The sequence below is a fragment of the Microbulbifer maximicatervae (SeqCode) genome (assembly GCF_052468155.1).
This window is the reverse complement of record NZ_CP174335.1, coordinates 4673353-4731023: the sequence shown is the minus strand read 5'-3', so window position 1 is coordinate 4731023 and position 57671 is coordinate 4673353. Positions and strand designations below refer to the sequence as shown.

53 protein-coding genes and 11 tRNA genes (2 of these 64 only partly in view) are annotated in these 57671 nt (G+C 46.9%); 45 read left to right on the top strand and 19 right to left on the bottom strand.

Going from position 1 to position 57671, the window contains the following annotated elements:
• From msrB to cyoD, 19 genes are all read left to right on the top strand, one after another.
• Nucleotides 1–291: the 3' portion of a peptide-methionine (R)-S-oxide reductase MsrB gene (gene msrB / locus ACJJIY_RS20300; RefSeq protein WP_413665066.1), read on the top strand. The gene continues 126 nt to the left of window position 1, outside the view; 291 of the gene's 417 nt are visible here — the last part of the coding sequence; its start codon lies off the left edge, out of view; its stop codon occupies nucleotides 289–291.
• A complete protein-coding gene (locus ACJJIY_RS20295; protein WP_282933544.1) occupies nucleotides 288–1064 on the top strand; it encodes a DUF1499 domain-containing protein in 777 nt (258 codons plus the stop codon). The genes msrB and ACJJIY_RS20295 overlap by 4 nt, the downstream gene beginning before the upstream one ends.
• Nucleotides 1065–1223: 159 nt before the next feature.
• Nucleotides 1224–1299: transfer RNA gene (locus ACJJIY_RS20290), tRNA-Glu, on the top strand.
• A 1-nt stretch (nucleotide 1300) separates the two neighbouring features.
• Nucleotides 1301–1376, top strand: a tRNA-Gly gene (locus ACJJIY_RS20285).
• 118 nt (nucleotides 1377–1494) lie between these two features.
• Nucleotides 1495–1570, top strand: a tRNA-Glu gene (locus ACJJIY_RS20280).
• Between the two features lie 33 nt (nucleotides 1571–1603).
• Nucleotides 1604–1679, top strand: a tRNA-Gly gene (locus ACJJIY_RS20275).
• Between the two features lie 118 nt (nucleotides 1680–1797).
• A tRNA-Glu gene (locus tag ACJJIY_RS20270) sits at nucleotides 1798–1873 on the top strand.
• Nucleotides 1874–1906: 33 nt separating this feature from the next.
• Nucleotides 1907–1982, top strand: a tRNA-Gly gene (locus ACJJIY_RS20265).
• A gap of 118 nt (nucleotides 1983–2100) precedes the next feature.
• Nucleotides 2101–2176 (top strand) — tRNA-Glu (locus tag ACJJIY_RS20260).
• Between the two features lie 33 nt (nucleotides 2177–2209).
• A tRNA-Gly gene (locus ACJJIY_RS20255) sits at nucleotides 2210–2285 on the top strand.
• A gap of 203 nt (nucleotides 2286–2488) precedes the next feature.
• Nucleotides 2489–3424, top strand: a complete 936-nt coding sequence (locus tag ACJJIY_RS20250) for an ABC transporter ATP-binding protein (protein WP_413665083.1) — start codon at nucleotides 2489–2491, stop codon at nucleotides 3422–3424.
• Nucleotides 3421–4194, top strand: coding sequence for an ABC transporter permease (locus ACJJIY_RS20245; RefSeq protein WP_413665084.1), 774 nt, complete (start codon nucleotides 3421–3423; stop codon nucleotides 4192–4194). Before ACJJIY_RS20250 ends, ACJJIY_RS20245 begins: the two co-directional genes overlap by 4 nt.
• 7 nt (nucleotides 4195–4201) lie before the next feature.
• Nucleotides 4202–5032, top strand: coding sequence for an NADPH-dependent 7-cyano-7-deazaguanine reductase QueF (queF, locus tag ACJJIY_RS20240; RefSeq protein WP_445358706.1), 831 nt, complete (start codon nucleotides 4202–4204; stop codon nucleotides 5030–5032).
• Between the two features lie 179 nt (nucleotides 5033–5211).
• Nucleotides 5212–6744 (top strand): DcaP family trimeric outer membrane transporter, encoded by a 1533-nt coding sequence (locus tag ACJJIY_RS20235; RefSeq protein WP_444957218.1) that lies wholly within the window; start codon nucleotides 5212–5214, stop codon nucleotides 6742–6744.
• Nucleotides 6745–6778: 34 nt separating this feature from the next.
• Nucleotides 6779–7360, top strand: coding sequence for a hypothetical protein (locus tag ACJJIY_RS20230; RefSeq protein ID WP_444894406.1), 582 nt, complete (start codon nucleotides 6779–6781; stop codon nucleotides 7358–7360).
• A gap of 255 nt (nucleotides 7361–7615) precedes the next feature.
• The gene (locus ACJJIY_RS20225) at nucleotides 7616–8581 is read left to right on the top strand and encodes a cytochrome c oxidase subunit II (RefSeq protein ID WP_444896627.1); all 966 of its coding nucleotides are present in this window, start codon (nucleotides 7616–7618) and stop codon (nucleotides 8579–8581) included.
• Nucleotides 8578–10653 carry a cbb3-type cytochrome c oxidase subunit I gene (locus ACJJIY_RS20220; RefSeq protein WP_413665088.1) on the top strand — a complete coding sequence of 692 codons (2076 nt, stop codon included), beginning with the start codon at nucleotides 8578–8580 and terminating at the stop codon, nucleotides 10651–10653. The genes ACJJIY_RS20225 and ACJJIY_RS20220 overlap by 4 nt, the downstream gene beginning before the upstream one ends.
• The gene (locus ACJJIY_RS20215; protein ID WP_444894403.1) at nucleotides 10654–11280 is read left to right on the top strand and encodes a cytochrome c oxidase subunit 3; all 627 of its coding nucleotides are present in this window, start codon (nucleotides 10654–10656) and stop codon (nucleotides 11278–11280) included.
• Nucleotides 11273–11593, top strand: coding sequence for a cytochrome o ubiquinol oxidase subunit IV (gene cyoD / locus ACJJIY_RS20210; protein ID WP_444896628.1), 321 nt, complete (start codon nucleotides 11273–11275; stop codon nucleotides 11591–11593). Before ACJJIY_RS20215 ends, cyoD begins: the two co-directional genes overlap by 8 nt.
• Nucleotides 11594–11622: 29 nt before the next feature.
• Here the strand turns inward: cyoD and ACJJIY_RS20205 are convergent, their stop codons facing one another.
• Nucleotides 11623–13020, bottom strand: a complete 1398-nt coding sequence (locus ACJJIY_RS20205; protein WP_282933535.1) for an adenylate/guanylate cyclase domain-containing protein — start codon at nucleotides 13018–13020, stop codon at nucleotides 11623–11625.
• Between the two features lie 887 nt (nucleotides 13021–13907).
• On the opposite strand from ACJJIY_RS20205, the gene ACJJIY_RS20200 reads away from it, so the two are divergent.
• The 3 genes from ACJJIY_RS20200 (at nucleotide 13908) to ACJJIY_RS20190 (ending at nucleotide 16597) form a co-directional block, all read left to right on the top strand.
• Nucleotides 13908–13995, top strand: a tRNA-Ser gene (locus tag ACJJIY_RS20200).
• Between the two features lie 1370 nt (nucleotides 13996–15365).
• Nucleotides 15366–15875: a hypothetical protein gene (locus ACJJIY_RS20195; protein ID WP_444896629.1), complete on the top strand. Its 510-nt coding sequence runs from the start codon at nucleotides 15366–15368 to the stop codon at nucleotides 15873–15875.
• A gap of 634 nt (nucleotides 15876–16509) precedes the next feature.
• Nucleotides 16510–16597 (top strand) — tRNA-Ser (locus tag ACJJIY_RS20190).
• 128 nt (nucleotides 16598–16725) lie between these two features.
• On the opposite strand, the gene ACJJIY_RS20185 is transcribed toward ACJJIY_RS20190, so the two are convergent.
• The 3 genes from ACJJIY_RS20185 to ACJJIY_RS20175 form a co-directional block, all read right to left on the bottom strand.
• A complete protein-coding gene (locus ACJJIY_RS20185; protein ID WP_444896630.1) occupies nucleotides 16726–16977 on the bottom strand; it encodes a hypothetical protein in 252 nt (83 codons plus the stop codon).
• 317 nt (nucleotides 16978–17294) lie between these two features.
• A complete protein-coding gene (locus ACJJIY_RS20180; RefSeq protein ID WP_444896631.1) occupies nucleotides 17295–17810 on the bottom strand; it encodes a hypothetical protein in 516 nt (171 codons plus the stop codon).
• A gap of 273 nt (nucleotides 17811–18083) precedes the next feature.
• Complete coding sequence (locus ACJJIY_RS20175) at nucleotides 18084–18713, bottom strand: HAD-IA family hydrolase (protein WP_444896632.1); 630 nt, start codon at nucleotides 18711–18713, stop codon at nucleotides 18084–18086.
• Nucleotides 18714–18916: 203 nt separating this feature from the next.
• Here ACJJIY_RS20175 and ACJJIY_RS20170 point away from each other — a divergent pair, with 203 nt between their 5' ends.
• Nucleotides 18917–19084: a hypothetical protein gene (locus tag ACJJIY_RS20170; RefSeq protein WP_444896633.1), complete on the top strand. Its 168-nt coding sequence runs from the start codon at nucleotides 18917–18919 to the stop codon at nucleotides 19082–19084.
• On the opposite strand, the gene ACJJIY_RS20165 is transcribed toward ACJJIY_RS20170, so the two are convergent.
• The 3 genes from ACJJIY_RS20165 to ACJJIY_RS20155 form a co-directional block, all read right to left on the bottom strand.
• Nucleotides 19049–19666 (bottom strand): LysE family translocator, encoded by a 618-nt coding sequence (locus tag ACJJIY_RS20165; protein WP_444896634.1) that lies wholly within the window; start codon nucleotides 19664–19666, stop codon nucleotides 19049–19051. The two genes, ACJJIY_RS20170 and ACJJIY_RS20165, sit on opposite strands and share 36 nt — an antisense overlap.
• 73 nt (nucleotides 19667–19739) lie before the next feature.
• Nucleotides 19740–20237: a T6SS immunity protein Tdi1 domain-containing protein gene (locus ACJJIY_RS20160; protein WP_444896635.1), complete on the bottom strand. Its 498-nt coding sequence runs from the start codon at nucleotides 20235–20237 to the stop codon at nucleotides 19740–19742.
• Between the two features lie 88 nt (nucleotides 20238–20325).
• Entirely contained in the window at nucleotides 20326–20673 is a 348-nt protein-coding gene (locus ACJJIY_RS20155) for a CPBP family intramembrane glutamic endopeptidase (protein ID WP_445358705.1), read from the bottom strand.
• Nucleotides 20674–20790: 117 nt separating this feature from the next.
• On the opposite strand from ACJJIY_RS20155, the gene ACJJIY_RS20150 reads away from it, so the two are divergent.
• Nucleotides 20791–21953, top strand: a protein-coding gene (locus ACJJIY_RS20150) for an IS3 family transposase (RefSeq protein WP_444897071.1) whose coding sequence is annotated in 2 segments (ribosomal slippage) — nucleotides 20791–21049 and nucleotides 21049–21953 — 1164 coding nt in all. Because the reading frame shifts where the segments join, the coding sequence is not laid out codon by codon here.
• Here the strand turns inward: ACJJIY_RS20150 and ACJJIY_RS20145 are convergent.
• The 3 genes from ACJJIY_RS20145 to ACJJIY_RS20135 form a co-directional block, all read right to left on the bottom strand.
• Nucleotides 21950–22462, bottom strand: a complete 513-nt coding sequence (locus tag ACJJIY_RS20145; RefSeq protein ID WP_445358704.1) for a hypothetical protein — start codon at nucleotides 22460–22462, stop codon at nucleotides 21950–21952. The genes ACJJIY_RS20150 and ACJJIY_RS20145 overlap by 4 nt on opposite strands.
• Nucleotides 22463–23186: 724 nt before the next feature.
• Nucleotides 23187–23768 (bottom strand): HD domain-containing protein, encoded by a 582-nt coding sequence (locus ACJJIY_RS20140; RefSeq protein WP_445358703.1) that lies wholly within the window; start codon nucleotides 23766–23768, stop codon nucleotides 23187–23189.
• Nucleotides 23769–23896: 128 nt separating this feature from the next.
• Entirely contained in the window at nucleotides 23897–24205 is a 309-nt protein-coding gene (locus ACJJIY_RS20135; RefSeq protein ID WP_444927328.1) for a hypothetical protein, read from the bottom strand.
• A 266-nt stretch (nucleotides 24206–24471) separates the two neighbouring features.
• Here ACJJIY_RS20135 and ACJJIY_RS20130 point away from each other — a divergent pair, with 266 nt between their 5' ends.
• From ACJJIY_RS20130 to hdeA, 3 genes are all read left to right on the top strand, one after another.
• A complete protein-coding gene (locus tag ACJJIY_RS20130; RefSeq protein WP_445358702.1) occupies nucleotides 24472–24972 on the top strand; it encodes an HNH endonuclease family protein in 501 nt (166 codons plus the stop codon).
• A gap of 379 nt (nucleotides 24973–25351) precedes the next feature.
• The gene (locus ACJJIY_RS20125; protein WP_445358701.1) at nucleotides 25352–26032 is read left to right on the top strand and encodes a hypothetical protein; all 681 of its coding nucleotides are present in this window, start codon (nucleotides 25352–25354) and stop codon (nucleotides 26030–26032) included.
• 338 nt (nucleotides 26033–26370) lie between these two features.
• Nucleotides 26371–26799, top strand: a complete 429-nt coding sequence (gene hdeA, locus ACJJIY_RS20120) for an acid-activated periplasmic chaperone HdeA (protein ID WP_445358700.1) — start codon at nucleotides 26371–26373, stop codon at nucleotides 26797–26799.
• A 301-nt stretch (nucleotides 26800–27100) separates the two neighbouring features.
• Here the strand turns inward: hdeA and ACJJIY_RS20115 are convergent.
• Nucleotides 27101–27176 (bottom strand) — tRNA-Arg (locus tag ACJJIY_RS20115).
• 410 nt (nucleotides 27177–27586) lie between these two features.
• Between ACJJIY_RS20115 and ACJJIY_RS20110 the strand changes: the two genes are divergently transcribed.
• Entirely contained in the window at nucleotides 27587–27766 is a 180-nt protein-coding gene (locus ACJJIY_RS20110) for a PA3496 family putative envelope integrity protein (protein WP_108735213.1), read from the top strand.
• Between the two features lie 338 nt (nucleotides 27767–28104).
• Here the strand turns inward: ACJJIY_RS20110 and ACJJIY_RS20105 are convergent, their stop codons facing one another.
• The gene (locus tag ACJJIY_RS20105) at nucleotides 28105–28797 is read right to left on the bottom strand and encodes a 2OG-Fe(II) oxygenase (RefSeq protein WP_413665103.1); all 693 of its coding nucleotides are present in this window, start codon (nucleotides 28795–28797) and stop codon (nucleotides 28105–28107) included.
• A gap of 304 nt (nucleotides 28798–29101) precedes the next feature.
• On the opposite strand from ACJJIY_RS20105, the gene ccmA reads away from it, so the two are divergent.
• The 8 genes from ccmA (at nucleotide 29102) to ACJJIY_RS20065 (ending at nucleotide 35159) form a co-directional block, all read left to right on the top strand.
• The gene (gene ccmA, locus ACJJIY_RS20100) at nucleotides 29102–29770 is read left to right on the top strand and encodes a cytochrome c biogenesis heme-transporting ATPase CcmA (protein ID WP_444942196.1); all 669 of its coding nucleotides are present in this window, start codon (nucleotides 29102–29104) and stop codon (nucleotides 29768–29770) included.
• Nucleotides 29757–30470: a heme exporter protein CcmB gene (gene ccmB / locus ACJJIY_RS20095; protein ID WP_282933519.1), complete on the top strand. Its 714-nt coding sequence runs from the start codon at nucleotides 29757–29759 to the stop codon at nucleotides 30468–30470. Before ccmA ends, ccmB begins: the two co-directional genes overlap by 14 nt.
• Before the next feature lie 14 nt (nucleotides 30471–30484).
• Nucleotides 30485–31228, top strand: a complete 744-nt coding sequence (locus ACJJIY_RS20090; protein WP_282933518.1) for a heme ABC transporter permease — start codon at nucleotides 30485–30487, stop codon at nucleotides 31226–31228.
• Between the two features lies 1 nt (nucleotide 31229).
• Entirely contained in the window at nucleotides 31230–31472 is a 243-nt protein-coding gene (gene ccmD, locus ACJJIY_RS20085) for a heme exporter protein CcmD (protein WP_444896642.1), read from the top strand.
• An 87-nt stretch (nucleotides 31473–31559) separates the two neighbouring features.
• On the top strand, nucleotides 31560–32009 hold the full coding sequence (locus ACJJIY_RS20080; protein ID WP_445358699.1) for a cytochrome c maturation protein CcmE: 450 nt from the start codon (nucleotides 31560–31562) through the stop codon (nucleotides 32007–32009).
• Entirely contained in the window at nucleotides 32006–33997 is a 1992-nt protein-coding gene (locus tag ACJJIY_RS20075) for a heme lyase CcmF/NrfE family subunit (RefSeq protein WP_445358698.1), read from the top strand. The genes ACJJIY_RS20080 and ACJJIY_RS20075 overlap by 4 nt, the downstream gene beginning before the upstream one ends.
• A 15-nt stretch (nucleotides 33998–34012) precedes the next feature.
• Entirely contained in the window at nucleotides 34013–34597 is a 585-nt protein-coding gene (locus tag ACJJIY_RS20070; protein WP_445358697.1) for a DsbE family thiol:disulfide interchange protein, read from the top strand.
• On the top strand, nucleotides 34560–35159 hold the full coding sequence (locus ACJJIY_RS20065; protein ID WP_445358696.1) for an IMPACT family protein: 600 nt from the start codon (nucleotides 34560–34562) through the stop codon (nucleotides 35157–35159). The genes ACJJIY_RS20070 and ACJJIY_RS20065 overlap by 38 nt, the downstream gene beginning before the upstream one ends.
• Before the next feature lie 5 nt (nucleotides 35160–35164).
• Here the strand turns inward: ACJJIY_RS20065 and ACJJIY_RS20060 are convergent, their stop codons facing one another.
• Nucleotides 35165–36364, bottom strand: coding sequence for a CaiB/BaiF CoA transferase family protein (locus ACJJIY_RS20060; protein WP_444896646.1), 1200 nt, complete (start codon nucleotides 36362–36364; stop codon nucleotides 35165–35167).
• Between the two features lie 280 nt (nucleotides 36365–36644).
• Here ACJJIY_RS20060 and ACJJIY_RS20055 point away from each other — a divergent pair, with 280 nt between their 5' ends.
• The 7 genes from ACJJIY_RS20055 (at nucleotide 36645) to ACJJIY_RS20025 (ending at nucleotide 42358) form a co-directional block, all read left to right on the top strand.
• On the top strand, nucleotides 36645–37496 hold the full coding sequence (locus tag ACJJIY_RS20055) for an HpcH/HpaI aldolase/citrate lyase family protein (RefSeq protein WP_413665111.1): 852 nt from the start codon (nucleotides 36645–36647) through the stop codon (nucleotides 37494–37496).
• 56 nt (nucleotides 37497–37552) lie between these two features.
• A complete protein-coding gene (locus tag ACJJIY_RS20050) occupies nucleotides 37553–38080 on the top strand; it encodes a MaoC family dehydratase (RefSeq protein ID WP_444896647.1) in 528 nt (175 codons plus the stop codon).
• A gap of 30 nt (nucleotides 38081–38110) precedes the next feature.
• Nucleotides 38111–38629, top strand: a complete 519-nt coding sequence (locus ACJJIY_RS20045) for a MaoC family dehydratase (protein ID WP_445358695.1) — start codon at nucleotides 38111–38113, stop codon at nucleotides 38627–38629.
• Between the two features lie 1094 nt (nucleotides 38630–39723).
• Nucleotides 39724–40335, top strand: a complete 612-nt coding sequence (locus tag ACJJIY_RS20040; RefSeq protein ID WP_444896649.1) for a DUF998 domain-containing protein — start codon at nucleotides 39724–39726, stop codon at nucleotides 40333–40335.
• A gap of 155 nt (nucleotides 40336–40490) precedes the next feature.
• Entirely contained in the window at nucleotides 40491–40997 is a 507-nt protein-coding gene (locus ACJJIY_RS20035; RefSeq protein WP_444896650.1) for a GNAT family N-acetyltransferase, read from the top strand.
• A gap of 242 nt (nucleotides 40998–41239) precedes the next feature.
• Nucleotides 41240–41728 (top strand): GNAT family N-acetyltransferase, encoded by a 489-nt coding sequence (locus tag ACJJIY_RS20030; RefSeq protein ID WP_445358694.1) that lies wholly within the window; start codon nucleotides 41240–41242, stop codon nucleotides 41726–41728.
• A gap of 138 nt (nucleotides 41729–41866) precedes the next feature.
• Nucleotides 41867–42358, top strand: coding sequence for a GNAT family N-acetyltransferase (locus ACJJIY_RS20025; RefSeq protein WP_444896651.1), 492 nt, complete (start codon nucleotides 41867–41869; stop codon nucleotides 42356–42358).
• A 188-nt stretch (nucleotides 42359–42546) separates the two neighbouring features.
• On the opposite strand, the gene ACJJIY_RS20020 is transcribed toward ACJJIY_RS20025, so the two are convergent.
• The 6 genes from ACJJIY_RS20020 to fes all read right to left on the bottom strand — a co-directional run bounded on the left by ACJJIY_RS20020 (nucleotide 42547) and on the right by fes (nucleotide 55040).
• Nucleotides 42547–43650 carry a 3-deoxy-7-phosphoheptulonate synthase gene (locus ACJJIY_RS20020; protein WP_444896652.1) on the bottom strand — a complete coding sequence of 368 codons (1104 nt, stop codon included), beginning with the start codon at nucleotides 43648–43650 and terminating at the stop codon, nucleotides 42547–42549.
• A 51-nt stretch (nucleotides 43651–43701) separates the two neighbouring features.
• A complete protein-coding gene (locus ACJJIY_RS20015; RefSeq protein WP_445358693.1) occupies nucleotides 43702–44331 on the bottom strand; it encodes a 4'-phosphopantetheinyl transferase family protein in 630 nt (209 codons plus the stop codon).
• Between the two features lie 89 nt (nucleotides 44332–44420).
• The gene (gene entS / locus ACJJIY_RS20010) at nucleotides 44421–45719 is read right to left on the bottom strand and encodes an enterobactin transporter EntS (protein WP_445358692.1); all 1299 of its coding nucleotides are present in this window, start codon (nucleotides 45717–45719) and stop codon (nucleotides 44421–44423) included.
• Between the two features lie 302 nt (nucleotides 45720–46021).
• Nucleotides 46022–53233 (bottom strand): non-ribosomal peptide synthetase, encoded by a 7212-nt coding sequence (locus ACJJIY_RS20005; RefSeq protein ID WP_445358691.1) that lies wholly within the window; start codon nucleotides 53231–53233, stop codon nucleotides 46022–46024.
• A gap of 273 nt (nucleotides 53234–53506) precedes the next feature.
• Nucleotides 53507–53701 carry an MbtH family protein gene (locus ACJJIY_RS20000; protein WP_444896655.1) on the bottom strand — a complete coding sequence of 65 codons (195 nt, stop codon included), beginning with the start codon at nucleotides 53699–53701 and terminating at the stop codon, nucleotides 53507–53509.
• Nucleotides 53702–53708: 7 nt separating this feature from the next.
• Entirely contained in the window at nucleotides 53709–55040 is a 1332-nt protein-coding gene (fes, locus tag ACJJIY_RS19995; RefSeq protein ID WP_445358690.1) for an enterochelin esterase, read from the bottom strand.
• 490 nt (nucleotides 55041–55530) lie between these two features.
• Between fes and ACJJIY_RS19990 the strand changes: the two genes are divergently transcribed.
• Nucleotides 55531–56724, top strand: coding sequence for an isochorismate synthase (locus tag ACJJIY_RS19990; protein ID WP_445358689.1), 1194 nt, complete (start codon nucleotides 55531–55533; stop codon nucleotides 56722–56724).
• Nucleotides 56724–57671, top strand: the 5' portion of a protein-coding gene (locus ACJJIY_RS19985; RefSeq protein WP_444896658.1) for a (2,3-dihydroxybenzoyl)adenylate synthase. The gene runs 678 nt beyond the window's last position; only the first 948 of its 1626 coding nucleotides appear in the window; the start codon lies at nucleotides 56724–56726; its stop codon lies beyond the right edge, outside the window. Before ACJJIY_RS19990 ends, ACJJIY_RS19985 begins: the two co-directional genes overlap by 1 nt.

Sequence of the window (57671 nt, the reverse complement as noted above, 5' to 3'; positions counted from 1 at the left end):
GTCTATCGTTGTCGTTGCTGTGGCGAGGTTTTATTCGGCTCGCAGTCAAAATTTGAGAGCGGTTGTGGTTGGCCCAGCTTTGATGCAGAGCATTATGAAGGTGCGGTGAAGGAGCTGCCTGACAGCAGCTACGGTATGCAGCGTGTAGAGATTCGCTGCAGTAAGTGCGATGCCCATCTCGGCCATGTATTCGACGATGGCCCCACCGATACGGGACTTCGCTACTGTGTGAACTCTCTATCGGTGAAGCTGGACCAGGGCAGTGATGAAACGGAGGATGACACTGAGTGACGGAATCACACTGGAGTAATTGGCTATTGCGGGTGCAGTGGATTCTGTTACTGCTGATCGTCCTTGCGGCTGCCGCCTTGCGTTACGGGTTGCTGCACTTCTCTGTGGTTTTCAAAATATTTGTGTTTTCTGGCGGTGCAGCCTTGGCAATTGCATTACTGAGCCTGTTTGTTTTTGTCTGGGGAGTGAGCAAGAGCAAGCCGTTGGTGCGCAGCAATGCTCTGTGGGCGGCGTTGCTCGGACTGCTGCCGGTGGCAATACCTCTGGTAACCGTAGGCAAGGGCAACTTCGATGTGCCAAGAATTCACGACATCAGTACCGATACCCGCAATCCCCCCCAGTATCAAGAGGTATTGAAGTTGCGCCAGAAAGGCGACAACAGTGCCGAATACGGTGGAGAGAAGGTGGCCGAATTGCAGCGGGAGGCAGATATATATGCCGATATAATGCCGTTGCACGTGGACTTCCCGATAGCTCGTACCACTGAGATCGCTGCTGAAGTGGCCGAAGACCTGGGCTGGAAAGTGGTTTCCTATGAGCCTCAGCGGGGCCACCTGGAGGCTGTAGCGAAAACACCGATCCTCGGTTTTACGGACGATATCGTTGTACGGGTCAGCGCTGACGTGGGTGGTGGCTCCAAAGTCGATGTGCGTTCCAGCTCCCGAGTCGGGGTCAGTGACTTAGGTACCAATGCGAAGCGTATCCGCCAATTTCTGGAAGAGTTGCACCTGCACGCGCTGGTGCTCGAGGGAACTGGCACAGAGCGGTACTAGAATGCACTCCAGAAATGGCTGGGTTTTGTAAGTGTCTGACAACAAAAGAAAAAAAATCAAAAAGAGTGTTGACAGGTTTAGCGGTGATCCATAGAATGCGCCCCACTTCTGACGCAGGGCTACACTCAAAGGTGGAGCGAAACGACAGAAGGTTTCTGGGTCCCCATCGTCTAGAGGCCTAGGACACCGCCCTTTCACGGCGGTAACAGGGGTTCGACTCCCCTTGGGGATGCCACGCGGGAATAGCTCAGTTGGTAGAGCGCAACCTTGCCAAGGTTGAGGTCGCCGGTTCGAACCCGGTTTCCCGCTCCAAATTTCCGCTTTGCGAGATGATCTCTAGTCAACTCGGAGAGCACGCCACCGAGAAATCAGTGGCATTGCCATGGACAGCCTGGCAGCACCGGATCGAAAGGTCGAAGTGCAAGTTTCTGTCCCCATCGTCTAGAGGCCTAGGACACCGCCCTTTCACGGCGGTAACAGGGGTTCGACTCCCCTTGGGGATGCCAATACGACCCGGTAGCAATGCTACCGGGTCAATTGCGGGAATAGCTCAGTTGGTAGAGCGCAACCTTGCCAAGGTTGAGGTCGCCGGTTCGAACCCGGTTTCCCGCTCCAATTTTCTGCTTTGCGAGATGATCTCTAGTCAACTCGGAGAGCACGCCACCGAGAAATCAGTGGCATTGCCATGGACAGCATGGCAGCACCGGATCGAAAGGTCGAAGTGCAAGTTTCTGTCCCCATCGTCTAGAGGCCTAGGACACCGCCCTTTCACGGCGGTAACAGGGGTTCGACTCCCCTTGGGGATGCCAATACGACCCGGTAGCAATGCTACCGGGTCAATTGCGGGAATAGCTCAGTTGGTAGAGCGCAACCTTGCCAAGGTTGAGGTCGCCGGTTCGAACCCGGTTTCCCGCTCCAATTTCCTGCTTTGCGAGATGATCTCTAGTCAACTCGGAGAGTACGCCACCGAGAAATCAGTGGCATTGCCATGGACAGCATGGCAGCACCGGATCGCAAGGTCGAAGTGCAAGTTTCTGTCCCCATCGTCTAGAGGCCTAGGACACCGCCCTTTCACGGCGGTAACAGGGGTTCGACTCCCCTTGGGGATGCCAATACGACCCGGTAGCAATGCTACCGGGTCAATTGCGGGAATAGCTCAGTTGGTAGAGCGCAACCTTGCCAAGGTTGAGGTCGCCGGTTCGAACCCGGTTTCCCGCTCCAAAAATAAAAAGCCGCTCAATCGAGCGGCTTTTTGTTTTTCCGATATAGTAATTCTTATCTTCTGCACGGTTACTTTTGCCCGGGACTCCTGCAAGTTCCGGTTCATCCCACCAAGTGACGTGTATGAAAAACCCTAGCTCCCCTCAGGTTGAAATTATTCGGGCAAGCGCGTTGAATAACGCTCCCCACTATAGGAGTGCAAGATGAGCGCTGCGCTATCGATCCATAACTTACAGAAAACCTACGACAATGGTTTCCAGGCCCTGAAAGGCATCAGTTTTGACGTGCAGCCGGGAGACTTCTTTGCGCTGCTGGGTCCCAATGGGGCGGGGAAGTCCACCACCATCGGTATCATCTGTTCCCTGGTGCGCAAAAGCGGTGGTTCAGTGTCGATTTTTGGTGAGGACATCGACGTCGATTTTGCTGCGGCTAAGCGCCTGTTAGGTGTTGTGCCACAAGAATTTAACTTCAGCCAGTTTGAGAAAGTGTTCGACATTGTCGTTACCCAGGGCGGTTTTTACGGTATGCCGCGCAAACTGGCTGAAGAACGCACTGAGAAATACCTGAAACAGTTGGGCCTGTGGGATAAACGCGCTACCCAGGCGCGCATGCTCTCCGGCGGTATGAAGCGCAGATTGATGATTGCCCGCGCGCTGATTCACGAACCGAAGTTGCTGATTCTGGATGAACCCACAGCCGGAGTGGATATAGAGCTGCGGCGTTCCATGTGGAGTTTCCTGGAAAAAATAAACCAGCAGGGCACCACAATTATCCTCACCACCCACTACCTGGAGGAAGCCGAGAGCCTCTGTCGCAATATAGCGATAATCGACAAGGGCACTATTGTCGAGAACACTTCAATAAAGTCACTGCTGAAAACCCTGAACCGGGAAACCTTTATCTTGGATTGCGCAGAATTTCTCACTGAGTGCCCGGACTTGTCCGGTTATGAAGGGCGCTTGCGGGACAATCACTCACTGGAAGTCACTATTGAAAAGGGGCAATCTCTGACCGAGGTATTTGCGTCATTGCAGCGGCAGGGCATCACAGTTACCAGTATGCGAAATCGCGCTAATCGCTTGGAGGAATTGTTCCTGTCCATGTTGTCGGAAGAAAAAATGTCGGGGCTAGAAGAGTGAAGGGCAGATTAATCTGGATATCATTCAGCACTATTTACCGTCGGGAAGTCCGGCGCTTTATGCGTATATGGCCACAGACCCTGGTACCGCCGGTAATCACTATGTCACTGTACTTTGTGATCTTTGGCTCCCTGATTGGTCGGCGAATTGGTGATATGGGGGGCTATCCGTATATCGAGTTTGTTGTGCCGGGTTTGATCATGATGTCGGTGATTACCAACTCCTACGCCAACGTAGTTTCGTCTTTTTACAGCGCTAAATTTCAGCGCAGTGTGGAGGAGCTTCTAGTTTCGCCAACGCCGAATTGGGTGATTATGGCGGGCTATGTTCTCGGTGGCGTGTCACGGGGATTAATGGTGGGGTTGATAGTGACTCTCGTAGCGATGTTTTTTACCTCGCTGACGGTAGAGCACATCTTTGTCACGGTAGCGATTGTATTTTTGACAGCGGTGCTGTTTTCCCTGGCCGGGTTTATCAATGCTATTTTTGCCAATAGTTTTGATGCTATCTCTATTATTCCGACCTTTGTATTAACTCCCCTCACATACCTGGGAGGCGTGTTTTACTCTATCGACCTGCTATCGCCTTTTTGGCAGGGGTTGTCGAAATTGAACCCCATTCTTTATATGGTGAACTCCTTCCGTTACGGCATTTTGGGTGTTTCCGATATTAATGTTGTCGGGGCATTTTTTGGCGTCCTGGTATTTATTGCGCTTTTGGCATCCTGGGCCATTTATCTGATGAGCCACGGTAAGCGACTGAGACATTGAGAAATTTATGACAAGAGAAGACTGGCAAAACCTCCCCCTGGGGCAGGAGACCACCTACGAATCCACTTACAACCCCGGGTTGCTCCATCCAATTCAGCGCTCAGTATCCCGAGCCCAGTTGGGGCTCTCTGCCGGTGCAATGCCTTTCTTTGGAGAGGACGAATGGTGGGGTTTTGAGCTTTCCTGGCTGAACCCCAGGGGTAAACCACAGGTGGCGGTGGCTCGTTTTAGTTTTCCTGCAGAAAGCCCCTGCATGGTGGAGTCAAAATCCTTCAAGCTGTATTTAAACTCTTTCAACCAGAGCAAGTTTGAATCCTGGAGATTGGTACAGGATGCCCTGGTGCGGGACCTCTCTGCAGCGGCGGGGGCAAATGTCGGCGTTACCCTGATGGATGTGGAAGATGCAGCGCTGGCAGTTGAGAAGCCAGAGGGCTACTGTCTGGATCATCTCGATATAGAAGTGAATAATTACGAGCCGGACCCCGCACTTCTCGCCCTCGAAGGCGGTGAGGAAGATGTGAGTGAGGTTCTTTATAGCCACTTGCTGCGCAGTAATTGTCCGGTAACGGGACAACCGGATTGGGCGACAGTGGTTGTGGACTATAAAGGGCCGGCACTGAAGCGAGAGGCACTGTTGGCTTATATTGTCTCCTTCCGCGAACACCAGGATTTTCACGAGCACTGTGTCGAGCGTATCTTTTGCGACTTGCAACAGTTGGCGGAATTTACCGAGTTAACTGTATGTGCTCGCTATACCCGTCGTGGCGGCTTGGATATTAATCCGCTGAGATCGACTCGCATTGAGAAACGTATGCCTTCGCGTTTTGCCCGTCAGTAATTTCCTTTCTTAAGTACCACCGGAGTCTCCGGTGGTACGGCCCTTCAATATCACTCTTTTTCTAAGGCCGACCTGGGTTGGCGCTGCGGTCTCTTAAGCTACGCTTTCCAGATAGGCCGGGGAAACCGACAGCGCAGTTGTGTTGGCCGCCCCACAGGAGGTGGAGTTGAGGCTGACAGATGGAGATTAATACGCAGTCCCCAGTAATTCCTGCCGTAGTAATCGGTTTTGCCCCACTTCTTTTTTCCCAATCCTCCACTGCAGAAGTTTATGTTAAAGCTGATGATCTGATACGGGTGATTGAGGCCCAGCAACAGCAGCTGGAAGAGCAGCAGGCCCAGATTCAGCAACAACAGGCAGACCTAGAAGCCCTGCGTCGGCAAATTGAGCAAATGCAACGGGCACCACCATCCCGACCGTCTCTGGAAGTAACTCCTGTACAGCCCGTTGAAGCACCGGTGAGCAAGGAGGATATGAATGATTTACAGCGACAGATTGAGGAAATACGCCAGGAAGTTCCACCTGGTTCGCTGCCTCCGCCGCGGGCCCAGTCTGATCAGGCGGTACCTGACCCCAGTGACATCGAAGATGTGATTGCCAATGCGACAACGGAGTGGCCTGGCTCCATTCCCTTGTTGGGAAATACCATGAAGGCGAAGATCAGTGGCTTTGCGGACTTGGATGTCAATTATGATACCGACGCGATCATCAGCCCCGCACAATTTGTACCTGCCGATATTGTGACTTTCGACAAAACGGCTGCAGAGGGAGCGGACGGGCAGACAGAATTTACCGTGCAGACCTCCAGGTTGGTATTTGAGACCCTGCAGCACTGGGAGGGACGTGAATTTAAAACCCTGATTTCGATGGACTTCCTGCAGGACTCCAGTGTTACCACTCCCAACCCCCGTATGCGCAAAGCTTATGGAGAAGTGAGTAATGCGCTTTGGGGGGGCAGTATTCTTGTGGGGCAGCAGTGGTCAACATTCGCGAACTTGGAAGCGGTCCCCAATACTCTGGATTTCCAGGGGCCTAATTCGGCATTTGGCTTGCGCCATTCAATGGTCCGATGGATTAAGAGGTACGGGCCACAGTATTACTTTAAGGTGGCTATTGAAGCGCCAGATTCACAAATATTCGAGGATGCAACCGAGGTTGCACGCTGGCCTGATGCGGTATTTGCGCTGGAGTCGGACTTGCCTAGGTCCCAGGTACAAGCGGGTTTGGTATTAAGGGATTTGCGCGCGAGTGGCGATCCGGATTCAGCCGTATCGACCACCGGCTGGGGATTAAATTTAAGCGGCACTTTCAATATGCCCGGCGTACTTTCCAAGGATGTCCTTTATTACTCTTTGTCCGTCGGTGCGGGATATAGCGGTCTACTTAATGACGCGCCACCAGATGCAGCTTATGATTTTTTTGATAACTCCGTAGAGGCACTAAACACTACAGCCTGGTATCTGGGGTACCAGCACTGGTGGACTCCTTGCCTGTATACCGTAGCGACCTACGGCAGGGTAAGGCAGGATAATCTGGACTTCCAACCCGGTGAGGCCTACAAAGCAACCCAATACCGCAGTATCAATATTGTCTGGTTACCCTTTCCCCGTTGGTTGACGGGAATCGAGGTGCTCTACGGCGCTCGCAAAGACAAAGATGGAGATAGGGGTTCTTTGGTGCGGACACAATTTACGACCCGAATGACATTTTAAGAAAGTAAAGTGTTTAAACGAGGTGTTCAGGTATATGCGAGTCAAACGAGAGAAGCTATTTCAAGCACGAGTTATTCGGTTGTTATGCAGCCTTTCAGTGATTTCTCTTTTGCTCGGATGGACTTCAGCCAGTACCGTGGTTACGCGGGTATGGCAGTCCCCATATATTGGTATTCAAAGCTTAGGAAAAACCCTGGTACTCGCATATACCCTGGTACCGAGGCCGATAGTCGGTGGGCAGGTAGAAAGGGAGTGGGTCATGCAACTGCAGGATACGGGTATTGATGCGCATTCCTGGAGTGCTCTCGGGGCAATAACTGGTGTTCCCTCAATGGGGGAGATTGCACCCTTACTCCGGGAGAGGGGATTTGACACTTTATTGGTTACCCAATTGTTGGCATTAAAACGGATCAACCCGAATATTCGCAACTCCCAGGTTGCTGTTGTGGAGACACGTTTATATTCGGCGCCTAGTGACGAAGTTTATTGGTCGGTTCAGTCGGATACTTTTTTATACAAGTATTCAGGGGAGGAGCTGCGCCATCCCAATGAGAGAGATTTACGCGAGTTTGTAGAGGTGATGATTCGCACTATGTCTGGCAATGGCGTTTTATAGCCGCTAATTTATCGTGATTTTTATCGAACCTTTCTCCAGGCCAATAAAACTGTTGTATTCAGCTATTCTGGTGAGACAAACCGTTGATGGGCCTATCAAAGAGTGCGCGTTCAATGGTTCGAAAGGGAATTCAAAGCGTTAGCAGGAATAGATGCCGGCTAACTACTTTTGGCGGTAGGCTTTACCATGGATTGGAATCTAAAAGCCCCTGTGGTTTTTTTGCGTGCATATCTAAGTTACTGGAGATGTGTTGAAGTGCACGCTCCACGATTATTATTTATTCTGCCAGTTTTTCTCTCAATTTTATTAATCCCCTATTCAGCCAGTGCTTCTGAAACTTTTCTGATGCCGTTGGGACCAGTGGCAGAGGAGCAGAAAGTACACTTCTTTTGGGCTATGGCACTCACCATGGTCGCTGTTCTCCCGGTATTTATCTTGGTGCCAGTAATCCTCTTTAAATACCGAAGAAAAAAAGGTCACGGATTCTATGCGCCAAAATGGGAAACCTATGGCCCGCTCGAAGTAATTATGTGGGGTGTGCCATTCCTGGTCATAATTGTGCTGTCAGTGATGCTCTGGCGTGCAACGGCACGGCTCGATCCCTATAAGGAAATACAGGGCGTTGTACCCCCGGTAAAAGTGCAGGTGGTGGGGCTCGACTGGAAGTGGTTATTTATCTATCCGGAGCTGGATATTGCAACAGTCGGTGAATTGGTTGTACCAGTACACACTCCAGTCTCAATGATATTGACCAGCGACACAGTAATGCAGTCGTTCTTTATTTCTGCACTGGCTGGGCAGATTTATGTGATGCCGGGTATGACGACAAAGCTCAATTTTATCGGTACAAAAACCGGCGACACCAGAGGGGAGAATACCCAATATACCGGCAATGGTTTTGTCGACCAGAATTTTGCAGTCAAGGTTGTGACTGATGAGAAATTTGAAGCCTGGGTAAAGCAAGTACGGACGGGTGGGATTGTCCTGAGTCCAGAAAATTATAACCGCCTGGCACAGCGAAATACCAAAAAACAAGCATACAAAGTCTTGGGAAATAGCAAGATGCCAGAAAATACACTGTATTTTAACTTGCCGGGCACAGACCTTTTTCACGAAATAGTAATGCGTTATCACTCCGGTAAACCGCTGAGCATAGAAGAGCAGCCCGGCACCCGAAAATTCGGCCGAGGCGAGGATGATGCCGAGGGAGCGCAGCCATGAACAATTTGGATTACGGTTGGCTGGGTAAGCTCAATTGGGATTCTCTGGTATTTAGCGGGTTTCTTGAGCGGCCCTCAGTCAGTGAGGCCGTTGCCAGTGTGGCGGGCTCGATAGTAATACTGGCAACAGTGGGAATCCTGTTTTTATTGACCTGGTTTAAAGTCTGGGGAACACTCTGGCGGGATTGGTTGACCAGCACTGATCACAAAAGAATCGGCATTATGTATATCGCTTTTGCGATCGTGATGTTGGTTCGAGGGTTGCTGGAGGGGATGGTAATGCGTGCCCAGCAAGCCGCCGCACCGGAAGGCTTCCTCTATGCAGATCACTTTGCCCAGTTGTTCAGTACACACGGCACCATAATGGTGTTTTTTGTGGCAGTTCCGTTTTTGGTGGGCCTTATTAATTTCGCTATGCCGCTGCAAATTGGTGCCCGTGATGTGGCCTTCCCGGTACTTAATCAAATCAGCCTGGCGGTGACAGTTTCTTCCGGTATTTTGTTGATGGTCTCTCTGGTGGTGGGGCAGTTTTCTACTGGGGGTTGGTCGGCTTATCCGCCTTATACGGGGGCGGATTTTAGCCCTGGGGTTGGGCCTGACTACTGGATATGGGCGATCGTATTTTCTGGGGCGGGGACCACATTAACGGGGATTAATTTCACCGTCACCGTGTATAAATGCCGTGGTCCAGGAATGCACTTATTCCGTATGCCACTGTTTTGTTGGACCGTACTCTGCGCCTCCATTCTAATGATTTTCGCAATGCCGCCTCTCAGCGTTGCCGCCTTAATGTTGGGCTTGGATCGCTACCTGGATTTCCACTTCTTCACCAATGACCTCGGTGGAAATATGATGAACTATGCCAATTTGTTTTGGCTCTTTGGCCACCCTGAGGTCTATCTATTGGTGTTGCCAGCCTATGGTATTTTTTCCGAGGTCTTTTCTACCTATTCGGCCAAAACTCTGTACGGCTATAAATCCCTGGTGATTGCCACCATGTGTATTGCGATCCTGTCCTTTACTGTGTGGTTACATCACTTTTTCACCATGGGGCAGAGTCCGACGATCAATATTGCCTTTGGTATAGCGACTATGCTGATCGCGGTGCCGACCGGGGTGAAAGTATACGACTGGATGGCGACCATGTATCGCGGTCGAATACGTTTTACCACTCCAATGGTTTATGCCATCGGCTTTTTAATCCTGTTCGTGATTGGTGGTCTGTCCGGCGTTATCCTGGCTAACCCCACTGTCGATTTCCAAGTGCACAATACACTGTTCCTGGTGGCGCATTTCCACAATGTTTTGATTCCCGGCGTGCTGTTTGGAATTTTGGCGGGGTACAACTACTGGTTCCCCAAAGCATTTGGTTTCCGCCTTAATGATAAGTGGGGCAAACGCTCAGCCTATCTCTGGTTTGCAGGATTTATGGTGACATTCTTCCCGCTCTATGGCGCCGGCTTATTGGGGATGCCAAGACGATCATTCAGCTATGCCGATCTCACATTCAAGCCGTACATGATCGTTGCTTTTATCGGCGCAATGATTGTTCTGGCGGCCTTAATTTCGCTGGTTATTCAATTTATCGTAAGTATCAGGGACCGAAAGAAAACCCAGGTTCCTGTGGGTGATCCTTGGGATGGACGGTCCCTGGAGTGGAACTCTCCCGCTCCAGTACCGGCTTATAACTTTGTTGAAATACCCAAGGTTACTGATCGGGATGCATTTACTGAGGCTAAGGAGCACGGTGAAGCCTATAAGCGGCCTAAAGTCTATCGAGACATAGAGCTCCCTAAAAATAATCCTCTCGGATTTATTTTGTGCGTTGTCAGTGGAATTTTGATGTTTGCCCTGGTTTGGTACATCTGGTGGCTTGCACTGATCTCCGCATTAACCATTTTGGTTGCAGTTATCGCGGCCACCTTCCGCAAAGAAACGGAATATATTATTCCTGCCAGTCAGTTAGAAAAGGATACGGAAGCTTGGTTGGCCTTGGTCGAGAAGAGCGAGGCAGTGAGCCGGGACCTGGAAGATTCCCCGCGAAATGTCGGCCTTGCGAAGCTGGAGATCTAAATGAATCCCGTCTCTTCACCGAAAAGCCCGGGCAGCATCAATCCCCACGAAGCCATCCACAGAGATCCCGATATGGTGATCTTTGGCTTCTGGGTCTTCATGATGAGCGACCTGATTTTCTTTGGGGTGGTATTTGCGATTTATATCACCATGGTGGGCGCTACCGCCGGAGGGCCGGGCCCGAAAGAGCTTTTTGATTTCGGCAGCTTGTTCGCCCAAACGATGCTTCTTCTAACCAGCAGCCTCACTGCGGGTATTGCGACAGTTATTGTTAAGCATGAACGCAGTCGCGCTGCCTTTCTATTTTGGGTGGTGATAACCCTGTTGCTGGGCATGGGTTTCCTGGCATTGGAACTGTACGACTTTGCCGGGATGGCCGAGAAGGGCGGGGTGCCACAGCGCAGTGGTTACCTGTCAGCCTTTTTTGGTTTAGTGCCCTTGCACGGTCTCCATGTCACTTTCGGCTGTCTGTGGATGATCGTTTTGATCGTTCAGGTTTTCACTATGGGATTGGGAGATGTCGTAAAGCTGCGCTTTCTGCGCCTGGCATTATTCTGGCATTTCCTCGATTTGATTTGGATCGGAATTTTTTCCGTGGTTTATTTCGGTGGCTGGGTCTATGGCTAAAGAACCGACTTTTGCACAACACCTGCGGCTGTATATCACAGGTTATATCCTGTCTATTGTGCTCACTCTAGCGGCTTTTGCCGCAGTGCTGACGATCGGAAGGGAGAATAAAAGTGTCTTGATTCTGGTTGCGTTACTAGGGGTTGCGCAGCTGGTGGTGCAATTAAAATATTTCTTGAACGTAACGACCCAACGGGACCGGAGGGATAACCTGACGTTAATCCTTTTCTCTAGCTTAATTCTTTTGATTATTGTGTTAGGTACAGTCTGGATTATGGGGAACCTGGCGGTGCGTATGCATACAACTATGTAGCGCTTTACGCTTACGCACCTTTTATAAAATTAAATAATAACTTTGCTCTTCAGGTTGGATGCTGCTTTTTGCAGGGACTGTAAAACCTTTTCTTTATCGTAATTTCGGATTTTATCCAGGTCTAAATGCATTGAGAATCCGGGGGCATGCTCCTCCAGGTAACTCTGCTGCCCACCCAGGTTCTTACGCAGATCAGTAACCTGGTAAACCTTCACCGGGGTACTAATACCTTTTACGGTGATATGCCCTTTGTCCCGGCACATTACCGTGTGTTTGATCATGGCCCAGGTCTCGTGGCTAATCAGGATTTCTCCCGGCTGGGCGGCGCCTTCCAATCGTGAAGCGAGGTTAACGTGGGTACCCATCACCGTGTAAGACTGGTAGTTGGCGGTACCAAAAATGCCGACAGTACAGTAGCCGGTATTAATACCCATACGAACCTGTAGAGGGCGCGAGATACCTTTGTTGTACCATTCCTGCTTCATTTCACGTACGCGTTTACGCATCGCCAGGGCCATAGCTACGCAGCGCAGAGCGTCTGACTTGGGTCCCTTACTCTCATCGTCCCCAAAAACAACCATTACCGCATCGCCGATAAACTTATCGATAGTGCCGCCGTATTGTCCAGCTATACGTGCCATTTCGGAGAGGTAATTATTGAGCAGCTGGGTAAAGGTCTCTGCCTCTAACTCCTCGGTGAGCTGGCTGAAGTCTTTGATGTCAGAAAAGAAAACGGTGAGGAGCTTTCGCTGGGTCACCAGAGCTTCTTCATCCCCGGTAGTGACAGAGCGCCACAGCTTTTGTGGCAGGTATTTGGAAAGTTTGTAGGAGCGAACCTTGCTAACGCGTTGCTCAACCATCAGGGAGTGATTGGCTTCCTTAAGCTGGCCAATCTGGCGGTGGGTAAAGAATGCATAGGCGCATAAATAGGCCAGAATACAGATCAGGCTCACGGTGCTGATAGTGAGGTCAGCGCTCACTAGCAGAGATGGCTCGTGCATCAGGTACCCGATAACGACCCCAACCAATAAGCCGGTATTGTGCTCAAACCAAGCGCGACCACCGCCGCCCCCAGTGAGGGCATTCAGCTGGACCATGGTAACCAGCAGCAGCGAGGGCAGCATGCTGAAGTCTGCCAGGGATATGGTGATGCCGATCAGTACTGTATCCAGGAAAGAGAGGCAGCGGCGGGTTTTCAGTGCTTTTTTATCGCCAGTTTTGTAGAGGATAAATTGGGCGAGAGCGGTATAAGCAATGATAAAAAGAGCAGATCCGGTAATAACCAGCTTGTCTGATTGCCATGGCGCATCCCAATTCACCGCGTTTGCCAGGGTACCGGCAGCGGCAAATAAAATCAGGGTGCGAAAATAGGTGGAGTAGCGAGGGTTAACATTCCGCCCCGTGCTCTCCTCAAGCTGGTCCTGCATTTGTGTTGTTCTTTGTCCGTTTGAGCAGAAAGTGAACACCTTGCGCGTTGGCGATAGGGTGGCTCCGATTTCCCCATCCACCGTATAGCCACGCCGTGACTCCAGCAGCGCAGTTTACTCTTCCGAGGAACAGAATGCGAAAAAACTGTGCATGCAAGTGATATTTTTCTCGTTGTTGTCGCCGGTGATATTACCGCACCTCTAGCCTCAGAACCTCCCAATTTTCATGGCAGATTTGCAGTTTAGGCAGGGAGGGTACCTTAGGGCTTTGTGTATCAAGGTTTATATAGATAGCGACCACTGACTCTACAGCAGGCCAAGGATTATGACAGGGTGCTTTTCCGACATTATTAACCTAGATCAATCTGAGCTCAGGAATCCGGGCGACTTGTACCAGGTGAAGGGAAAAGGGGGGGGCAGCAAAAGGCAATTTTTCTTATAGCTGCTTTAAGGGGTTGGGTATCGGCCTCAGATAAAGCCGGGCTTATATTCACCTTTGAGTCAAGGGGTTACATAAGTTGTACAGCCCTTATATTGGAGAACTGAAGGGGCAGAGCAGGCCGGAAAACTAATGCTGGTCGGACTAATATAGAGCCTGGATCAATCGACTCACAGAGTCTAGTCACCAAACCTGCGATAGCTGAGGGGCTCATTTGAAGGGGCAAATAGTCGTGGTGACTTGTGCGGATAGCCTGAGCTCCCTCATGATGCCCCGTTTTAACAGCCAGAGAGACTTTTTTCGCATTAGTGCTTGCACAACAAGGAACATTTGGGTAAAGTGCGCGCTCTCTCGACGACACAGCAGCTATCTTCCTGATTTCCTTGAAGATTTCGCTGAAGAGAGAGACCGCTACAACGCGGAGAGCCCTCGCGAAGGGTGACAATTTGGTGAGGTGTCCGAGTGGTCGAAGGAGCACGCCTGGAAAGTGTGTATGTCGCAAGGCATCGAGGGTTCGAATCCCTCCCTCACCGCCATCTTCTAAAAGCCCGGCTTATGCCGGGCTTTTTTGTTTCCAGGGTTTCCAGCCCCTTCAGTCCCGTTTTTTTGGCAGGTGATCTTGCGGGGTAAAGCTGCCGAGCTTTCGAGTCGACACTAAGCGTGAGCTGCATCATTCGGCCCTTTCTAATACTAAAAGTCTACTTTTCCGGTCATCTATGTAGGCAGCCCCGGAGCCGATGGGGTGTTGTTCAGGGTAGTCCTTATTAGCTGTTCGATAAATACTGCTGTGTTTGAAGCCTTCGAGATAATCGCGGTCATGTAAGAGTATTGTGCGATGAAGTGTCTTGGTTAGTGAGATTGTATTTTAAGTTTTGACCGACTCCCTTGTATGTTTTTCGATTACCTATAATTTAATTCTCATGTTGTAGGTAGATAGGTGGAAACACTTTCAAGTGCAAACTAAGTGCGTTACAAGTTGTTGATGAAAGGATGCTATCTCGTGAGTTAGTCCAGATTTTTTATATTCTGCAGTTTATGATGATAGTGAAAAAGTACGGGGTGGATTTCTAAAGGTAAGAATCGATTAGGACCGCAGTGCTTTTTAGGGGGGGAGATTTCTGTATATGGCCACAGTTGGCTTTAGGTGATGAATTTGTACATGCTTACTGAATTTTTCACCTAGTATCTGAGGAAATAAACAGTGGGCTAGGAAAAAGAGGGAGAATAATTTTAAAGATACTTGAGGAATATTTTTCACTAGTTCTTGGGTGCGTATTTTTTTTGTAGTGTCTGTCTAAGTGCTATTTGTTGGTGGTTAGGGTTGTGTAGAGTGCTCCTTGTGGGTTTTTATTTATTCTTTTTGTTTTAGCTTCTACTTTGCTCATATTATAGGTGTTAAATGTAATTATTGGATGTGAACAGAACTGTTAAGGTATCAGCCGCTTTTCAAGTATAGGCAGCTAAGACTTTTATATCTGATTGGCTGGGATTGTGGTGGCCCTGGGAAGGTCTATTCTTCTTACTTTTATGGTGTTTAGTTTGGCATTAAAATAGTGCTTGACTGAACTGTTGCTATGATGGCTTATTCTTGAGCTTTTTTTTGATATTTTTGAAAACTAATTGGGGGGCGTAATATGCGTGGTTCCATCCATTATTACCTTCTCTGTATACCTTGTAATTGAGGCCGGTAATAGTGAGGGCTATCTGTAACAGCGGGTTTTTCTGTTATCTGATTCCGTCAGTACTGCCTAAAAGCACTGATAAATGTTAAAATTGTGCCGATAATTGCGTTGGGTTGGCCGGGTCCTGCAACCAAAGTGGGGGCGGAAAAAACTAAATGAGTTCAGCTGAAAGAATAAAAATTCAGAAGTTTAGTGAAAAAAGATAATATCCTGAGGATTTTTTAATGATTTTTGAAGATAGATTAATAAGCTATTTTGAACAAAGTCCCACTGTGGATCCCGACGCTATTGATAAATTTTTATTAAGGGGAGAGGCCTATGCGCTAAGGGTTGGGTTGTCGCCTACAGGCTTATATTTAGTGTCTGGATTAATTCCTAAAAAGAATAAAATTTTTGTAACGGTTACCGATGGGCCAACTGAAACGATATCTTATTTGATAGATTACTTATCTAACCTCCCTGATGATAGTACCACTAATTGGGGGGATATGCTTGAACTGGAGAGTGAGTTGCTCAATGAGCATGGGATTAGAGGGTTATTTTTCAGTCGGTTGAGATTTTTTGAATTTTTTGATAACTGTTCAGATGTTTTTCAATTTAATGGAGAGGAAGTGACGGTAGTTGCGTTTTTATTTCTAGCTTATAAGGAGGTTGCAGCTTTTAGCCGATCACAAGATGAGTTCTATGACTTAATTGAATTGAAGGATCCTATTAGGTTTAATCAAATTGAATGACAGTTAGTAGCATGGTTGGTATTTGTCGATGACATTATGTGGGAATGAATATATGAAGTGTCCACGTGATTTCAGCTTTTGCTAAGAAATACATATTGAATACTTATTGATTGGAGGTAGGTGCTGACGGTTTTACTAAAGTTAGCTTTACCAGCTATTTCTCTTCAGATTTTAAGTTAGGCGCTATGAAGGTTTACCAGGACGTGAAACAATGAGGCTAGATAATACACTAGAAGTAATAGTATTGCTAAACAGGAGGGAGATTGGCAAGAGAGGGTGCAGGGTGTTTGTTGATACCCCCGCATTTAGTGTTTATTGAAATGACGAGGCTCTTTGTGACTTCTGCTACAGCTATTTACTCTTCTTTGGTTCCCTAGTAACGCCTAAATTTTGATCATGTTTGCTAAGCAAACTCATAACGGTCGCATTAAATGTAAACCTGAACCTTGGTATGTCACCCTTAGATAAAATATGACCGCAAACATCTGAAGTTCAACTGGAATTTCTCTTAATATTGAGGTAAAGTTCGCGCTCTCTTAACGATCTTGCATCTATCTTATTGATTTTGTTAAGGATCTTGGTGACGTGGGAGGCCGCATAATGAGCGGAATGCCCTTGCAGAGGGCGACAATTTGGTGAGGTGTCCGAGTGGTCGAAGGAGCACGCCTGGAAAGTGTGTATGTCGAAAGGCATCGAGGGTTCGAATCCCTCCCTCACCGCCATCTTCTAAAAGCCCGGCTTATGCCGGGCTTTTTTATTTCTGAAGCTTTTGTTCTTTAATCTTGAGTATCAAAGACCTTAGCTGTCACTGCTTTCTCCTATAGATGGAGGAGGCTGCTAGGCAGAGACCCTATTTATTACCGCAATACTCATCAAAATTGCTGGGAGTGTTAGCAAAGCCAGCCTTCTCTGCAAGTTCCCATGGTCGTTCGCATTCTTTAGTTTTACTACACCAAAGGTAGCCGGCTGAGTTTATACACCCGTGTGCATCCTTGTCTGAACCGACCGGTGTGGTGGGTTTGGGGTCCTCTGGAGTATCTGAGGAGCATCCCATTAGGGAGGCGACTAGAATAAAAGCGGCGGCTTCTTTGATTTTGAGCATTACAATCACCAGAAAGTTAAGGTTATTGTTAAGTATACGATTTAGAGCAGCACCCATCACAAGTCGTGCCTGATTGTTACTTCAAGGCCAGTCCAAGTGTGTTTTTTATATTATTATCAAATTTGAAAGGGTATGGGTTTGATAAGCCCTTTCAGTCTAATAGCTTATCTGCAAATCTGGCTATACTTAAAAATCACCCTCTCGATAGCTCTCAAAAGTCCTGGTTACTTTAATATCCTATCTTAGGGCTGTGATATCTCTATCGCAGGAAAAAATAAGTCCGTAAGTAGTAGCGGATTGCCTAAATTTACGGTATTTCATACTGACTTCACCATACTGGCAAGCAGTTTTTCACATGCTCTATAGAGAATAGGTTCTAGCTCTTTTGCTCCAAAAACAGGCCTATATTTGAGCATCCCTCTTAGGCTGAATACTCCTGAAAAATATTCTCTCCATGGCATTTTCTCTCGAGCCCTATAAGAGGAGTGTGTTTTATTGGAGTCGGCGTAATAGAGTCTAGCTGCGACTTCAATCTTTGGCCGCCAGAATACAGGCATTGCACCAAATTCTCCAAAGTATGCGGTGTCAAACTCACCCCCTCTTACTTTTAAGACTACAACCTCTAGTGCTAAATCATTGGATTTAGGTTCTATTCGACTCGATATATGTGGTAAGGAGAAAATTTCTACCAGCCTATGACGAATGCCCGCCTCTAAATCTCCGCCCTTAAAAGCCCCCCAAGCACCAATCTTGCTAAATTCATTCTGTGAGACGACAATCATTTTATCCAGATAGACTCGTGGTTTACTCTTTTTAAATAACTTTGAGAACATTCTTACTGTAGCCAGATATAGGTTTTGTGAGGATGGGTACAAGGGGTAGTGCTGAAGGTATCGTGTGAAACCGACATCCTATTAGACATGGAATGATAGGTTTTCTGTCTATATTTTGCACTACTGTTAATGGCTAAATTGTATCTCCCATGGGCAAAGAGCCAAATAGATATTGCTTGTCGGGAACCATCTTTTCTCTGCCGCCCATGATGACCGGTTGTAGCATGAGCTTGAATGATGTTAATAAACTAAAGGTATAGTGTTCTTGGGGGATTAGTTACCTATTAGTTTTGGTAACTCTCTCATCGCTTGAAAGGACACTACACCAACTGTATTAGATTCCTCGTTAAGACGATTAAAAAAGTAAGTTTTCATGCCTGCTTCTATACCGGCCTGAACTCCCACTGGCCCATCATCTATAGCGGAGCAGTTCTCAGGATGGTAGCCCATACTTTTTGCAGCATGTAGGTATATGCCTGGATCAGGCTTCCATATGCCTACTTCATATGAACTGAATAAATTATTTCCGAAATACTTAGATAGCCCGCATATATCTAATGCATGCTTGATTTTTTGCAGGGGGCCGCTAGATACTACCGCTTTCTCACCATCAAGTGCCTCAAGAGCGTCTGCTACACCTTCAACAGGTTTTAACTCTCTGGTAAAGATTTTTGTGACTATATCGCGATAAGCTGCAACAAAATTGCTTTTCAGTTTGATATTATTCTCTTCTTCTAATAGGGATAGAATACTTGCCAGTTTCCAACCTCTGAATTTTATGACCAATTCATCAGCATCTAGTTTTACTCCGTAATTTTCGAACATCATAGCTAAGCCAATACTGGAGAGATGTTCGCTATCGACTAAGGTGCCGTCGTTATCAAAAAATAGGCATTTACTCACGGACGAAGCTCGTATTGATTTTTTTCATGTTGCGCAATTTTTTCGATAGTAAGTTTATATAAATGATAGATAAAGCCGCCGCCGCAATAGACATGAAGTGCCACTAATAAGGGGAGGCGCCCCCTCCGAGGTTGTATTGGTATATAACAATGCCGGTAGCAAGTGCGCTAACTGAGGGTAAGAAATACGGGGAGGCCGCAAGTATGAATGATGAGATCTTTGATAAGTTTCTTTTATTATTAATGCCGCCTACAGCAAGTGCAGCCATCATAAAAAGAAGGCTGGAAAATGATAGCTGGAGAAATGAACCAATAATAACCCAAGTTAAAGACATGTTAATCTCTGCTCGTAAAGGCGAGTTTGAGCCCTAAAGCTGCGAAGCTACCAGCAAAGGCTCGTTGAATGATAACGCTAATTTTTTCAGAGTGAATAACATAATTTCGAATGACTGTTGCTAGTAAGCCATAAACAATGAAAACCAGAAAGGTCATAGCCATGAAGGCAAGTCCAAGAATCAGCATACTATCTAAAGGGTTCTGTAATTGAGAGGGAATAAACTGGGGTAAGAATGCCAGGAAGAAGATGGTTAGCTTTGGGTTCAGGATATTAATCATGAATCCCTTGAAAGCAATTGAGGTTAAACTCTGTTTCTTTTGATTTTCTTCTAGAGTCAGGGAGTTGCTAGATTTAAGCATTGACCAAGCTAGGTACAATAAGTATGCGACTCCTGCATATTTTACAAACTGGAATGCTAATGCACTGGTATGAATGATTACGGACAGCCCCATGATGCAAGCAAGGATAGAGGGGATGATGCCTAGTGTGCAACCTAACGCTGCAGAAATACTTGCCCTTTTACCCTTGAATAGCCCCACAGCAACTGTATATAGAATTCCCGTTCCCGGTATCAACACAACGATAAAAGAGGTAATCAAAAACTCAATGCTTATCATAAGGACAAGTCCTGACATGAAATTATAGTTTTAAATGCTGGATTTAGGGATAACCCTTTTGAATGGTGGCCTCTCAATCTTCTTCAATTTTTAAGCTTACACTAGTTATTGGTGTTCCTGGGGGAAGGCCGCTGAGTTGCTCATGTATCTGTCCTAACAGATCTAGATGGACTTCCCAAGATATAGATTGATAATTTTCTGTAATGTACTCCCCGCCCATTATCGGTGGTTGGATTGGTGAATAGCAACAACCTTGAGTTAATGGTTGCTCCACTAACTCAAGTAATAATCTATATTTAAACCAGTGGCCCGGAATATCTTTCATTGCTGCCATCATCTCTCGGAATGCATTCCAGGATTTAGCGGCAAGTTCCATTTCTCCTGTGCCAGTATCTAGGAAATATACACGTTCCTTGTTCAGTAGGCCTTCCTTCCTTTTGAAGAATAAATCCCCCATGGAGGTCAGAAGACACATGGAGGCCTTTTTGCCAACTAGCCATCTCCAGCATTCAAGGGCATCTCTTTTTCCTAGATCAGTAACTGGAGCAAAAATATCTACTTCATTATCCATAATGTATTTCTATATGCCTGCGGTAAAATTGCCCAAAACTCATGATTGTTCTTAATCCAAGCCTCTGTCACACATCTATGGCGCTACGTCAAGATTTTTGTGGAGACAGCAGTTCGCTTGCAGATTGAGCGGAGCCGAACTCTTGTTGGCCCTTTCTCCAGAAATAAATGCTGATACAAAAAATAACTACAGGTAAAACCATACCAAATTCATTGAGATACCAACCTGAATCTGTGCTTTGTAGGGTCAATGGATTGAAGAATTTTTGAATAAATGCATTGTGGCTCATGTGGAAAATAACGGCAGGCCAAACACTGTTAGTCTTTAATCTTACGTAAGTCATGATTACTGACATTGACATTAAGCCTAGCGTAAAGAAAAACAACTGATAGCTGAGGGGGGCTGTTTCATTCCCGTAGACACCTGCTACTATCATGGGCCAATGCCAGGCGGCCCATATAAACCCAGAGGTTAGTGCGATCCCTGAGAAGTGATCCTACCCACCAAAGACGGACACTCTCTTAAGCGATAAACTACGCAGCAGAGGTGCCCTATGACACGATCAAGTAAATCAACCAAAACCACTCGTAAAAAATACTCAGAGGAATATAGAAAAGATGCCCTAGCACTGGCGGTCAAGGTAGGGGTAAGCGTTGCCGCTAAACAGCTTGGGTTACATCCTTCCCAGATTTACGGATGGCGAAGCAAGGCTAAGTTACATCAGAGCCGAGGGGATGCCGAGAGAGAGCTGGCCACAGAGAATGCTCGCCTTAAGCGGCAGCTGGCTGAGCAGGCAGAGGAGCTGGCGATCTTAAAAAAGGCCGCAGCGTACTTTGCAAAGAGCCTGAAATGAGGTACGCCTTCATGCTAAAGCACAGGCATAAGTTCAGCATCAAAGCGATGGCTAAGGTATTGAGCGTATCTCGCAGTGGGTTTTACGATTGGGTGTCAAGATCGGCCGATCAATCCAAGCGCCAGCAGTACCAAATGGAGCTTGATGGTTTGGTACAGCAGCGCTTTATAGCCAGTAAAGAACGTAGTGGCGCCCCTCGCCTGACGAGGGAATTGGCCAGTGAGGGGAGTAAATATAATCAAAAAACAGTTGCTGCCAGCATGCGTCGACAGGGCCTACGGGCTAAAGCCGCCAAGAGATATAAAGCCACAACCTACTCAAAACATGGTCTGCCAGTGGCCCCAAATCTGCTCGAGCAGAACTTCAATACTGAAGCGCCGAATCAGAAATGGGTCGGGGATATTACCTACCTACGAACAGAAGAGGGTTGGTTATATCTGGCTGTAGTGATAGACCTATATAGTCGGCTGGTTATTGGTTGGGCGATGTCAGAAACGATGACAGCTACATTGGTCTGTGACGCCCTTCAAATGGCTTTATGGCGACGTAAGAAACCTACAAATGTTATCGTGCATACTGACAGGGGAAGCCAATATTGCTCTAAAGATTATCAATCTTTAATTACAGCTTATGATCTGCGGTGCAGCATGAGCGCCAAAGGTAACTGCTATGATAACGCCTGCGCAGAAACGTTCTTCCACTCACTTAAGGTAGAAGTAATCCATGGTAACCGCTTTCCTACAAGGTGCCTCATGCGGGAAACCGTATTTGAGTATATAGAAATAGACTACAATCGAAATCGCTTACACAGCGCCAATGGCTATCTCAGCCCTGAGGCGTTTGAGGAACAACTAGTCGCTTAGTGGTGTGTCCGTTGTTGGTGGGTAGGATCAAAGGACATAAGCTTTGAGAGCTCAGGTACAAGCAATCCACGCCATCCAATCTCCTCTCCTAAAACTCCAGGCAGTATCAATAAAAAGCTGATACTTGCAGTAATTAAGAATCTAAAGAGGATTACACTGGTATCACTCCAGCCATCTACTTTATACCCTTCTCTTAGTGCCGTAACGTATTCTGAGTTATACCACTCCCCGAAACCTAAGATCCACATAATGAGGTAGGCAGCTGCTACATAACCCAAGGGTACCAAGTAGCTTAACCACTGATATCTCCAGCTTCCCCAAGACCATCCTAAGGAGTCCAGGCTCTTCTTGAATATCAAGCATGTTGTGACCGTGGCAAGCCCAACAGAAAGCATTAAGGGTACTGCGCTTTCCATGTGAAAAATTAGCCAGTATCCGATAGGGTAGAGGCTCGCTGTGAGAATTAAAAAAACAGCGATAATTTTGAGCGAACTCAGCGATTCTTTCATCTAGATCGTTAACTCCGTGTTATCTTGAAAATGGCTAATCTGTAGTATGTCTATGTGCGAAATAGGATATTTCTTGTACTGTTAATGAGTAGGGATTACAAGAGGCGTAAGGTTTTGAAGGTTGCCCTGCAGAGTACTGTTATTGAGGCTAGGTGAATTTTTCACTCTCTAAATTATCTATTCTAAATGTAGAAGGAATAGCTTATTAACTGCTTTTCGAACTCATACCTATTGACCTTTTATTTGGCTTGGCTGCTTTAAGTCTACCAGACGACACATTGCATCTTTTGTAGATTCGATTAACGGTATCCCTTGTGAGATATCCAGAGATATTGATCAATCTTTGTAGGTTTAAAGAGTCTAGCTTTAGGTGGGCCTATTTTGTTTGGTAGTTCGAGGCGCAGCTCGAAGTGTCTTTGTTAACAACCGCTTACTGGGTAGGTATTATTTTTCATGTGGAAGTCAACTTTTGAATGAGAATATATATCCTACCAGCTATGCTTGATCTTTGTTTAAGGGGGTGGTGAAATTGAGGGGATGTAAGTACAGTAGAAGTAGTAAAAAGTTAAACCCTTCTTAAAGGTATAATTTCAGGTGCTTGCTATTTTTAATTTAATATGCACCTCTGTACCAGCTAGATGTAAAGTTTTATAATTATCTCACTGTTAGAGTAGTGCGTTCTACTCGTAGCATTACTGTATACAAGTTTAAGGATGCCTTCTGATCACTTTAAAGCTCCACTCTCAATTGCTTCATGGAGCTTTTTCTCTATAGTAGACCACAATTTATGACTGCCACCTGCTATTTTTTCTGAGTTGACAGTGAAAACCTGCTCCTTGGAAATATTGTGTTTCTGCCAGCTATGGCCGTTACCATAAATGTTATGTAGTAGTGGAGGTACTCTATCAATCGCTTTTGCAAACTTAGCATCAGGTGAAACGCCTTCCTCAAATTCCTCCCATAAAGCTATAAATTCAGCTGAGAGCTTGTCCGGTAATATCGATAGTGTTTGCGCTAGACTTTGGGTCTCACTTGATTGTTGCTCGTCGGTGAGTGGTTGATACACAATTTGATCACCTGCTCCAATTTCACCCAGGTCATGTATCAATAGCATCTTAACAACGTGGCTAATATCAATACGTTCATTGGCGTAGTCTTTGAGCATAAGTGCGATTAAGGAGACATGCCAGCTATGCTCTGCTGAGTTCTCGTAACGATTTATACCGACTGGCTTTGTCTGCCTCAGGACAGCTTTAAGCTTCTCAATTTCGATAACAAATTCTATGATTTTTTCAATATCACTCATTCTACTTCGCTTCTCACGTAGGGTCTTCTATTGAAACTGAATTATATAAGTCTTTGTTGGAGTATTTTTAGGCTTTGATATAAAGATATTATATGGTGCGCCACAGTTTCCCTTTGGCTGATGCTGATTCAATTGTTTACTGCTTCTTCAGCCCACACAGGAGATCTGAAGTGATTTTTATTTATAGTTTTTTTGTGAAATTTTTTTAGAATCACTCCTTCTACATTCACGTTAAGATCTAGGGATACATAGCCTTCAGGCATGTATTTATGTACTATAAAATGTGTACCACTTGGGATTATCATGCCTTCGTTAGTCTGTAGCGATTTTGTTAAAGTCCAGACTTCAGATGTACCGGAATCTCGAAAGCTAAGGAAGATGGTAGTGGAACCTACCCCAAGGAAAAATCCTACGATTAAAGTTGTTATTGTTTTCATGCATTTCCCTATTGTTGCTGAGAAGTATTGAATTGTTCTGCTAACGAATTTTATTGGTTTAAGTATATACAGTATCGATAAATTGTCGCTATTTGTATATTTTTACTACTACAGGTTTGCACATGCTAAATAACCCGTATCTCTGTCAGGTTCGATTATTACTTATATCCTCGAATAAATTTTGTGTTAAGAAAAGTGCTTGTTGACGCGCCCTTAAACTACAATCAAAATGCTCCCCCAGCAGTAATTAGCCGCAGTTTAGCTTTATGCGACTCAAGTCTTTATTAATAGTGTCCATGTTGACCCTCAGCGGGTGTTATGAAGTAACCCCTCAATCTTATGATCGCAATGAGTGGTTGCCACGGTGGTCTGATGCCGATGGTGATTGCCAGAATACTCGCCAGGAGCTATTGATCCGTCTCTCTTTGGCCCCTGTTGCCTTCAGCAATGAGAAGAGCTGTACAGTGGTTACAGGCCTGTGGATGGACCCCTATACGGGACAGTTTTTTGAAAAAGCCTCGGATCTGGATGTGGAGCATATAGTACCGCTATCTTGGGCTCATAAGTACGGTGGTGCTAGCTGGAGCCAGGAGCAGCGCAGAGCTTTTGCAGAAGACCCTGCAAATTTGTGGCTGGTTGATGATGGCCACAATCGCAGTAAGGGAGATAAAGGGCCCGATCAGTGGCTGCCGCCCTATAAGCCAGCCCAAGCCATTTATATTCGTCAGTTTGAGGTTGTGGCCCGTAAGTATCGGCTTGGCGACTGAATACGACACTCTACCGTTAGAGCTGACATTGAGCTGATTTTTAAGTAAATCGGCTCCTAATGGAAATTACTGATCTCCGGATTATTTAGGTCCTTCACTCCTTGCTCCCCATCCTATTATCTCCTTCGGGTTAGTTGGCAATAGTGATATTTAGCTATCCACCTAACCTACAGGTCCTGGTATGAACGTTAGTCAGAAATGGCATTAATGTACACTTCAGTTAAAGCACTGTGATTTTCTTCTGTTGCTGGATATTCATTTCTGCGATTACTTGCCGCTTAGATAGGGTGGAGTGTTACGAATTTGGCTTCCTTGGGTTACATAATTGAAGCGATATTTACGGGCATTGAGTTGAGTTAAAAGATGATAGGGGAGAGCTATGGATAGAGTTGCGGGTATCTCGGCGTTTGGCATGGGGTTAATTTATATTAGTGCTTTTGTATTCTTTGGTGCTTTTTGGTCTTTTCCATCAGATGGGAGCCCCATAGAAAAAATGACGTTCTTGGCAGAAAATCAACTGATTTTTAATATTGCCTATACCCTAATGTACTTGGTCTTTGCGATATTACTGGGCTGTGTGGTAGTTAACTTATATGAAAAGCTAAAAAGTAAGAGGAGGGGGATTGCTGCATTGGCATCCTTGTTTGGAGCAGTCTGGGTGGGCCTTGTCATAGCGAGCGGTATGATCGCAAATATAGGGCTCGCCTATGCTTTGGGGCTTATGGAGGTCAGTGTTCAGAAGGCTTTCGATACCTGGGGAATAATATACTTGATGGTTGAGAGTCTTGGTGGTGGCAATGAGTTGGTGGGGGGACTTTGGGTTCTGCTAATTAGCATTGCTGCATTGCAAATTGGACTTTTTTCCCGGCCATTAAACTTTATCGGAGTGTTAGTGGGAGTGGCGGGAATTGCGACTATCTATCCGGACGATATCTTTACAGAAATATTCGGAATTTCCCAAATAGTCTGGTTTTTTTGGTTAGGTTTCTCTTTGCTAAGGCTGGGTAGGCACAGTCAAAAATGGGAGGCAGCAAACTCTATTCCGAGCGCTAATAGCTAAAGGTGTATATCGGTAAAGCCTGCTTCTTCACATGGAATATGTCAGAACAATAAAGTTTGTATGTAAGAGGGTAAGAAAGTGTTTCTGATTTTTTCCAAAAAATGAAAAATGCGTCTATCCTTTCAATGGGCCAAGCATTCGTTGATTCAGTGTCTTGGCTTGCGTTTCCGCTGTCGTAAGGCTGGTGAATCCGGGGCTACTTTTTGCCTCGCTGTTTGTTGCAGTCATTTTAGTGACTTGCCGGCCAGTCCTCCCCGGCCCGCGGGTAGCGAGCGGATTGCACATTACCTGCAATTGATTCACGGGGTGATAACCCTGGATATTTTGGAGATCTAATTGTGAAAAGTAAGCAGTTCATTCTTCCTTTGGTAATTGCCAGTCTTGCTGCTTCTGCTGCCTTCGCGGATAACCATCCCAAGAAGCCGGCGAAAGACTGGACCTGTGCGGATTTCCTGGCTATCGACGATGAGTTTAAACCTAAAGCAGTTTATTGGGCTGCCGCCTACGCCAAGAAAGGCACGGAAGAGGGGGATATGCTGGATATTGAAGGCACAGAAAAAGTGACGCCGATGGTGATTACCGCCTGCACCAAAGCGCCAAAAGAATCTTTCTGGGCTAAGTTCAAAGATGAGTGGCACAAGGTGGGGATGCACCACAAGAAGGACAAAGCTGAAAAGCAGATGATGAAGATGCAGAAAAAAATGCAGGATGGCACTCAGATGAACAATAGTAATGGTGGCAATGGCACAAACGGGACTAACCAGTAGGCGCTATTCGTCAATACTTGCATTGCTATTGTTCTGGGCCCGGCTTGTGCCGGGCTTTGTCTATCCTGAGATGGAGATTCACCAGCGAAATGGTTTCGGTTAGTATTTATGGTGAATGGACGAAAAGTAGGCAAATGGATTTGTGATATGGGAAAGACTGTAAGAAACGAAGCCAGGCGCGGGAGAACAATTAGCCGTTCTACCAGGCTCTTCTGGGGTGGGGTGCTGTTGGCTGGGTTATTCCTGGCGTTGTTTATGCATTCGGCAAAGGCAGTCGTTTGCTAATTTGCCTTGATATGTATGGCGCCCCCGGGTGGACTCGAACCACCAGTCCGGACTTAGGAGGTCCGTGGTTTATCCTGTTAACCGACGGGGGCGGGTGTCAGCACTGCTGAAGAGCGGCGCTATTCTAGCCTGTGGAAAGCCCTGTGTCATGTCATGCTTTTCACCATTAACTCACCTTCCATCAAATCGTACCAAGTTGCTGTGTCACTGAGGGTAACATTGGCGCCACTCGGTTACTGCTATTCCCGTCGTTCCCTTTTCTTAAAATTTTCGAAAAACCTTCATAAATCTGTCTTTTTTCTTCGCTACTTTGACTTCGAAATGGCGGTTTTTGCGGATAGCTTTGTTCGGGGATCAGCTGGAAAGTTTTGACGTAAAAGCCGTATTTCCACTTGATAAATTATTGCTTGACCACGATTGATTGAGCTGGATAACCTGCAATTGCACCCTTGGTGCGATAAGGATATTTCTGCTTTCTCTAATCAAGATTATGGAGTTTCGTATGAGCGGCCACGTTAACGAAAGACGCCTAGATTTTGATAATGTGGGTATTCCACAAATTGCAACTGAAGTGCTGAAGGAAGCTACCTCTCAGCCACCACGCGACGCACGTCGAATGGTAGAAGACAAATTGGAGGAAAAGCGTTTAAGGCGTGAATTAATGGACTATGATTTCGACTAACGAAATAAGCTGAAACTTTAACGGCTACGGCCAGCTATGCAGGGTGCAGATAATAAATAAAAGTAATCTAAAATAGGGTTGCTTAAACTGTACTCTGCGTAGTTAATAGATTTTATTGAAAATTTGCCTTTCCTGCCCAAGTCACCTCTATTTTCCCCTGGCTCTTCTCTGTGTTTTTAAATTGTTGGGCTCTGTTTCCCTGTATTGTATTTTCCACTAATTAAAGTTGTTAGGTTTATTATTTTCGCAATGGGTGCTACGGAGATAGGGAAGAAGGTATGTATGTACAGAGCCCGTAAGGGATGCGGGCTCTATCGGAGGTATTGAGTTGGCTGTAGCTACATATTTTGTGTGGCTGCAGAGTTGCCTCCAAACCAGCCCAGCAGGCGCTTGAGTTTTGAAGCTAATTTGCCGCGCTTGGCCTTTCTGTTTTTGTCAGCATCGCTGACTAACCAGGCTACCTGGATAACCAATCTTTTACCCTCGAAAGGCAAGTGTCCATGGAACGAGTTATCGGCTCGCTTAAATGCGGCCAGGGTACCGTATGAAGGTTTTACCTCTGGGGCTGCGGTATCTTCAAAGTTATCGCCGCTTTTTAAAAAGCGCAGGCAGCCTGTGCCGTCCAAGGACCACTCCGGGTTTAGGTAGAGCAGGGCGGTAGCAATTTTTGACTGTCCGTCGGTATGGATGCGGCCGTGGCGTTTCTTGAGTGTACGGCTAATGGAAACATAGGTCGGGTATTGAGAAAGATTCTCAATACCCAGGTTGTTGCCAATAGCATCGGCAAATTCCGGAGCCCTAAACTGTTCAATCAGTTCATTTATTGTGGTGCCACAACTGCTTCTATCGTAGGGAAGGTAGCCGGCCCCTTTAAGCTTTGGGAAGTCTTTGATAAAGGATGCCATCAGGTTCTCGGCCAGCAAGTTCTTGGCAACGAAGAAAGGAAATGGCTGTTGGTGAATCTGGCTTTCTTGGCCAATTAAAGTAGTAGCGTCGAGCCAGGGATCGATATGGGTGGCGAGATTGTTCATAGACACGCATCCTTACGAGCAGAAGAATTGGCCCTTTTGGGGGTCCAGCTTTATGTCGACTTCTGAGATTACCCACTTCCTTGAGGGTACAGCGAGAAACAGGTACTGAATCTCACGACGGTGTGAAAATACCAAAACTACAATTCAGTGCCAATTTAAATAGCGCTTTTCAGTGTGAATCAGTGGGCATTCTTGCGAAAGATCAAGGGTTGCTAAAATGTTGTTCGCTGAGACAATGCAATTAGCGCTGGTGCCGGTATAATGCCGTTCAGATTTGTCAGAGCGGTTTTATCCTGGAATGTCTGTGACCCCTAAGTCCCAAGTTGTGCTGCAAGTGAGAGATCTCGCCTGCGAAAGGGATGGTCGGCGCTTGTTTGAGGGCCTTCAGTTTTCTCTTCAAGCCGGCGCTGCAATTCAAATCAAAGGTAGTAATGGCGCGGGTAAAACGACCTTGCTGCGCACTTTGATTGGCAGTAGCAGTGATTTCACTGGAGAGATCCTTTGGTGTGATACCGCCTACCCGCAATCGCTCTCGGCGATGCGTGAGTCCTTACTATATATCGGGCACAGGGGCGGAGTGCGCAGTGGCCTGACTCCGCTGGAAAACCTCACCTGGTATGGTGCTGACCATGAGGACGCGCTCAATGCGCTCGATAAAGTCGACCTGACCGGCTTTGAGGACAGCTTGTGTCACTCCCTTTCCGCCGGCCAGAATCGCCGGGTTGCCCTAGCGCGATTATTTCTACCTGATTCCCCTCGATTGTGGATACTCGATGAGCCACTGACCGCGCTCGACGTTGTGGGTGTTGCTGCATTGGAAGAGCAAATGGCGGTCCATCTATATAGCGGTGGTTCAATTCTGCTGACCTCACACCAACCTCTGTCATTAGCCGGACTCAGTGAGGTTAATTTGTCTGACTATTCAGTCTCTGAGCCTTTTGAGGATTTTGGGGGAGAGCATGTCGACAGTTGATGTCCAAACGCCGGTGAGCGAAGTGCGCAGTGGCCCCGGTTTTATGGCGCTGTTCCGGATTGAAATGCTCTTGGCGTTGAGAAAACGAGCAGATATTGCCAACCCCTTATTATTTTTTGTGACAGTTTTAGCACTTTTGCCGTTAGGGGTAGGACCTGAGCCCGAACTTCTGGCAAAGATGGCTCCGGGCATGATCTGGGTAATGGCCCTACTGTCCACCATGCTATCCCAGGAAAGCCTTTTTAAAGGTGATTTCGAAGATGGCACCCTGGAGCAGCTCACCCTGTTACCACAACCGCTTTATTTTGCGGTTCTTGCCAAATCCCTGGTGCACTGGATTGCCACAGGCTTGCCGCTGGCATTGCTGTCGCCGCTGCTCGCCTTAATGCTGAATCTGCCCGTGGATGGTTATGTTTGTTTGCTGGTTTCCCTATTGCTGGGAACTGCGAGTTTGAGTTTGATCGGGGCCATTGGCGCGGCACTCACTGTTGCCTTGCGCCGCCCCGGTTTGCTCTTGGCACTAATTGTTATGCCGCTGTATGTGCCCGTGCTAATCTTCGGCACCGGCGCAGTACAGGCGGCAATTGATGGCTATGCCTACAGCGCCCAACTGGCGATATTGGCAGCACTCCTAGCGGCTGCTGCGGCACTGGCGCCACTCGCTGCTGCGGGTGCAATACGTATTAGCCTGGATAATTGATTTGGAGGTCTTTCTTGGCTTGGCAATGGTTTCACCGCCTGGGTTCGCCCCGCTGGTTCTATCAAAAAACTGAAGCCTGGCTGCCATGGCTGGCGCTGGCTAGTGTTGTATTGCTCGCTGTAGGCAGTGTTTGGGGCCTAGGTTTTGCCCCAGAAGATGCTAAGCAGGGCAATAGTTACCGCATTATCTTTATCCATGTACCCGCCGCCTTCCTGGCTCTGGCCGGTTACTACATTATGGCGATCAGCGGTGCGATCGGCTTGATCTGGAAGATGAAGCTCTCCTTTGCCGTGATGCGCGCTGCCGCGCCGATCGGTGCGGTATTGACCTTTGTCTCGCTATTTACCGGTGCTGTGTGGGGTAAACCTACCTGGGGTGCTTACTGGGTATGGGATGCCCGCATTACTTCGATGCTGATACTCCTGTTTCTCTATGTCGGCGTTATGGCACTTACCCACGCAGTGAACCGGGAACAAGTCGCCGACAAAGCTTCTGCGTTGCTGGCCCTGGTGGGCACCGTTAATATCCCAATTATTTACAAGTCCGTAGACTGGTGGTTTACCTTGCACCAGCCCGCGACCATTCGCCTGACCGAATCCAGCAGTATTGATCCGAGTATGTTCTACCCGCTGCTGACCATGATTATCGGTTTCTACTGTATGTATGCCTGGACCCTGCTGACTCACACCCGCACTCTGCTGCTCAAGCGCGAGATGCGCACCAAGTGGGTACAGGAAGAACTGGCGGGAGGTCGATAAAGTGGAGTTTCAATTTGCCAACCTGGCTGATTTCCTAACGATGGACGGCCACGGTGTATTTGTGTGGGTGTCCTACGCGGTGACTTTCCTGAGTCTCGCGGGGATGGCTCTCTACCCTTACATCGCCCGCCGCGGCCTGAAGGCAGAGCTGGTGCGACAGCAGAAAATTGCCCAGCGCCGCCGCCAGGCAGTGAGTGAGCGCACAGTAACCACGAAGAAAGAAATAGCAGAGGAACCGGCTTAATTTCAATTTGCCGGGTTCCAGCGGATAGGGCGATGGAGAACCTATCAGCGCAACAGAATTAAATAGTTATGGAGTAGGACTTAGACAATGCACCCTGTACGCAAGCAACGCCTGATACTCGTACTTGTCCTGGTGGTATTGTCCAGTGCAGCAGTAGGTTTTGTAGCCTATGCGATGCGTGGCAATATCGATTATTTCTATGCCCCCAAGGCCTTTGCAGCGGGTGAAGTCCCGATGGAAAAGCGGATTCGCGCGGGAGGCTGTGTTGTCCCGGGCAGTGTGCAGCGAGCTACTGATAGCCTTGATGTGCAGTTTGTGATTACCGATGGCGAGGCTCAACTCTCCGTAGTCTTTGACAAAATCCTGCCGGATCTATTTGCCGAAGGCGAAGCAGCAGTGATTACCGGCCAGTTGATGCCAAGCGGTGTTCTGCGTGCGGACCAGGTTCTGGCCAAGCACGATGAAACTTATACGCCACCTGAAGTAGCCGACACCATGGTTTCCCATGAAGGTTGTTCCGATGGAGCGAAAATATGATCCCTGAGCTGGGCCATTTTGCGTTAATTGTCGGCTTGCTGCTTTCGGTTGCTCTCGCGGTAGTACCGATGGCCGGTAGCTATTCATCGCGCCCTGTGTGGATGGATGCGGGGCGTCCGCTGGCTCTGGGTATTTTTGCGTTCGTTCTGATCGCTTTTGCCTGCCTGACCACTTCTTTTGTGCAAAGTGATTTCACGGTTAATTACGTAGCACAGAACTCCAACAGTATCCTGCCGGTTTATTACAAAGTTACCGCTGTATGGGGTGGGCATGAGGGCTCCATCCTGTTGTGGCTTTTGATTCAGGCTGGTTGGGCTGCGGCAGTAGCGCTGTTTGGTAAGCAGCTGCCCCCAGCGCTTTCCGCGCGGGTTTTATCCGTACTCGGTTTTGTACTGATCGGGTTTTTCCTGTTTATTTTGCTTACCTCCAACCCATTTGATCGCACCCTGCCATTCCCACCGATGGAAGGTTCTGACCTGAACCCGCTGTTGCAGGACCCGGGTATGATTTTCCATCCGCCCTTGCTTTATATGGGGTATGTGGGTTTCTCGGTTGCCTTTGCTTTTGCCATTGCGGCACTGCTCGGTGGCCAGTTGGATGCGGTGTGGGCCCGTTGGGCAAGACCCTGGACGGCTGTGGCTTGGGGCTTCCTGACCTTGGGTATTGCCCTGGGTAGCTGGTGGGCTTATTACGAGCTGGGCTGGGGTGGCTGGTGGTTCTGGGACCCGGTTGAGAATGCATCCCTGATGCCTTGGTTGGTGGGGACTGCCTTGATGCACTCCTTGGCGGTAACTGAGAAGCGTGGGCTGTTTAAGAGCTGGACTATCCTGCTGGCGATTTTCGCTTTCAGTCTCAGCCTGCTCGGCACCTTCCTGGTGCGCTCAGGGGTGATTACCTCGGTACATGCATTTGCTACCGACCCACTGCGAGGCAGCTTTATTCTGGGCTTCCTGGCTGTAATTGTCGGCACTTCGCTGCTGTTGTTCGCCCTGCGCGCACCGACAGTCAGCGCACGCAGTGTTTTCTCTTTCCGCTCTTTGGAAACCTTCCTGCTTGGCAATAACATCCTGTTGATGCTGATTATGGGCATGGTTTTGACCGGCACTCTTTACCCGCTGCTGGCCGACGCCATGAACTGGGGCAAGGTGAGTGTGGGTCCGCCCTTCTTTAATCTTTTCTTCGTGCCACTGATGGTTGTTCTCTGCCTGTTGGTGGGTATGGGCGTGCGCGCCAACTGGAAAGACAGCCGCTGGGACAAACTGCTGAGCGCATGGCGTTTGCCATTTGTCGCTTCGTTGGTAGTTGCGTTGCTGTGGACCCTGGCCCTGGGAGACTTCCACTGGGGAGCGGCGCTGGGAATCTTTATTGGTATCTGGGTCTTTGCTTCCAGCATCGCTGATATCGTGGCTAAAACCCGCAACTCCAGCTCATTCTTTGCCGGCCTTAAGCGTCAGAGAGCCAGTTACTACGGTATGCATATCGCACATATCGGCCTGGCAGTTTCGGTGTTGGGGGTAGTACTGACCACCGTTTACAGCATTGAGGAAGATGTGCGTATGGGTGCTGGGGACAGTTTCCAGGTTTCCGGTTACGACTTCAAATTTGACGGTGTTCGTATGGTTCAGGGGCCTAATTACCGAGCCTTTGAAGGTGTATTGCATGTCAGCAAGGACGGGAAGCCGGTTGCAGAGCTGCATCCCCAGAAACGCAATTACCTGTCTGGTGGCAACACCATGACAGAGGCGGCGATCGATACCGGACTCTTCCGCGATATTTATGTGGCCCTCGGTGAGCCGATGGACAGGTCTAACCCAAGCGGTGATTGGGCTGTGCGACTTCAGTACAAAGCCTTTGTGGTATGGATTTGGCTGGGCTCGCTTTTGATGGCGATCGGTGGAGCTATTGCTGTAGCGGATAAGCGCTATCGCAAAGCGAAAGCCGCTAAACCTGTAGATGTAGAAGTTACAGGCAATGTTGCTGCGGCGTAATAGTTGGAAAGGATAATGTCTAGACTCAAACTCTTTTTGCCCCTGGTAATATTTGTCGTGCTGGCCCTGTTATTTTGGCGGGGCCTCTACCTGAATCCACAGGAAATGCCATCGGCCCTGCTGAATAAACCTGTGCCGGAATTCTCTTTGCAAAAAGTGGCGGATAACAGCCAAATTGTAGAGAAGAAAGATCTTCCCAATGGCCCGCATTTGATGAATGTGTGGGCCACTTGGTGTGTAGCTTGCCGGGTAGAGCACCCCTATTTGAATGCTCTGGCTGAGCAGGGTGTGCCGATCGTTGGCGTTAACCTCAAAGATGAGGATGAGGCAGCAATCAAGTGGTTGGAGAAATTCCACAATCCCTATTTGTATAGCATCGCCGATAGAGATGGCCGTTTGGCTCTGGACCTCGGTGTTTTCGGTGCGCCGGAAACTTTCCTGGTGGATTCCGAGGGGACTATTCGCTGCAAGCACGTTGGCGTTGTCGACAATAAGGTCTGGCAGACCAAGCTCCAGCCTTTGTATGAAAAATTAAAAAACCAGCGCTGGGACGATATTGTCGGTGAGTTATCAGATTCCCTCATCTCCCGTTGTCAGTGAGACAGAAGAAAAGAAGAGCCGTTTTATTTGTTGGCTGGGGCCAGTTGAGAATAAAGCGGCTTTTCAGCAACAGCTGGATACTGTCCGCGCTCAATATCCCGATGCAAGCCACCACTGTACCGCGCTGGTAATCGGCAATCCTTCCAACCCGGAAGTAATGCTAGCAGATGACGACGGCGAGCCCGGTGGTAGCGCGGGGCGACCAATGCTGGAATTGCTGTTGAAACAGGGTGTCGGTAATGTGGGCGCTATAGTGACCCGCTATTTTGGTGGTACCAAGCTTGGGGTGGGTGGCTTGATGCGCGCCTATCGCGGTGCGGTAGGTGCCGCGCTGCAAGATATTCCGTTGCAGCCCTTTGTTCTCCTAATGCATGTTTCGGTTTGCTGTGATTTTGCCCAGGAAGCTCGCCTGCGCTTTTTGGTAGGGCGTCACCAGGGGAGTTGTGGGCAGGCGGAATATGCCAGTGATGTCACCGTGCCAATTTCACTCCCACAGGATCAGTGGTCGCAATTGCAGGTGCAACTATTGGCAGAGGGCTTTCAGCTTCTCGATGATCAATAGTTCTTTCAAATGATGCCGTATTTGGCGAGCTTGGCTATCTCAGCCCCGGAATAGCCAAGCTCAGCCAGGATATCCTTGGTGTCTTCTCCCAGGGTAGGTGCCCGCTTGAAATTAACCATCTCTCCATCACAGCGAATTGACGGTGCCAGTATTTTAATATCCTTGCCGTGATCACCGGGTATTGTTTGGATGCGGTCGGTATCGGAAACAAAGGGGTTTGTTAGCGCCTGCTCAACGTCATATACCGGTGCGGCTGGCACCTGACCAGCTAAAATTTTTAGCCACTCTACGGTATCTTTTTTTGACAGTATCTCATCCAGTATTTCGGTTAACTCCGATTGGTTTTTCCTGCGCTCCCTGAAATTTACAAACTTGGGTGCGTCAGCTAATTCCGGATGTTCAATACATTGACACAGGGATTTCCAGAACTTTTCCTTATTGCACATCAGGTAAATCCAGTCGTCCTTTGTTTTATAAAGTTGACAAGGGCTCAGGGAAAAGTGTGCTGATCGTGGCACCCGCTTTTGGTTGTGCCCTGCATTTAATTGCCACATAGCCACATAACTTAAATTGTATAAAGCGTTATCAAAAAGGCTGACATCGATATCTCGCCCCTTGCCAGTTTCCCTGGCATTAAGTACACCAGAAACAACGGCCAACGCGAGAGCTACCCCGGTGGATAAATCCACCAGGGACAGGCCGCACCGGGCAGGTGGACTGTCAGGTTCACCAGTTAGCTTGAAATAGCCTGCCTCTGCCTGCACGGGGTAATCATATCCCGGCCACTTGGCCCTATCGCCACTGCGGCCGTAGGCAGTCAGGTGGGCGCAAACGATCTTGGGGTTCAGCTTTCCCAGTTTTTTGTAAGTAATACCCAGCTTGCCCGGTACGTCTCCCCGTAGATTGTCGGTCAGTGCATCTGCACTAAGAATTAATTTGTGCAAGATTTCCTGCCCTTGGGGAGAGGACAGGTTGAGGGATAAACTGCGTTTGTTGTGATTGAAAGCCTGAAAAAAAAGGCTGCTATTATCCCCAGGTTCATTCTCCAAGAAGTAAGGGCCTACGGTACGGCCTACATCCCCCCCGTGGGAGATATCTTCGACCTTGATGATTTCCGCTCCAAGATTTGCCAGGTATAAGGTGCCAAAAGGGCCTGCACCATATTGTTCCACCGCCACAATCCGCAATCCTGAGAGAGGTAACATGTCGGAATAATCCACTAAATATAGATACGCCGTATTCCTCAGCATAGAGCAGGAGTTGTAAATTCGATGGGATTGGCTGGTAGATATTGGGAATAGTCGGTCACCCGTATTTTAGTGACCCTCTGACAGGCAGGGCTCACTGAAGGTGAGTGTCGCGATTTAATACAGAGTTGCTAGTCTTTTGGGTGAGCTACTGGATTGGCTTGGAATCCGGTTGTAGAGAAGGGCACCGGGAACGGATATCCGGCTATCTGTCAATTTGTTGAGAGGGCGCCGCTAGATGGGTAGTGTCATTAACAGAAGCAAGTATTTTCGCAGCGTCCTGTTTGTCCCTGCGACCCGGCCGGATCGCTATGAAAAAGCAATGGCCAGCGGAGCCGATATTGCCTGTGTGGACTTGGAAAATGCCGTTTCCCTGGAAGATAAAGATACTGCAAGGGAGCAGGTGGTCAATTTCTTTACAGGAAAGGATATTGTTCCCACTCAGCGCGCGTTGAGAATCAACCAGCTCGACAGCGATTGCGGCATCAAGGATATGTTGATGCTGCTAGATCTGCCGCAACTGCCAGACGTTGTGATTCTTCCCAAGGTTCAATCAGCAGAAGAAGTGATTGGTTTTTGCCAGGTTATGGCCCCCTCCCATAAAACGATTCGAATAATAGCCCTGATTGAATCCCCAAAAGGTTTGGAGAATGCGTTGAGTATTGCCCAGGTAGAGGAGGTGGTTTGCCTGGCCTTTGGCGCGGCTGATTACAGTGCAACAGTGGGGTCAGATATGAGCTGGGATGCTCTTTTATATGGCAGGGGGCGGCTGGTTCAGGCTGCCGCATTTGCAGGCATTGATGCTGTAGATGGCCCCTATTTGGAGCTGGATGATGAAAGAAGCCTAATTGAGGAAACACAGAGGGTCTCCGCCCTGGGGTTTTCTGGAAAAATAGCCATCCATCCAAAGCAAATTAAACCGATTCACCAAGGATTGGCACCATCTAGTGAGGCGCTCTCTCATGCTCAGCGAGTACTGAAAGCTTATAAAGAGAATCATGGTGGAGTTCTTGTAGTTGATGGACAGATGGTGGATATGCCCGTGGTTGAGCGGGCACTGAAAACTGTGGCGGCCTCGAAGGGATTGTGACCGTACTGTAGCAGAGCCAAACTCACCGGAGCCTTACGGTAAGGCAAGAGGTTTCTATGCCCCGCTATCATTTTCCTGCGTATATAAAAACCGGTAAAAATCGCTATCGAGAGCGTTACGGTCTCGATTTTGAAGACTTTAAGGTAGGGCAGGTTTTTCACCATAGGCCCGGCGTTACCATTAGCCAGCACGATAATAAGGAAGAGTGTATCAAGACCTTAAATCAAGCCATGCTGCATTTTGATGAGTGTTACACCGCCCAAACTGAATTCGGTAAGCCGTTAATCGATACTACTTTAGCGGTTCAACAGCTAATGGGCTTGATCTGGAAGACCTACAATCGACGAAAAAAAATTGTTGGTTGGAGAAAAATTTCCATGGTGGCACCAGCTTATGGCGGTGATACCTTGTATTCTGAGAGTAAGGTTCTCGAAGTCCAGGCAGGTAGTGAGTATGACGACGCGGGGCTGGTAGAAATTGTTATATATGGAAAGAATCAAGACAAGAAGACTATTTGCGAAATGCAGTGTGACATGTTGATCTTCAAGCGCAATCACCTGCCTTTCTCTGCGAACGGCTACTAAATTTCCATTTTCCATATTTAGGTGACCTCAATGAAAGAGTCATTTAATTTTTTGCGGGAAGTAGAAAATAACGTTTATATAGAAACGGTCGGAATAGATTTTGAAGATTTTGAAGTCGGGCAAGTATTCGAACATCGCCCAGGCCGAACCTTCACTGAAGCTAGCTGTGTCGACTATGCACTTCGCTCATTCGATCTCAGCCCGTTTATCACTGATAAGGTTTATGCGCGTAGAGTTTATGGTGATAGGCAACGAGTATTGGAGACATTTGTTTTAAGTGCAATGGCGCATACAACTAGAACGTTTGGAAAGGTTGTGGCCAACTTGGAGATGAGTGACTGTGGGTTGCAGCCAGTTTACGTAGGAGATACTTTATACTTCGAATCTGAGATACTTTCCAAAAGGGAGTCAAAATCAAGGCCTGAACAGGGGTTGCTTAGCATATATTCCCGCGCTCAAAATCAACATGGTGAATGGGTTTGTGCCTACAAGCGAACGTTACTTGTTTATCGTAAGAACTTTGGTCCCTATAAGGCTGCTGGATACTGATTTCGCAGCCTAGCCAGGCGCTTTTTTCCTACTCTGGATTGTCGAGAGTGGTATAGCGCAAGTAGTAAAATTCAAGAAGCTTTCTAGTATAGCGATGGATCGAAAAGAGTATCCTAGTATATCCCTGCTTACACTATTTTAAATAGTGGCTGTACCGTCCCCGCCTGTTGCTAATACTTCAAGGGAATAGTTACATCAATTGTAAAATCTGTGTAAACGGATTGATTTATGCAGATTTACGTATGTCGTCAAAACGAGGAAAATGTTGGTATATTGTGCGGCTGTAAGATGTCTTTAGGGGTACCTTTGTACAAAGTGACAAATAGCTTCTTTGTATACCCTTAAAGATAAATATCTTAACTCAGTAGGTAGGAACAGACAAAGGGAGTTATGCAGTGACTCAGAGATGCTGCGAATGTCAGTTGACACATTTGTCATGATTAGTGATGGGTGCTTACCGTCTGTAGATAGTGAAAGCAAGAAAGCCACGTGTAAGATTTTCAAATTGATAAAAGAGCACAGGGTAGTTTACCCTGATATTTATTCAAATGAAGATGAATTAGATAAATATACATATGAAGTACTACAGATTAGAAGTGCCTGTTAAGAAGAATGCATCTGGTAAGTACTAAGGCTATCATGCTTTCTGGGGGCAGCGCTTCGAGCCTCTCCATGAGTGATTGGCATTAAGTGACTATGGTTGATAGATCGACATTATTGAAAGAACTTAGAATTTCCTGTGATCCAGATTTTGGCATGTGTTTAGAGTTTTTCAGTTGGGATCATCTCGATTATATCGAGGATATTTTAGCTGAGCACTTCGATATTGAGTACGAGTTCAAAATACAAGATTCGGAGAACTCTAGGTACGCGCTCTTATTTGGCAATAGTGTTGAAGAGAGTATCCTGGAAAATGCCTTATTGGCTATAAATCGCTGTCATGCGTATTCTCGGCAACTTTACGTCACAATGTAGGGTGTTACTTGATAAGCTGATGCCGTGTTTTTTGATCACATGAGCCTGCATTGGGCAGTCAGGTAGCGCTGGCTTGTCTGAGATGTGGATGTTAATTTTTCTACAAGATGGAGTGAGTTTTGGGTAATCGGGATTTGATATTCATTAGGCAGGCAATGCTGATACCTGTGTTTGCACTGTATAATATTTTCTTGGGGTTGTTTTTGCCAGGCTATAGTATTGTGACTCAGCATATTAGTGAGTTAGCATTGGAATCACCTTTCTTTTCATATTCACATAGACTTACAGATATATTGATTGGTCTTTCTATGTGTATATTTTCTCTGCCTTGTTTGTCACTCGCAAAGGCTAAATTTACTTTTTTAACGATGTTTGCATTTGGTGTAACATGGATTTTTGCGGGGCTCTTTATTATGAATAGCCCATTACATGATGTATATGGGCTAACAAGTATCTTAATGGTTGTTCCTGTTATATTTGCTTTAGAGATGCGCAATTATTATGTCTCAAAGAAATTCCAGGATTTATGCGTACTTGTAACCTTGATTCACGTTGTTTTCTTTTGGTTCTTTAGTTATGGATATATGCCTATTGAATACAAAGGAGTGACACAAAGGACTTGGGTGGCAGTTACTTTGATATGGTATGGCCTGGCAGCTTATCAGCTTTCATCGTCGGCCAAAAAGAAGGTGCATGAACAAGTTGCGTCATATTCTATGCCTGTTACGTAATGCGTTAAGGTATCAAATCAGATGAATCAAGAATCGTAGGAATTTACTCAAAAAGTAATCTACTTGTGGGAGACAGAAAGAGTGTCAATTTAAAGAAAAAATTTCAATATAACAAAGCTGGGAAAATAGTTTATAAAATTTAGAGAGAGCAAAATTTGGATATTCAGATACGCAAAGAGAGTAAAAGAGATATTGAGCCAATCCACAGAGTCACTACCTTGGCTTTTCGGGACGCTCCGTATACTGATCACTCTGAGCAGTTTATCGTGAAGGCCCTTCGCCAAGCTGACGCATTATTTATATCAAAGGTGGCTGAAGTGGATGAAGATATTATAGGCCACATTGCCATTTCTCCAGTTGTTATTTCTGATGGCTCAGCCAACTGGTTCGGGCTCGGGCCGATTTCAGTACTACCTGAGTATCAAGGAAGAGGAGTTGGCTCAAAGCTTGTTCGGAGCGTCCTGGTTGACCTCAAAGAACAAGGTGCGGCAGGCTGCGTTGTACTGGGGGAGCCTGCTTATTACAGGCGTTTTGGCTTCAAAGTTATTGAAGGGCTGGTTTTACCTGATGTACCCGTAGAGTACTTCCAGGCACTGTCGTTTGATGACGATTTTCCAAGTGGAGAGGTTGTATATCACAAAGCATTCTCGGCTCAATTTTAACTGCCAGCTGTACTGCGATGGACCTTCCACCGTTTTACAGATAGAAAAGGGCGGACGAGTAAGATTGTATGTTCTATAGGCATGACAATGAATATACGAGCAAATGCGTATCCAGCTTTTGAGAGACGCTAAATTTATTCAGGTGGGGGCGTGGTTGTGGATATGCGTCAGAATAGGAAAGTTATCTCTACCGAAATTAATAAGCTGGTAGAATTTATATTAAGTGATACGAGAGTGGGTCCATGAGTATAGAAATTAGGCATAGTAGAAAAGAAGATATTCCTGAAATTAAAGATATATATGCTCAGTCTTCCTGCTATGCAGGAACACTTCAAGTCCCATACCCTTCAATAGATAAATGGGAAAAGTTTCTGGGGAATATCCCCGATAACTTTTATAGCATCGTAGCTGTCCTGGATGGGATGATCGTCGGTCAAATTGGAATGGAGGTATTCTCGAATCCAAGGCGAAAGCATGTCTTAAATATAGGTATGGCAGTAAGTGAAGAGCATCAAAAGAGTGGGGTTGGCTCAAAGCTTTTAGAGGCAATGCTCAACTTATCTATTAACTGGCTTGCCGTTCGCCGTATAGAGTTAGAGGTTTATACTGATAATGAACAGGCTATAGGTCTATATAAGAAGTATGGATTTGAGGTCGAAGGCACTGCAAAAAATTATGCATTTCGAAATGGTGAGTATGCTGATGTCTATCTTATGGCTAAGGTAGTTTAGTTCAATATAACCTAGTGGTTGAAGGCTATATACTACGAAAGATAAGGTTGATATAACTGTTGATACGTATGCCCTCTGGTACCTTTGAGAGGAGGGATACCTTTATTTTGGTTTATGAACATGGAGTTTTGCTCAAGGATGTCTGAAATTAATATTCGCTCTGCGAATGAGAGGGATCTAGCTAGGTGCTTTGAGATTGAATCTATATCTTACGCTGGTAACGAGGCAGCGACAAAAGAAAAGATTTTAAAGCGAATTTTGACTTACCCCGAAGGTTTCCTTGTTATAGAGAATAATAAGGAAGTTATAGGTTTTATTAATTCAGGAGCAACTCATAACGTAGAGTTGCCTAATGAAGAGTTTAAAGAGTTGGTAGGCCATGATTCGAGTGGAGAAAATATTGTTATTATGTCCCTGGTGGTTCACCCCAAATATCAAGGTAAGGGTATGGCAAATAAGCTATTGAACAGCTTTATTAGCTCTATGAGTGAGCTAGGGAAAAAGAGAATTTATTTGATATGTCAGGATGAACTTGTTGGTATGTATTCTAAATATGGATTTATTCATCAAGGTAAATCTGATTCTACTCATGGTGGCTTGAGTTGGCATGAGATGTTTCTTACGCTCTAAAGTAAATAAATTTAACATCACTGTGTTTTCTTATTTTCTTTCTGGGATCGTTGTAAATTCAGACCATATCTATTGGAATGAATTGATTGCAAATAGAATCTGCGCCAAAAACTGAAAAAGTTGGCACTGTTTTGCCAGTGCCGCTATAACTTCAGGGGATCGGCAACTTAAATATGTCCGAAGTACTATTACATAGCACTTTGATTTAATTCAATTCCCATATTGTGGGAGGTGGTAAATAGATGACGGCGTCTGACAACGGCTTCAGAAAGCATCTCTAGCGCCTGATAAGTATCCTTCCAGCCGATACAAGCATCAGTAACCGATTGTCCGTAGGTCATCTTGCCCCAGGGGAGAATTTTTTGGCTTCCTTCTTCGAGGAAGCTCTCAATCATTACAGCTGAAATATTTCTTTGCCCTGTGCTGATTTGATCGCAGAGAGATTCCGCAACAACTATTTGATTACTGTGTATTTTCTGGCTGTTGCCATGACTGCAATCAACCATAATGCCGGCCGGTAGCGATACAGAGTCAAGTTGGGTTATCGCTAGTTCGATGTCTTCGGGGTAGTAATTGGGTATTGTTCCTCCGCGAAGAATTAAGTGGCAATTAGAGTTGCCTGTAGACTGAACTGCTTCAAACTTTCCATTGCGAATCGTGGTGCAGAATATCTGTTGTGATTGGGCAGCTTGAATCGCATTCATTGCAACTTTGATATTTCCGTCGGTACTATTTTTAAATCCGATAGGGCAAGGAAGTGCTGAAGCTAATTCCCGGTGTGTTTGTGATTCTGTGGTGCGGGCACCAATGGCTCCCCAGGAAATCAGGTCTGCGATGTATAGTGCGTTCAAAGGACAAAGAAATTCGGTGGCTGCTCCCAAGCCCAGAGCATTGATATTAAGCAATAATTCCCGAGCCATAGTGAGCCCAGTATGCATATCGGCACTGCCATCTAAATTGGGGTCGTAAATAAAGCCTTTCCAGCCGATGGTGGTACGTGGCTTTTCAAAATAGGTCCGTATTACCAGGCAGAGGTTACTTTCAAACTGGGGCTTAATCTCGGACAGCTTTTGCGCATAATCTAGTGCGGCGATGGGGTCATGAATTGAACACGGACCTACCACAACCAAAAGTCGATCATCCTCCCCTCGCAATATTCGGGAAATCTCATTACGGGTTCGTTCAATAGTTAAAGCGGAAGTAGATGGGCACGGCATTTTTCGGATTAGCTCATCATTACCCGGAAGTTGCATATGAGTCCGTGCGCTCAAAATAGCAGGAACGTCAGACATAGAATGGTCCTTTTCTTTTAACTGATATAGCGCTGTTATTGTCGAGATTGACTAATACTCAACGATGCTCAATATGCCGTCTTGATGTGGTTGATATGTACCAGTGTAGGTATTTCCACTGGGAACTCTGGATGAGAGATCTCGCAAAATTTTCAGTTCTAATTTTTGCTGCAGGGGCGACAGTGTTGTAATTTCAGCATCCAGAAAGTCAAAGTATTTTCCTACTAGAGGATATAGTGCCTTGAAAAGGCTTTCTTTAATGGAGAAAGCCATAGTCAACCACTGTTCCTGAGGGAAACCGCTCTCTGAAAGTAGGGATTCTTCTGAATCACTGACTATATTGCGTTTGATTTCTTCAGCAGTTTTAGCGGCAATAGTTGTTTCATAATCAATCCCAAGCCCTTGAGAAGTAGTGCTGGCTGCACAGATTGCTCGGCTGCCTGCATGGGTAATAGAGGCTTGTACTCCCTCCGGCCATACTGGACAGCGGTTTATACCTATAGGGATTTCTCTCACTGGCACACCTAGCTCTCTGAGTGCAAGGTGAGCACAGCTTCGTCCAGCAAGAAATTCAGCTCGTCGTGATGGGACGGCTTTTACTAATGAACTTGGAAAAGGAATATTCAAGTGAGAGAAAAACTGATCGTCATACCTTTCTGGGCAAAAAGTAGTCTCTACCATATGGCCCGTAAAGTACTTGGACTTCATCACCTTGTATCCACCTAAAAAGCTGGGTATCGGGTTGTCAATTATATAAGAGGATTCCCAATTCATAATGCTGTGGCTTCAGTTTCCATTTTTTCTTTTTTCGGGACGGGGCTTTGAGGAGGGGTTTGCGCTTTATTTTTAATAAATACAGCGTCCTTCAAACTTCTGAATCCCAAGGACATAGCAACAGTAATGCCAATTGCTGTAGCAGCAAAGTAGAGAGTACCGGCCATTGGGGCAAACAGCTTGCCTAAGATGCCGAATCCCATTGCGCCAAAAGTATCGCCGGTTACATTTTGGGCTGCCCAGAGACTGTTAACTCTTCCTTGTAATTGGTTAGGAGTATGACTCTGAACCAAAGTAATCTGAATTAGTGAACTAATAGCCCCTAAATAGCCATAAGCGACTAGTGCAACTAAAGCGATATAGAGATGGTTAGCGAGAGTGAGACCGCTCAAGGCAACAAAAGAGAGGGTGCAAGTGAGTAGTAAAACAGCACCGGGACGTTTTAATTGGGGCGCCCAGCCACTGGTTAGGGCACCCAACATAGCCCCTAAGGGCACAGCAGAATACATCAGGCCGATTTCGAATGCACTTCCACCAAAAATAACGGTAACCATTGCGGGGAATAGAACGCGGATGCCTTTGCCCAGGGAATCCAATGTCCCTACTGTAATCGCACTGCCAACAATTTTATGACGGAATAAAAATGAAAAACCCTCAGCTAGTGCTTTTAGAGGTTGCTTTTTCGGCTGCTTTCCTGGCGCCATGGAGGGCAATCGGGTCAGCGGAATCAGCGTGGCAAAAGTACCTAAGGAGGCCGCAGTATAGTTCCAGCTGATATCAGTGGCGGCAATAATCAATCCGCCAATTGCCGGCGAGATAACGGTACCGATACGTACGGTGAGCATGCCCAAAGCATTGGCAGAGGCAAGATTCTCTTTGCCTACAATTGAGGGAATTGAGGCCATTAATGCAGTGATACCAATTGCACCAAAGAAACCACTCCAAATGGAAAGAGCATACAGGGCTATTAGTGAGGGTGATGTAAAGAAGCAATTTATAGCTAATGCAGCAAAACCCAAGCCGCAACCGGAGCGTCCGATCAAAATCAGTGTGCGGCGGTTATGGCGGTCGGCGAGCACACCTCCCCACAGCAAGCCAATAAACATGGCTATACCTTCCAGAGCCATAATGACTCCTACCTGGATAGTAGAGCCTGTCATTGCATGGACTTGTACCGGCACCGCGACTGTTAACATCCCCAGAGAGATAATCGAAATCATCCTGGCAATAAAGATCATGCGGAAGTTTGCATTGCTCTTGAGCAAGTCAAATCTCATAAATAGTGAACGGTTCATAGGGATGTTACAGCCTCTTGGGGATCTGCTTTTTCTGTCTGTTTAGTTAAGGAGTCTCTGTATAACTCCATAATGTCTCTGCGGGTCTTGAAGGCTGCAGATGTTAGGCGCAGCTCGCCGCTAATGGCCGTAGCCCTTTGCAAGAGTTGCAACGCAGCAACTGTGGCCTTCAAGACCCGCCCTTCGGGGCTTGCAGAGCGATCCACACTCCGCGTTGCGACTTCTTGAAATGTCTAGACATTCCTGCGAAGCCACGCCTTGATTGTGAACCGCTCTGCATGCCAGAGGCATCATGGAGTTATTCATAGGCTCCTTAAAGTTGGAACCTTTGCCAATATACCGTTGAGTAGGGGCCCGAGCACTTCAAGAGATGTCGGCGATAGAATATCGTCATGGGCAAAAGGCAATCGGTGTTGTTGCATGTCATTTAGGAATGGAGACCAGCACTTATCTACGTCCCAACCTTCAGGCAGTGTCTTTTCCGCAACAAATAATTGCACATTACCAGAATAGGGTTGGGTGTCTGCATCCGATAGCAGGCGTACAGTATCATCGTAATTCGCTACGATATCGTTAAACATTTTGGTCTGCTCTGCCAGTGTTGCTTCATCGGCAAATTCGCCTTCAGCTGCGCTGAGGAATTGCCGTTTCTCGCGCTCTACTTCTTCCCTGGCTTCATCTTCTGTGGGTCGTTTCCATTCCTGGCCTTCAGGTGGATAAGTATCGAATAATCCGACAAAAGCTACCTGGTGGCCGAGTGCCGTCAGCTTGGATGCCAGGGCTACGGCAACAGTACCGCCAAACGAGTAACCCATTAAGTGATAGGGGCCTTTGGGCTGTGCACTTAAGAGAGTTTGTAAGTAGCGCTCAACGGCTTCGTCCATCGATTCACTGATAGCTACAGGGCCGTTAGGTCGCGGTGATTGAAGGCCAATAATCGGCCAGTTTCCTTCAAGGTATTTGGGGAATCCGGTGTACTGCCATGAAAAACCTGAACCGGGGTTAATACAGAACAGCGGCGTACCAGTTCCAGCCCTAATCGGAAGAATATTGCCAAAGCCCGCTTTTTCAGGATCTTTGCGCAAATTCTCATCGGTCAATACCGCCGCAAGTCCCTCAACAGTAGGAGATACCATAATTTGTCCTACTGTTACTGGAAGGGACAGGCATTGGCGTAGTTCTGCAGCCAGCCGCATAGCAAGTAGTGAATGACCACCAAGCTCAAAAAAGCTCGCTTCTGCTGTTACGGATTCCAAGTCCAGCATCTTGCAGAAGGCATTGGCAATAATTTGCTCAGCCCCTTCACTGGGTGGACGGCCGGAATCAGTTTTATCGCTTTCTGGGTCTGGCAGTGCTTTTCTATCGAGCTTGCCATTGGCACTGAGTGGGAACGTTTCCACAGCAACCAATGCTGACGGCACCATATGTGCCGGTAAGGATTGGGCCAGCTGGTCCGAAAGTGGGCTAAGAGTCTCTGGGAACTTTTCTGGGTTATCCAGTATTACGTAGCCGACCAATTGACGGTTATCACCTGTCGCTTTGCTTTGGCTCAATACGCGCGCGTGAACGGCAGCCTGCTTCACTCCCTCCAAGGAAGATAGTGCTTTTTCAATCTCACCAATCTCAATTCGCAGTCCACGAATTTTAACCTGATCATCACTGCGCCCCAGATATTCAACGTTACCATCAGGCATCCAGCGAACGACATCACCGGTGCGATACATTCTCTCGCCTACTGCATAGGGGTCGGATACAAACCGCTCGGCAGTCAGGCCGTGCCTGTTGAGATAACCGAGTGCGAGCTGCATACCGCTTAGGTAGAGTTCTCCGGGAACACCGATACCTACCGGGCGTAAAAATTGATCGAGAATCCGCAGTTGGGTATTCCAAACCGGTTTGCCGATAGGTATGCCCGTACCTTCTCCAAGATTTAACCCTAAATCAGCGGGGCAGTATGTAACGTCAACAGCGGCCTCAGTAGGGCCGTATAAATTGTGCAAAGGCGCTTTAAAGTAACTTGCATAGGCAGAGGCAAGTTCTTTCGAAAGTGCTTCGCCACTACAAAATACCCGGCGCAGCGACTTGGTAAGAGGTACTGAAGATGGCTGGCTATCCAGGTAGTCCACCATAGCTGCGAGCATTGAGGGTACAAAGTGCATGGTTGTTACCTGGTATTTGGAGATAATCTGCAGTAGATGCTCCGGATCTTTGTGGGCTTCCGGTGGGGCCATGACCAGCTCTGCCCCCCGGATCAGTGGCCAGAAGAACTCCCATACTGAGACATCAAAGCTTGATGGTGTTTTCTGCAGCACTACATCATTTTCTGTGAGGTTGTATTCCGCTTGCATCCAAAGCAGCCGGTTCACTATGGCTTCATGGGAAACCAGAACACCTTTGGGGCGACCTGTCGACCCTGACGTGTAAATCAGGTAAGCGGGATCTTCCGGCCGAATTTCCACAGCAATTAATTCATTGGGTGACGACTGCTGGAGAAGATTTTCAATAGCTAGTACAGGTGCGGTGCAGGGCACCGCAGAATTTTCACCAAATCGGTGAACCTGATTTTCTCCAGCAATTATCAGTTTGGGGTTAGCATCCTCCAGCATGAGCGCCAAGCGTTCATCCGGGTAGCTAATGTCCAATGGTAAGTAAGCGGCTCCGGCTTCTATTACAGCTTGTAGGGAGAGGCTGAGCTCAACACTACGCTCAACAGCCACGGCGACAATATCGCCGCGACCTACGTGGTGGGCGTTGAGTTGTGCAGCAATACTGCGAACACTTTGACGCATACTTTGATAGTCAAAGGAGCTGCTTTCGTCTGTGAGCGCTCTACCATCTGGGCTAACTTGAGCTTGCCTAATTAATAAATCGCGTAAAGTGACAGGATCAAATGTCTGTTTGGTGTCATTGATACTTTCAAGAAGCTTGCGCTCAGTGTCCGTCTGCAGGGACATGGCAGCCAACGGTTGTTCTGGATTTTCGGCAACCTGTGTAAGCAGGTCGATAAATCGATGAACAAGGTTTACAGCATTGACAACCGCATCCCGATATTCAAAAAGTATTCTAGGTTTTTCTCCAGGCAATACTAATAGTGTCAGTGGATAGTGAGTAAACCCGCGATTTTGAACTGCATTTAAATGAATCCCGGCGTGATTCTGCTGTATCAGAGCTTCATCGGCCGGGTAATTTTCCACAACCAGAAGTGTATCGAATAGGGTATCTGTGCCGGCAATACGTTGGATTTCACCCAGGCCAATCCCGTCATGATCAAACAGTGCGATTTGTTGCTCCTGCAATGATTGCAGCTGCTTGATCAGGGGTTGTTGAGGTTGCAACTGGACACGAACGGGTAGGGTGTTACTGAATAAACCAATCACCTCATCAATCCCATCTACCGCACTGGATCGTCCAGAAACTGGGCTGCCGAATACTACGTCATTGCGCCCGGTTAATGATCCCAACATTGCGCCCCAAACACCTTGGATCACTGTATTGAACGTGAGTCCTTCCTGTAGGCAGAGCTTATTCAGCTGTTTGTGTAAGTGCTCACAAAGGGGGACTTCTATTTCATGAACTGTTTCTTTATCGCGACTCTCTGCGAACGCGATAGTGGGGGTGACACCTTTGAGAAGATCTCCCCAATGCTTGATGGTATTTTGTTTTTCCTTATTAGACAGTTCCATTACAACAGGATTGTAACGGTTAGGTTCTGATGTGACTTTCCCGGTATCCTCCCGATAAGCTTCAAGCAGGTCCTGTAATAGAATTGGAGTCGACCAGCCATCGATAACCAGATGATGTGCAGTGATTAGCAGAGCGTAATTTTCTACTGATGTTTTTACAACATGAGCATGTAGCAGAGGTGTACGGGTTTCGGCATGCATACGAATATCAAAATGCAGCCCGGCCTGCTGCAGCTCCAGATTAAGTAGCATCTCCTGTTGCTGTGGTTCTGGAAGCTGGCTCAAGTCAATTTCTGTCAAAGGCCATTTTCCAGCAGTATCGGCATCGCTACTGATTTGGGGAATAAGCTGCAGAGGAGCATCCCAGGATTCGCAGTCGAATAGGGCTCCTAGTTGAGGGTGCTTAGCTAAAGTGGAGTTTAGGGCTCGACCCAACCGGTAGATATCCAGTTCACCTTCGAGAGTTAATTTTGTCGTAAAGCTATAGGAGTTTTCCTCGCTACCCAATTCGGTCTGGAACAGTAGACCTTCCTGTAGGGGAAGCACAGGGAGTACAGCGGTCAGAGGGCCATATTTGGTCTCTGCTTCAACCAGGGGTAATCCCAATGTCGCCGGTGAAATTTCTTTGGATTGCTTCTCTAAAGGTGTGAGATTGAGGGCGATCTGCTCAGCAGAGCGCAACTTGAAAATTTCTTTTGGGCGCAGATCGTAGCCAGCTTTGCGCATTGCCGTGCAGAGGCGCATCGCTGAAATACTGTCTCCTCCCAATTGGAAGAAATCATCTTCTGCTCCAATATTGTCGATCTCCAAAGTGCTCGCAATAGCGCTACACACAAGTCTCTCAGCGGTTCCTATTGCCGCTCTTGAACTTTTCTGAGGCGTGGCAGAAGGCATTGGCAAGGCCTTTTTATCGAGCTTGCCACTCACAGTTAGAGGAAACTCTTCGAGAATAATTAAGCTAGCAGGCACCATATAATCTGGTAGCTGCTCGTTCAGTTGTTGTATAAGTCGGCTCAGAATCTCCTGCTTATTGCCGTTAGACGGTGTCTTCAGCGTACAGTAAGCAAGCAATTGATTTCCTGTAGCAATTGGTTTGGCAATTACAGCCACTTCTTTGGTTTCGTCGAGAGATGAAAATGCAGCTTCTACATCGCCGAGCTCAACCCTGAATCCACGTACTTTTACCTGGTTGTCACAGCGCCCGATAAACTCCAATTCTCCATGGGTGCCCCAGCGAACCAAGTCCCCAGTTAAGTACATAACTTTACCGGGGCGGTAGGGGTTTGCTACAAAGCGGCTGGCAGTGGTTTCTGGGCGGCGCAGATATCCAATGGTCATATTGTCCCCTGCGAGATAGAGCTCGCCGGGAACACCAATGGGAACTGGACGCAGTCGTTTATCCAATACATAAACTTCGGTGTTGGCTAGCGGACTACCAATAACCGGCTCAGCCAGATCTGTGGATACCTGTGCACTGGTCGCATAGACGGTGAATTCTGTGGGGCCGTAAATATTATGCGCTTGCAGTTTGGGGAACTGTTGTAATTGAGACCATAAGGCTGGAGATATGGCCTCCCCGCAAATATCCATCAAGATCGGGTGATGGTGGCCTTCATCCATCAGTCCGGCTTCCATTAGTTGAGTAGCCAATGATGGAGCGACGGCAAGAGTATCTATTTTTAATGTGCGGATAGAATCGATTAACCCATAAACATCTCGTTTGGCATCGTCACCAAACAAGTGCAGCTCATGGCCGAGCATCATAAGAAGAATTGGATCCCAGGATGTATCAAATGAAAATGAGCCAGTCAGTGCTACCTTTAAGCGGGTGTTGGCACAATGTTCAATGGCATTTTCAAAAATTTCCTTTTGCAGGGCTAGCGCCAGGTTAAGGAGCGCCCCGTGAGGTACCATTACACCTTTAGGCTTTCCGGTAGAACCTGAGGTATAAAATATATAGGCCCTCTGCTCCCCAGAATTAATCAATGCCTGGTCGCTATACGTTTTGGGGGTGGCAAGCGCTGCTGCATTCAGATGCAGTTGGTCAACAAAGGATGGTAGCCTGTGGGCATGATTGGATAATGTAATAACCTGTGCCGGCTGCGCATCGTCACACATAATGGCAATACGCTCATCCGGGTGCGTAAGGTCGAGCGGTAGGTACGTGGCACCAGAGTAGAACACTGCCAGGATGGCGGCAATAGAGTCAACGGTTCTTGGCAGAGCGACGGCAACAATGTCCTGTGGTGTTATTCCCTTGTTCTGTAAGGAAGCACAAATCTGTAGCGCGCGCAGTGAAAGTTCACTGAATGAAATTTCCTGCCCCTCGAAAACCAGGGCATTTTCATTGCTGCGAGTGTGCACTTGCTGTAAAAAAATATCCAAGGCACTGATATGACTTTCAGTATTGGTGATTTCTATGCCTTTAGCCCAGCTGTCGATAAGGCCTTTTTCACCGATAGGTATTAGAGAGAATTCACTGGATAAACAGTGGCTATTATGGTGAGCCTGAACAAAGAGATCGCTGATTCTATGTCTGTGGAGTTCTAGCTCCTTTTCACTGTATCGATGAGCGTTGGCTGCGAGTTCAATAGTTATTGTTTCTTTGCCGAAGTAAATTGAAAACTCTATGTCTTCAATGGGGCCTGTTGTTATTTGATAGGTTTTACCGGGGGCCCCATCAAAATTGAGTGTGTAGTCAAAGATCTTGCAATTGATAGTGGGGCCATACAGACGTCTGTGTGAGCCGACCAGCCCAAGATCTCTTTGTAGCTGCTCGGATTCGTAGCGCTGATGTTTACGGATTTTGCGTAATTCCCTGGATAGAGAGCGGGCAATATCAAAAATATTTTGCTCGGCGCTGATTTCAAGTTGTAATGGCAGTACATTAGCAACGGGACCTGTAGAGTTAAGTGCGGAGGAGCCCATACGCCGCATAAATGGGTAGCCTACGGTAACTTTATTGCTATCACATATTCTGGATAAATAAATAAAGATCATTGCTGTGGTAAGGTCGACCACCGACAGTTTCTTTGCGTCCGTCAGCTGGGTTAGATTTTCAATTAAACTTCGAGCTATCGAATTACTTTGACGATGCACAAGGCTGTTGGTGTTGTCGAGCGAGCTGGTAGTCTTACTCGACAACGTCAGTGGTGCTGTCAAGCCCTTGGCGTATTCTGTCCAAAAGGCTCGATCCTGTTTGAATTTTTCCGATTCGGCATACTCTAAGTACTCATCAACGACTGCGGAAAACCCCGTAAATGGAGAGCTGGCTATTGGTGCACCGTTAGTAAGTGCATTATAAATTTTCTCGATTCTTTTAGTGAGGGCGGTAAAGCTGAAGCCATCCACCATTAAATGGTGATAGCGCTGGTACCAGAGAAAGTGTTGCCCATTTGAACTATCGGGTAACTGAAAAATAATATGATGATAGAGGCAAGTTTCGCTATCTGCTCTTAATTCCCCTTGAATATCATTGAGCATCAAGGATTTTGCAGCAGCTACCGGATCAAGCGGATCTTCAATTTTTATGAGGTCTACAGCGTTTAAGGATTCAGGTTCGGGCGCTGACTGGAGCTGTTGGACCGGAATGTTATCTTCCTGGTGATATTTTGCATGAATCGTGTCAGCTTCACTTAATCCAATATGAATAGCTTTTGTCAGCAGCTCCACATTAATTGCGCCGTGGAACTCTACATACTGGGCCACGGCGAAGGTATTGCTGCTTTCCGAAAGTTGATCAGCCAACCAGATTCCTACTTGAGGTCCCACCAAAGGGTAAGTGTTATCGCTAAGCTTACTTGCAGAAATGGTTGCGCTTTCTTCTTGCACAGTAACAATCCTTTTTCAACATATTGAGTTGGCACAATGTCTAGGTGGGAAAAAAGTGGCCAAATATTTCGTCCTGATCTACTTGGCCACGCCCCTGAAATATGAAAATAGTGTGGCACAGACCTTAGCCGTATTTTCAAGCGGGTGTTGCTGGCACTTTCCAGCTGCAGTTAGTCCCTTAACCGCCAATAAATAGAGTCTTAAACCTCTCAAGTCTTATTGGTTGTATTTACTCTTTACGAGAAGTAGCACAACCGCAGAAACTGACCGCTATCAATGATTGAGGCTTTTCCAGTTCTCTTCTATATATTCAACACATAGTCGACGATCCTGAGGTCCATATACTGTCTTCCAGCCCCTTGGGATTCCTGCAAATTCTGGCCACAGACTGTGTTGGCCAAGATCGTTAGTTAACACAAAAAATTGGTGGCTCTCATCATCAAATGGATTTTGGTATTCTGATTGCATAGCAACTTTAATCCTGATAACTGAAATTTTGTAATAAATATGAAAGACCCGTGATTAGTCCCTCACGCCAACACAGAGTGTCGTGTCCGCCGACAAATTTCTGGTACTTAACATCAAAGCTTTTACTATTTAGGACTTTATTCAGCTGGTCATTTACTCTGATTAAGGAATATTCCCGAGTGCCCACCTGCTGAAAAATCTTCAGTCTGGCTGGCTGGTAGGTTTCCGATAAGATCTGCTCTGTGAGCCAGCCTTTGTCAGCGCTGTTATTATCTTTACCCATGAGTTTATTGTTTGGCCACCAGAAGGAGCCTGATTGGCTTAATACACAGCCAAATCTTGCGGGCCACTTTAATCCTGCAAACATCGCAGCTAGTCCACCATAGCTTTGTCCAGTAACAATTGTATGCGCTGGATTTTCAGTATGAGGTAGCTCTTCTTTAATCTGGGGGATCAGTTCTTTCTGAATTGCCAGCCAAAAGTCCTCACTACAAGTCAGATCTTTCTCTCGCTGTTTCTCGTTGACTGAATCAATTAATAAATAGAGTGCCGCAGGTAAATGTCCGGATTGTGTCTGTTCCTTCAAAACTGAGAAAATAGGCATTTCTTTTGCCCATCGATCACCATCCAATAGAATTACAAGTGGGCGCTTCTCAGGATCAGATGCTTTGCCACATGCGTAGGTCCAGACCCTGCGGCTAATTCCCAGGATGGAACTTTGCCAGCACACTTCTCCCACGCCGGAAGAATTTTTATTTTCCGACTCTGAAGACTCAGGTTTTAGATCGAATTTTTGCCATAGACTTTGCTCCATAAGTCCTGGCAAATGAATTGCAGAAAACTTTTTGTTCCACGAACCGACACTCGGCGCTTGTCGATTCAGCGGGTCGGGTATGGCTGCTTTAAGCAGGTTGCGCCACCAATGTCTTTGCATTTTTCGGGAATCGTCGTTGGGTTGAAGTGCTTTTTCCCAGTTGGAGCCGATCCATTTTTCTGTAGTTGGAATTAAGCGATAGCTACCCCGCCAGGATTTTTCGATCTCTACTTGCCAATACCACACATCTGTATTTGGCAACCGTTCTAGGGAGGGCGGTGAAAATGTATGGTGGTTCGTTACACAATTTATATCGATATAAACTTGTTTGATCGGTGAGTGAGATTCGCTACCATCTGGGTCTCTCCACAAAAATGTCAGAATTAAATTTTCTTTATTCGAGGGGTTTTTATTAACAAGCGGTAGTCCCTGCCTTTCCATCTCCGACCACCAAAGCGCGCTGCCAATCTCAGAGACACTGGATTGAGTAATACGCAACATATTTGAGTGCATGACAGCGGTCATGGCATTCCTGTGTTTAATGGTTGGACTTTCCATGAATTTTATAAAGAGCCATGTGCTTAATTCTTCTTTTCAAGAAGTAGTAATAACTTGCCAACAGGCTACCGCAAGAGGATGGCTGGTGTAAATAGAAATTATTATCATTCTCGCTTGTGTGGGGTAATTCAAAAACTCAGCAAGGAAAATTTTATTTAGTTGCATGGTCTGATGGCAATTAAACGTGACGGCAATCGCAAGTGGTTACTGAAAAACAGAGAAAATCTGCCTGGGAGGTTGCAACTGAAATAAATAAAAATATATTTTTTAGGTCGCTCTTGTTGTTTTGTCTCGCATATTTAAATGTTTACCTAGCTTATTAGTTTGTGTGACGCCTCCCTCGCTGCTTTTCGCGCAAATACTTCTCAAATATTGAGTACACCAATTGACAAATGCTTTTGGACATGAATTATAATGATAGTCATTCTCATTTGCATATTCAATGGAGTGCCCGTTTATGCTCTTCCCGACTCAGGACACGGAATCTGGACGATTGCCCATTCCCGATTCCGCTGATTTTTTGTTCACTTCCTCTTATAGAAGCTTGCGTGGCAAGGGGGTTTTTACGGAGATCAACCAGCCGGTGATACCGGAGCCCAGTGGAGGCAGTCAGCTGTTCTATGAGTTAGTGCAGGAGGCTTTTGTCAAAGCGAAAGGGGCCGGAATCCGCAACCCTGTTATAGTTGGTGCAGTTCCTTTTGATCTCAGTCAGCAGTCCCGCTTGTTTGTTCCTGCCAAATGCGAATTTTTTGATCGCAGTGAAATGATTACGACCCTTAAAGGAAGGAGCGCATCTGTTCCCCGAGTAGAAAAGATCCAAAGTATTCCCGGTGAATGGCGCTTTAAGCAGTCGGTAGAGCAGGCGATTGCTAATTTTCAGCATAGTGATTTACGTAAAGCGGTTTTGTCCAGAGTGCTAAACGTAGAGTTATCCGAGAAAATCTCCGTTGACGAAATTCTATCTAGGTTAATTGTACAGAACCCTTCCGGTTATCATTTCCGTATCCCCATTGAGGGAGATCAGGAGTTGATCGGTTCAAGTCCTGAGTTGTTAGTACGAAAAGTAGGAAGCGAACTGATTTCAAACCCCTTGGCCGGTTCAGCTAAGCGACAAAACGATCTGGAGAAAGATAAAGCTGTAAGTGAATCGCTACTTACTTCTGCAAAGGACAGCTACGAGCATAAATTGGTCATTGATGAAATTCGCCAGGTACTCACACCGTTTTGTAGCTCACTGGATATCCCGGCTGCCCCTGAACTTATCAGCACCCCGGCTATGTGGCATTTGTCGACCCTCATCCATGGCCAACTAAAAAAACCTGAAATTTCTGCTTTGGAACTTGCTTGTCAGCTGCATCCAACACCTGCCGTATGTGGCTTCCCAACAAAAGATGCCCGTAATTTAATCCGCTTGGTGGAGTCTTTCGAAAGGGGCGTCTTCACTGGAATGGTGGGGTGGTGTGACGCTGAAGGTAATGGTGAGTGGGTAGTTACTATTCGTTGCGGCACGGTTAATGGCAACCATATTCAATTATTTGCTGGGGCCGGCATTGTGGAGGACTCTTGTCCTGAATCGGAATGGCAGGAAACCGGCGCGAAGTTGGGCACAATGCTCAATGCTCTGGGAATCAAACAGCAGGAAGCGCTTTAATGAGTATTGAATTTACGCCTTGGCCAGAATCGGAGGCTCGCCGTTATCGGGATCTTGGCTATTGGGAGGACAAGCCGCTAACGGATATCTTAAGAGTGTCTTGTGAAAGGGATGCTAAAGCCACAGCAATTATTTGTGGTGGTCGACATTTCTCATATGCCCAATTAGATCAGCTTTCCGATAACCTGGCCCACTCCCTGAAATCAAAAGGGGTTAAACCTTACGATACTGCCTTGGTCCAGCTACCGAATATTGCTGAATTTTATATTGTATTCTTTGGGCTGTTAAAAGCAGGTGTCGTTCCGGTCAATGCGCTGTACAGTCATCAGCGCTTGGAACTGTTGGCTTATGCTGATCAGCTTCACCCTTCTCTTATTATCGCCTCGGCTTCTCATGCGTTATTTTCTGATGTTGCTTTTATAGATGAGCTAAAGCAGCAAACGCCCTCCGTAAATCATGTATTGTTGTGGGGAAAGGATAGCTCTGCCGATTCACTTGATGCCAGTATAAATACAACGGAACCTAATGGGGAATTAGAGCCAACTCCTCCTGGAGAAGTTGCTTTTTTTCAGCTTTCGGGCGGCAGTACCGGTACACCGAAGCTTATTCCCCGCACCCATAATGACTATTTATACAGCGTGCGTAGAAGTGCAGAGATATGCGATCTGAGTCCTCAGACCCGGTTTTTATGCGCACTTCCCGCTGGACATAACTTTTCATTAAGCTCACCAGGTGCCCTTGGGGTATTTGATAGCGGCGGTACCGTAATAACAGCTTCTGATCCAGAACCATTAAATTGCTTTGCCCTAATAGCAAAGCACGAAGTTAATATGGTGGCACTGGTACCTCCGGCAGTTTCACTTTGGCTTAAAGCTGCCCCGCAGCACAATGAAAAGTTGACCACGCTTTCTCTAATACAGGTTGGTGGAGCAAATTTTGCTGAAAGT

Coding starts and splice junctions, on each gene's coding strand:
- ACJJIY_RS20250 (WP_413665083.1), top strand. CDS start 2,489: ATGAGCGCTGCGCTATCGATCCATAACTTACAGAAAACCTACGACAAT.
- queF (WP_445358706.1), top strand. CDS start 4,202: ATGACAAGAGAAGACTGGCAAAACCTCCCCCTGGGGCAGGAGACCACC.
- ACJJIY_RS20235 (WP_444957218.1), top strand. CDS start 5,212: ATGGAGATTAATACGCAGTCCCCAGTAATTCCTGCCGTAGTAATCGGT.
- ACJJIY_RS20230 (WP_444894406.1), top strand. CDS start 6,779: ATGCGAGTCAAACGAGAGAAGCTATTTCAAGCACGAGTTATTCGGTTG.
- ACJJIY_RS20220 (WP_413665088.1), top strand. CDS start 8,578: ATGAACAATTTGGATTACGGTTGGCTGGGTAAGCTCAATTGGGATTCT.
- ACJJIY_RS20215 (WP_444894403.1), top strand. CDS start 10,654: ATGAATCCCGTCTCTTCACCGAAAAGCCCGGGCAGCATCAATCCCCAC.
- cyoD (WP_444896628.1), top strand. CDS start 11,273: ATGGCTAAAGAACCGACTTTTGCACAACACCTGCGGCTGTATATCACA.
- ACJJIY_RS20205 (WP_282933535.1), bottom strand. CDS start 13,020: ATGCAGGACCAGCTTGAGGAGAGCACGGGGCGGAATGTTAACCCTCGC.
- ACJJIY_RS20195 (WP_444896629.1), top strand. CDS start 15,366: ATGATTTTTGAAGATAGATTAATAAGCTATTTTGAACAAAGTCCCACT.
- ACJJIY_RS20185 (WP_444896630.1), bottom strand. CDS start 16,977: ATGCTCAAAATCAAAGAAGCCGCCGCTTTTATTCTAGTCGCCTCCCTA.
- ACJJIY_RS20180 (WP_444896631.1), bottom strand. CDS start 17,810: ATGTTCTCAAAGTTATTTAAAAAGAGTAAACCACGAGTCTATCTGGAT.
- ACJJIY_RS20170 (WP_444896633.1), top strand. CDS start 18,917: ATGAATGATGAGATCTTTGATAAGTTTCTTTTATTATTAATGCCGCCT.
- ACJJIY_RS20165 (WP_444896634.1), bottom strand. CDS start 19,666: ATGATAAGCATTGAGTTTTTGATTACCTCTTTTATCGTTGTGTTGATA.
- ACJJIY_RS20160 (WP_444896635.1), bottom strand. CDS start 20,237: ATGGATAATGAAGTAGATATTTTTGCTCCAGTTACTGATCTAGGAAAA.
- ACJJIY_RS20155 (WP_445358705.1), bottom strand. CDS start 20,673: ATGATAGTAGCAGGTGTCTACGGGAATGAAACAGCCCCCCTCAGCTAT.
- ACJJIY_RS20145 (WP_445358704.1), bottom strand. CDS start 22,462: ATGAAAGAATCGCTGAGTTCGCTCAAAATTATCGCTGTTTTTTTAATT.
- ACJJIY_RS20140 (WP_445358703.1), bottom strand. CDS start 23,768: ATGAGTGATATTGAAAAAATCATAGAATTTGTTATCGAAATTGAGAAG.
- ACJJIY_RS20135 (WP_444927328.1), bottom strand. CDS start 24,205: ATGAAAACAATAACAACTTTAATCGTAGGATTTTTCCTTGGGGTAGGT.
- ACJJIY_RS20130 (WP_445358702.1), top strand. CDS start 24,472: ATGCGACTCAAGTCTTTATTAATAGTGTCCATGTTGACCCTCAGCGGG.
- ACJJIY_RS20125 (WP_445358701.1), top strand. CDS start 25,352: ATGGATAGAGTTGCGGGTATCTCGGCGTTTGGCATGGGGTTAATTTAT.
- ACJJIY_RS20110 (WP_108735213.1), top strand. CDS start 27,587: ATGAGCGGCCACGTTAACGAAAGACGCCTAGATTTTGATAATGTGGGT.
- ACJJIY_RS20105 (WP_413665103.1), bottom strand. CDS start 28,797: ATGAACAATCTCGCCACCCATATCGATCCCTGGCTCGACGCTACTACT.
- ccmB (WP_282933519.1), top strand. CDS start 29,757: ATGTCGACAGTTGATGTCCAAACGCCGGTGAGCGAAGTGCGCAGTGGC.
- ACJJIY_RS20080 (WP_445358699.1), top strand. CDS start 31,560: ATGCACCCTGTACGCAAGCAACGCCTGATACTCGTACTTGTCCTGGTG.
- ACJJIY_RS20075 (WP_445358698.1), top strand. CDS start 32,006: ATGATCCCTGAGCTGGGCCATTTTGCGTTAATTGTCGGCTTGCTGCTT.
- ACJJIY_RS20070 (WP_445358697.1), top strand. CDS start 34,013: ATGTCTAGACTCAAACTCTTTTTGCCCCTGGTAATATTTGTCGTGCTG.
- ACJJIY_RS20060 (WP_444896646.1), bottom strand. CDS start 36,364: ATGTTACCTCTCTCAGGATTGCGGATTGTGGCGGTGGAACAATATGGT.
- ACJJIY_RS20055 (WP_413665111.1), top strand. CDS start 36,645: ATGGGTAGTGTCATTAACAGAAGCAAGTATTTTCGCAGCGTCCTGTTT.
- ACJJIY_RS20050 (WP_444896647.1), top strand. CDS start 37,553: ATGCCCCGCTATCATTTTCCTGCGTATATAAAAACCGGTAAAAATCGC.
- ACJJIY_RS20045 (WP_445358695.1), top strand. CDS start 38,111: ATGAAAGAGTCATTTAATTTTTTGCGGGAAGTAGAAAATAACGTTTAT.
- ACJJIY_RS20030 (WP_445358694.1), top strand. CDS start 41,240: ATGAGTATAGAAATTAGGCATAGTAGAAAAGAAGATATTCCTGAAATT.
- ACJJIY_RS20025 (WP_444896651.1), top strand. CDS start 41,867: ATGTCTGAAATTAATATTCGCTCTGCGAATGAGAGGGATCTAGCTAGG.
- ACJJIY_RS20020 (WP_444896652.1), bottom strand. CDS start 43,650: ATGTCTGACGTTCCTGCTATTTTGAGCGCACGGACTCATATGCAACTT.
- ACJJIY_RS20015 (WP_445358693.1), bottom strand. CDS start 44,331: ATGGTAGAGACTACTTTTTGCCCAGAAAGGTATGACGATCAGTTTTTC.
- entS (WP_445358692.1), bottom strand. CDS start 45,719: ATGAACCGTTCACTATTTATGAGATTTGACTTGCTCAAGAGCAATGCA.
- ACJJIY_RS20000 (WP_444896655.1), bottom strand. CDS start 53,701: ATGCAATCAGAATACCAAAATCCATTTGATGATGAGAGCCACCAATTT.
- fes (WP_445358690.1), bottom strand. CDS start 55,040: ATGACCGCTGTCATGCACTCAAATATGTTGCGTATTACTCAATCCAGT.
- ACJJIY_RS19990 (WP_445358689.1), top strand. CDS start 55,531: ATGCTCTTCCCGACTCAGGACACGGAATCTGGACGATTGCCCATTCCC.